The sequence below is a fragment of the Geoanaerobacter pelophilus genome (assembly GCF_018476885.1).
In the GTDB taxonomy this organism is placed as follows: Bacteria; Desulfobacterota; Desulfuromonadia; order Geobacterales; family DSM-12255; genus Geoanaerobacter; species Geoanaerobacter pelophilus.
Genome location: NZ_JAHCVJ010000006.1, coordinates 1 through 57,671, shown reverse-complemented (window position 1 = coordinate 57,671; position 57,671 = coordinate 1). Strand labels below are relative to the sequence as shown.

General features: G+C 53.6%; 44 protein-coding genes (1 of these 44 running past the window's edge). 12 read left to right on the top strand and 32 right to left on the bottom strand.

Annotated features, from left to right (window positions below; all coding sequences use genetic code 11):
• A protein-coding gene (locus KI809_RS14355) for an MJ1433 family protein (RefSeq protein WP_214172273.1) crosses the window boundary here: on the bottom strand, positions 1–510 show its 5' portion. It extends 228 nt beyond the left edge of the window; only the first 510 of its 738 coding nucleotides appear in the window; it begins with the start codon at positions 508–510; its stop codon lies beyond the left edge, outside the window.
• Positions 511–525: 15 nt separating this feature from the next.
• A complete protein-coding gene (locus KI809_RS14350; protein ID WP_214172272.1) occupies positions 526–1,692 on the bottom strand; it encodes an ABC transporter permease in 1,167 nt (388 codons plus the stop codon).
• Between the two features lie 125 nt (positions 1,693–1,817).
• Between KI809_RS14350 and KI809_RS14345 the strand changes: the two genes are divergently transcribed.
• Both KI809_RS14345 and KI809_RS14340 read left to right on the top strand, forming a co-directional pair.
• Positions 1,818–3,032, top strand: a complete 1,215-nt coding sequence (locus KI809_RS14345; RefSeq protein WP_214172271.1) for an ExeA family protein — start codon at positions 1,818–1,820, stop codon at positions 3,030–3,032.
• Positions 3,029–3,637 (top strand): general secretion pathway protein GspB, encoded by a 609-nt coding sequence (locus KI809_RS14340; protein ID WP_214172270.1) that lies wholly within the window; start codon positions 3,029–3,031, stop codon positions 3,635–3,637. Before KI809_RS14345 ends, KI809_RS14340 begins: the two co-directional genes overlap by 4 nt.
• A 117-nt stretch (positions 3,638–3,754) precedes the next feature.
• On the opposite strand, the gene KI809_RS14335 is transcribed toward KI809_RS14340, so the two are convergent.
• From KI809_RS14335 to rpoH, 9 genes are all read right to left on the bottom strand, one after another.
• On the bottom strand, positions 3,755–10,705 hold the full coding sequence (locus KI809_RS14335; RefSeq protein ID WP_214172269.1) for a fibronectin type III domain-containing protein: 6,951 nt from the start codon (positions 10,703–10,705) through the stop codon (positions 3,755–3,757).
• Between the two features lie 28 nt (positions 10,706–10,733).
• Positions 10,734–15,848: a CxxxxCH/CxxCH domain c-type cytochrome gene (locus tag KI809_RS14330; protein ID WP_214172268.1), complete on the bottom strand. Its 5,115-nt coding sequence runs from the start codon at positions 15,846–15,848 to the stop codon at positions 10,734–10,736.
• Positions 15,849–16,042: 194 nt separating this feature from the next.
• The gene (locus KI809_RS14325; RefSeq protein ID WP_214172534.1) at positions 16,043–17,197 is read right to left on the bottom strand and encodes an ABC transporter permease; all 1,155 of its coding nucleotides are present in this window, start codon (positions 17,195–17,197) and stop codon (positions 16,043–16,045) included.
• Positions 17,198–17,201: 4 nt separating this feature from the next.
• Positions 17,202–17,903 (bottom strand): ABC transporter ATP-binding protein, encoded by a 702-nt coding sequence (locus KI809_RS14320; protein WP_214172267.1) that lies wholly within the window; start codon positions 17,901–17,903, stop codon positions 17,202–17,204.
• 12 nt (positions 17,904–17,915) lie between these two features.
• Positions 17,916–19,106: a PP2C family protein-serine/threonine phosphatase gene (locus KI809_RS14315; protein ID WP_214172266.1), complete on the bottom strand. Its 1,191-nt coding sequence runs from the start codon at positions 19,104–19,106 to the stop codon at positions 17,916–17,918.
• A gap of 9 nt (positions 19,107–19,115) precedes the next feature.
• Complete coding sequence (locus tag KI809_RS14310; protein WP_214172265.1) at positions 19,116–20,333, bottom strand: efflux RND transporter periplasmic adaptor subunit; 1,218 nt, start codon at positions 20,331–20,333, stop codon at positions 19,116–19,118.
• A 71-nt stretch (positions 20,334–20,404) separates the two neighbouring features.
• Positions 20,405–20,983: a superoxide dismutase gene (locus KI809_RS14305; protein WP_214172264.1), complete on the bottom strand. Its 579-nt coding sequence runs from the start codon at positions 20,981–20,983 to the stop codon at positions 20,405–20,407.
• Between the two features lie 80 nt (positions 20,984–21,063).
• A complete protein-coding gene (locus KI809_RS14300; RefSeq protein WP_214172533.1) occupies positions 21,064–21,819 on the bottom strand; it encodes a HesA/MoeB/ThiF family protein in 756 nt (251 codons plus the stop codon).
• 72 nt (positions 21,820–21,891) lie between these two features.
• A complete protein-coding gene (gene rpoH, locus KI809_RS14295; RefSeq protein ID WP_214172263.1) occupies positions 21,892–22,752 on the bottom strand; it encodes an RNA polymerase sigma factor RpoH in 861 nt (286 codons plus the stop codon).
• Positions 22,753–23,043: 291 nt separating this feature from the next.
• Between rpoH and KI809_RS14290 the strand changes: the two genes are divergently transcribed.
• The 3 genes from KI809_RS14290 (at position 23,044) to KI809_RS14280 (ending at position 27,255) form a co-directional block, all read left to right on the top strand.
• Positions 23,044–23,424: a PilZ domain-containing protein gene (locus KI809_RS14290; RefSeq protein WP_214172262.1), complete on the top strand. Its 381-nt coding sequence runs from the start codon at positions 23,044–23,046 to the stop codon at positions 23,422–23,424.
• A 96-nt stretch (positions 23,425–23,520) separates the two neighbouring features.
• A complete protein-coding gene (locus tag KI809_RS14285; protein ID WP_214172261.1) occupies positions 23,521–26,751 on the top strand; it encodes a YhdP family protein in 3,231 nt (1,076 codons plus the stop codon).
• Positions 26,752–26,841: 90 nt separating this feature from the next.
• The gene (locus KI809_RS14280; protein WP_214172260.1) at positions 26,842–27,255 is read left to right on the top strand and encodes a hypothetical protein; all 414 of its coding nucleotides are present in this window, start codon (positions 26,842–26,844) and stop codon (positions 27,253–27,255) included.
• Positions 27,256–27,338: 83 nt separating this feature from the next.
• Here the strand turns inward: KI809_RS14280 and KI809_RS14275 are convergent, their stop codons facing one another.
• The 3 genes from KI809_RS14275 to cdaA all read right to left on the bottom strand — a co-directional run bounded on the left by KI809_RS14275 (position 27,339) and on the right by cdaA (position 31,561).
• Complete coding sequence (locus KI809_RS14275) at positions 27,339–28,970, bottom strand: B12-binding domain-containing radical SAM protein (protein ID WP_214172259.1); 1,632 nt, start codon at positions 28,968–28,970, stop codon at positions 27,339–27,341.
• A gap of 64 nt (positions 28,971–29,034) precedes the next feature.
• The gene (locus KI809_RS14270) at positions 29,035–30,084 is read right to left on the bottom strand and encodes a C40 family peptidase (RefSeq protein WP_214172258.1); all 1,050 of its coding nucleotides are present in this window, start codon (positions 30,082–30,084) and stop codon (positions 29,035–29,037) included.
• Positions 30,085–30,175: 91 nt separating this feature from the next.
• Positions 30,176–31,561, bottom strand: a complete 1,386-nt coding sequence (cdaA, locus tag KI809_RS14265; RefSeq protein WP_337833326.1) for a diadenylate cyclase CdaA — start codon at positions 31,559–31,561, stop codon at positions 30,176–30,178.
• 135 nt (positions 31,562–31,696) lie between these two features.
• Here cdaA and ubiE point away from each other — a divergent pair, with 135 nt between their 5' ends.
• Positions 31,697–32,404 (top strand): bifunctional demethylmenaquinone methyltransferase/2-methoxy-6-polyprenyl-1,4-benzoquinol methylase UbiE, encoded by a 708-nt coding sequence (ubiE, locus tag KI809_RS14260; RefSeq protein WP_214172257.1) that lies wholly within the window; start codon positions 31,697–31,699, stop codon positions 32,402–32,404.
• A gap of 73 nt (positions 32,405–32,477) precedes the next feature.
• On the opposite strand, the gene KI809_RS14255 is transcribed toward ubiE, so the two are convergent.
• The 14 genes from KI809_RS14255 to KI809_RS14190 all read right to left on the bottom strand — a co-directional run bounded on the left by KI809_RS14255 (position 32,478) and on the right by KI809_RS14190 (position 47,899).
• Positions 32,478–32,897, bottom strand: coding sequence for a hypothetical protein (locus KI809_RS14255; RefSeq protein ID WP_214172256.1), 420 nt, complete (start codon positions 32,895–32,897; stop codon positions 32,478–32,480).
• Entirely contained in the window at positions 32,885–33,319 is a 435-nt protein-coding gene (locus tag KI809_RS14250; protein WP_214172255.1) for a cytochrome C, read from the bottom strand. Before KI809_RS14250 ends, KI809_RS14255 begins: the two co-directional genes overlap by 13 nt.
• Positions 33,316–34,644 carry a hypothetical protein gene (locus KI809_RS14245; protein WP_214172254.1) on the bottom strand — a complete coding sequence of 443 codons (1,329 nt, stop codon included), beginning with the start codon at positions 34,642–34,644 and terminating at the stop codon, positions 33,316–33,318. The genes KI809_RS14250 and KI809_RS14245 overlap by 4 nt, the downstream gene beginning before the upstream one ends.
• A 144-nt stretch (positions 34,645–34,788) precedes the next feature.
• Entirely contained in the window at positions 34,789–37,221 is a 2,433-nt protein-coding gene (locus KI809_RS14240) for an OmcA/MtrC family decaheme c-type cytochrome (RefSeq protein WP_246559431.1), read from the bottom strand.
• Positions 37,222–37,334: 113 nt separating this feature from the next.
• A complete protein-coding gene (locus KI809_RS14235) occupies positions 37,335–37,931 on the bottom strand; it encodes a TetR/AcrR family transcriptional regulator (RefSeq protein WP_214172252.1) in 597 nt (198 codons plus the stop codon).
• A 332-nt stretch (positions 37,932–38,263) separates the two neighbouring features.
• Positions 38,264–39,163, bottom strand: a complete 900-nt coding sequence (locus tag KI809_RS14230) for a cation diffusion facilitator family transporter (RefSeq protein WP_214172251.1) — start codon at positions 39,161–39,163, stop codon at positions 38,264–38,266.
• Positions 39,163–40,878, bottom strand: coding sequence for a single-stranded-DNA-specific exonuclease RecJ (recJ, locus tag KI809_RS14225; RefSeq protein WP_214172250.1), 1,716 nt, complete (start codon positions 40,876–40,878; stop codon positions 39,163–39,165). The genes KI809_RS14230 and recJ overlap by 1 nt, the downstream gene beginning before the upstream one ends.
• A 91-nt stretch (positions 40,879–40,969) precedes the next feature.
• Positions 40,970–41,551 (bottom strand): tetratricopeptide repeat protein, encoded by a 582-nt coding sequence (locus KI809_RS14220; protein ID WP_214172249.1) that lies wholly within the window; start codon positions 41,549–41,551, stop codon positions 40,970–40,972.
• 14 nt (positions 41,552–41,565) lie between these two features.
• Positions 41,566–42,483, bottom strand: coding sequence for a protein translocase subunit SecF (gene secF / locus KI809_RS14215; RefSeq protein ID WP_214172248.1), 918 nt, complete (start codon positions 42,481–42,483; stop codon positions 41,566–41,568).
• An 11-nt stretch (positions 42,484–42,494) separates the two neighbouring features.
• Entirely contained in the window at positions 42,495–44,096 is a 1,602-nt protein-coding gene (gene secD, locus KI809_RS14210; RefSeq protein WP_214172247.1) for a protein translocase subunit SecD, read from the bottom strand.
• Positions 44,097–44,247: 151 nt separating this feature from the next.
• Complete coding sequence (gene yajC / locus KI809_RS14205) at positions 44,248–44,571, bottom strand: preprotein translocase subunit YajC (protein WP_214172246.1); 324 nt, start codon at positions 44,569–44,571, stop codon at positions 44,248–44,250.
• A gap of 95 nt (positions 44,572–44,666) precedes the next feature.
• Positions 44,667–45,779: a tRNA guanosine(34) transglycosylase Tgt gene (tgt, locus tag KI809_RS14200; RefSeq protein WP_214172245.1), complete on the bottom strand. Its 1,113-nt coding sequence runs from the start codon at positions 45,777–45,779 to the stop codon at positions 44,667–44,669.
• Between the two features lie 20 nt (positions 45,780–45,799).
• Complete coding sequence (queA, locus tag KI809_RS14195) at positions 45,800–46,831, bottom strand: tRNA preQ1(34) S-adenosylmethionine ribosyltransferase-isomerase QueA (protein WP_214172244.1); 1,032 nt, start codon at positions 46,829–46,831, stop codon at positions 45,800–45,802.
• Positions 46,832–46,834: 3 nt separating this feature from the next.
• Positions 46,835–47,899, bottom strand: coding sequence for a SpoIID/LytB domain-containing protein (locus tag KI809_RS14190; protein WP_246559430.1), 1,065 nt, complete (start codon positions 47,897–47,899; stop codon positions 46,835–46,837).
• Between the two features lie 161 nt (positions 47,900–48,060).
• On the opposite strand from KI809_RS14190, the gene KI809_RS20765 reads away from it, so the two are divergent.
• From KI809_RS20765 to KI809_RS14170, 5 genes are all read left to right on the top strand, one after another.
• Positions 48,061–48,183 carry a hypothetical protein gene (locus KI809_RS20765; RefSeq protein WP_281416917.1) on the top strand — a complete coding sequence of 41 codons (123 nt, stop codon included), beginning with the start codon at positions 48,061–48,063 and terminating at the stop codon, positions 48,181–48,183.
• Positions 48,184–48,331: 148 nt separating this feature from the next.
• Positions 48,332–50,419: an HD domain-containing phosphohydrolase gene (locus tag KI809_RS14185; protein ID WP_214172242.1), complete on the top strand. Its 2,088-nt coding sequence runs from the start codon at positions 48,332–48,334 to the stop codon at positions 50,417–50,419.
• A 90-nt stretch (positions 50,420–50,509) separates the two neighbouring features.
• Positions 50,510–51,472: an ABC transporter ATP-binding protein gene (locus KI809_RS14180; RefSeq protein ID WP_214172241.1), complete on the top strand. Its 963-nt coding sequence runs from the start codon at positions 50,510–50,512 to the stop codon at positions 51,470–51,472.
• Positions 51,469–52,443: an ABC transporter ATP-binding protein gene (locus KI809_RS14175; protein WP_281416916.1), complete on the top strand. Its 975-nt coding sequence runs from the start codon at positions 51,469–51,471 to the stop codon at positions 52,441–52,443. The genes KI809_RS14180 and KI809_RS14175 overlap by 4 nt, the downstream gene beginning before the upstream one ends.
• Positions 52,444–52,525: 82 nt before the next feature.
• The gene (locus KI809_RS14170; protein ID WP_214172239.1) at positions 52,526–52,801 is read left to right on the top strand and encodes an ArsR/SmtB family transcription factor; all 276 of its coding nucleotides are present in this window, start codon (positions 52,526–52,528) and stop codon (positions 52,799–52,801) included.
• Positions 52,802–52,895: 94 nt separating this feature from the next.
• On the opposite strand, the gene KI809_RS14165 is transcribed toward KI809_RS14170, so the two are convergent.
• The 4 genes from KI809_RS14165 to KI809_RS14150 are packed head-to-tail and all read right to left on the bottom strand — an operon-like array spanning position 52,896 to position 56,931.
• The gene (locus tag KI809_RS14165; RefSeq protein WP_214172238.1) at positions 52,896–53,711 is read right to left on the bottom strand and encodes a methyltransferase domain-containing protein; all 816 of its coding nucleotides are present in this window, start codon (positions 53,709–53,711) and stop codon (positions 52,896–52,898) included.
• Positions 53,698–54,525, bottom strand: coding sequence for an alpha/beta fold hydrolase (locus KI809_RS14160; protein WP_214172237.1), 828 nt, complete (start codon positions 54,523–54,525; stop codon positions 53,698–53,700). The genes KI809_RS14165 and KI809_RS14160 overlap by 14 nt, the downstream gene beginning before the upstream one ends.
• Positions 54,525–55,748 carry an 8-amino-7-oxononanoate synthase gene (gene bioF / locus KI809_RS14155; protein ID WP_214172236.1) on the bottom strand — a complete coding sequence of 408 codons (1,224 nt, stop codon included), beginning with the start codon at positions 55,746–55,748 and terminating at the stop codon, positions 54,525–54,527. The genes KI809_RS14160 and bioF overlap by 1 nt, the downstream gene beginning before the upstream one ends.
• Before the next feature lie 46 nt (positions 55,749–55,794).
• Positions 55,795–56,931 carry a metallophosphoesterase gene (locus KI809_RS14150; protein ID WP_214172235.1) on the bottom strand — a complete coding sequence of 379 codons (1,137 nt, stop codon included), beginning with the start codon at positions 56,929–56,931 and terminating at the stop codon, positions 55,795–55,797.
• 71 nt (positions 56,932–57,002) lie between these two features.
• Here KI809_RS14150 and KI809_RS14145 point away from each other — a divergent pair.
• A partial coding sequence (locus KI809_RS14145) for a metallophosphoesterase (RefSeq protein WP_214172234.1) occupies positions 57,003–57,671 on the top strand: 669 nt, incomplete at its 3' end.

Sequence of the window (57,671 nt, the reverse complement as noted above, 5' to 3'; positions counted from 1 at the left end):
GAGAAGCTCAGTAAAATCGTCATGCTCCAGTAGGTTCGGGTTTTCCAGCAGCCCTAACATGAATTGCCGTTTGGAAACCAGAAAATCGCGCAGTTCCTGTAAATCGCCATTGCGACTATCCACCCGTAACGGCTGACCTTTGAGAAATTCTCCGGCAGCCCTGAACTCAGCATCATTCCATTGCCCCGAAACCTTCATCCGGCTCCTGAGAGCTTCACACTCCCGGACAAAGCCGAACCCGTCCCTGAGCAGGACCGTACCGATTTCGCTGAAAAAGACTCCGATCACCATATTCAGCTTCTGACGAAGGGCATCACGCTCTCTGGCTTTCAGGACCCGCTCGATCATCAGAGTAACAAACAGCACATAAATCGGCAAAAACGCCAGATTGCCAAGAAACCCCAAACCGATCTCGCGCCACTGGCCGAACAGCAGATAATCGGTCCCGTACAACCCCATAGAAAGGGCCAGCATCACCCAGACGATTCTTTCAAATTTCAAACTAAACATAGCCAGACACCACCTTCATGTTGATCTGAGTGCATCCACGATGTTCATCCTGGCGGCACGAAACGCTGGCAGCAGCCCTCCGGCAAGCCCCATGAAAACCGCGAACAGCAGCGACTCGCCGATGATTGCCGGGGTCAGGGTGAATGAGAAGGCAAGCTCGGAAAACGATTGCCAGTTCATGGTCGAGATTGTTATCAGCTGCATGAAAGACGCGAAGAACAGGCCGAGCAACCCGCCAATCAGCCCCAGGAAGAGCGCTTCAAAGACAAACGCCGCCAGAATGCTGCCGCGGGTAAACCCCAGGGCCCGCAGGGTGCCGATTTCGGTCACCCGGTTGGCCACCGCGGCATACATGGTTATCATGGCGCCAATGACCGCACCGATAGAGAAAATGACCGTAAGCGCAATCCCCATGATCCTGAGGAAAGTCGCCATCGCTTCGGACTGGTCCTCGTAATACCGGGTCTCGGTCTTTGCTTCCACGGTCAGCCGCGGATCAGTCTCGATCGACTCCTTCAAGCTCGCGAACTGTAAAGGATCGCGCTCTCGGAAAAGAACCGAAGAATAGACCGGTCGCCGGAAAGCCTGCATCAACTGGTCAACATCTCCCCATATTTCCGAGGAAAAGCCGGTGGCGCCGGCATCGAAAACACCAACCACTTTCCAGTTTCTCATGCCGAAACGAAGAGTCTCTCCCAGCCCGCCCCCCTTGAATCTTTCGGCGATGTTTTTGCCGGCAATTACTTCAACAGATCCCGAGCGTGGCATTCGACCGGAGATCAGCTTCACCTGGGGCCTCAGCAACAGAGAGGTCTCGCTCACCCCGCGGATTACCACATTTGACGGTTTGCCGCTAATCCGCTTCGGGATATTGATCAGCACCACCAGTTCCTTAGCCAGCAACCGTCTGCCGTCCGGACCGATGGCAACCTCAGGTCGGCTCTCCACTATCGATGCCTGGTTACGCTCAACCCCGCTCTGAACCTCGGATTGCGACCCTTTTCTGATCACAACCACATTGTCCGGCGAACCGGTAGAAATCAAGGTCTTGCGCAACCCCTCGGACAGCATGAGGGTGGCGCTAAAGACATACACTACCAGAGCCATGCCGAATGCAGTCAGTACCGTGGTAAGCCGGCGGGTCCAGAGATTGCGGAAACTGTAGGAGATGGGGATGGGCATCTAGTTAATACCTGTTTTCATATCTTTTGAAGCGTAGCTATTAACAATGACATGTCAAGGGGTGGGACAGGCTTCTCCAGGCAAATTCTCTTTATGCAGTCAGGCAAGTGTGCTAAAACAGCACCATGTACTGGGAAACCCTGGGCTTCAAGGAACCCCCTTTTGCCCTCACGCCAAACCCTGATTTTCTCTTCTTAAGCAGCCATCACCAGGAGGCGCTTGCTCACCTGCTGTTTGCCATCGATACCCGCGCCGGCTTCATTGAGCTGTCTGGAGAGGTCGGGACCGGCAAGACCACGATTATTCGTACCCTTCTCGGCCAGCTCTCACCGGAGACGCATCGGAGCGCCTTTATCTTCAACCCGACGGTGTCGCCGCTCGGGCTGCTCCAGGAGATCAACAGCGAGTATGGTCTTCCCAGCACCGGTAATGACCTGCACCTGCTCCACAAGTCCCTTAACGAGTTTCTGCTCCGGGAGAACAGCGCTGGGCATACCGTGGTGCTGGTCATCGACGAAGCACAGAACCTGTCAACCGAGGTGTTGGAACAGGTCCGGCTCATCTCAAACCTGGAGACCGAGCAGTCAAAACTGATCCAGATCGTGCTGGTCGGCCAGACTGAGCTGAAAGCACTGCTGGCCCGGCAAGAGCTGCGACAGCTTAATCAGCGGATAACTGTCAGATATCACCTCGACTCGATGGAGCCGTCCGACGTCCATGCTTACATTCGCCACCGGATACGGGTCGCAGCAGGCGGAGGTGAGCCGGTCACCTTTTCTTCCGGAGCAGCGCACAAGATCGGCCGCTTTACCGGCGGGCTGCCCCGGCTGGTGAATGCGGTTTGCGATCGGGCGTTGCTGCTTGCCTATACGCAAGATACCCGGATGATATCGCCCCGAATGGCGGGAATGGCCATTACCGACCTCATGCAAACCGAGGACAAGAGAAGTTTCAGCTACCGTTTCCTGCTGGCCAGTGTATTGGTCATAGTTGCCGTGATAACCGGGTTCCTGATGGTCAACAAACAGCAAACGTTTCTGGGGCAACCTGTGGCAAGTACACCAGAAGCCAGTTTCAAAAACGAAGAGGCCAATGGCGTAAAAGTGTTGCAGTCTATGCTCAAAAGGACGGGATTTTTTGCCGGCACTCCGAACGGCATCTTTGATATTGAAACTGAAGAAGCGGTCAAAAAGTTCCAGCTGGCAGAAGGTCTTGCAGCAGACGGCAAGCCGGGCGGCAGGACCCTTACCCGGCTATACCAGAAGTCAGGCGGCAAAATGAAAAGCGATGTTCCAGGGAGCCCCCCCTCCCCCGCTGCCGCACAGGAGAACCCGCGATGAGCCTTATTCTCGATGCCTTGAGGAAGATGGAACAAGAGCGGAAGGCAAGCCGCAGGCACAGTACGGATATCCGCCCGGAGGTATTAAGCTACCGCGGAGTTCCGCGAAAAACGTCCCGTTCTCCCCTTGTACTCCCGGTTACAGCAGTAGTCATTATCAGCTGCATCGCCGGTGGGCTCCTAATGATGAGAGAGAAAACCCCTTCCGAAGCACCTGCCCTTAAAACATCCTCAAAAACCGTTCCCATTAAGCCGATTCAGCCAACTCCAGCGATACCGCAACCACAAGTAACTGTGGCGCCACCGCCGGCACACCCCAGACCTGCTCCCGATACGGCACAACCAACAAAACCATCCGCTCCGCAAAGAGAAGAAACCATCGCTCCGGGCAGCAACACTGCTACTGCTTCTGGAATAACTATCTCAGGAATCGCTTATCAAGATGACAGATCCATGCGGCGCGCGGTCATTAATGGGGCTCTGGTTGGCGAAGGAGCAGAAGTGGCCGGGGCAAAGGTGGTGGAGATCAGGGAGAACCGGGTACGTTTTTCACGCGCCGGAGAAAACTTCGAAGTCCTGCAATCCTCAGCCTTTACTCAACATTGAATTATCCGCCTGTACTCAGTTTCAGGATCAGCTTACCAATGTCAACAAGCCCCACCAGCCTCTCATTCCTAGAGAAGCCGGGGGGCTTGTTCGTACAACTTCACCTAAACCGGTCTGTTAAGGACAGCTGTTCTGCGCTCCGCTGTAATTCTGCATGGTCACCGTCACCTCGTTGGACGGCGAGGTAATCGCCCCCACCAGTATGGTATCATCCAGTTCGGTTACCAGCGACATCGCTTCGCTGCGCGCCAATGATTGACCAATCTGCCCTAAAATCCCCGGGGCAGACTGCATCTCACTAACACTTACCAACGGCTGCCAAGCATTCCCAGCGCTGTTTGCAAGCCAGCCGGCAACATTGCGCCCGGTTCTGGTAATCCGTAACCCACCGTCGGTATTACTTGCTGTTGTGCCGCTGTTGCAAGTCGAGACTCCGTCAATCCGGAAACAGTATTCATAACCGTTTATCGTCGAAGCATAACGGCCTATATAGAAGAAATTGGAGCGGGCGCTATCACCGGCAGTGGTCGGCATGTTGAACTGTAACCGAGCATAAACATGGTACTGGTTGCCGGTTACCTGCCCTGCCGGCAGCCGCATCTTGGTGGAAAAGTCAAAATCCCCCAGCAGCGGCGAGACATCTGCCAGCTTGATAAATGCACCATTCCAGCTGTTAGCGGCACCGTTGCCGGTAGATGATTGGGACAGGGTAGCCACGCCGTTGGCGCCAACAATAGAGGAGTTGCCATTCGAGGTCGAATAACTGATCGGTGGCGTGGTCGAGTACACCACAGCAACATTACTGGGATCACGAATCACCACCTGCTGCGACCAGACCGCCGGGTTGATTCCTGAGGTAAAATCATCACTAATCTGCTTGTAGGCCCTGACCCGAAACTGGCCGGTTGCGCCCGGCCCCAGCAGTCCCGAAAGGGTGTAGGAGTTGTTACCGTAAGGGATGCGGGCGATCATGTTCCAGCTATCCCCCTGCTTGTATTCCAACTGGTAACCGGTCGGGGCTGTCCCCGTACCGGGGGTTATGGTAAACAGTGCCTTATATGGGCTTATCGACTCCCCGACCAGTGCAGCGGGGGCATACGGGCTGGTAGCAGTGCAATATTCCGGGCCGATAGCCGAATCACCGGCAGTGTTAACAGCTGCAACGGCATAACAGTAGCTGGTATTGGCAGAAAGCCCGGCATCGTCACTGTCATAGATCTTTGAGGATAATGCCGCACAGCTTAGCGTCGGATATGCCGAACCGCAGTATGACTCCGCATAAGAAGCGCTTACTGTTGTCACCAGGTTCTGTGTGGCCCCGGCTCCGCCGTCTTTGCGATAGATCTTGTAACCGGTCGCCCCTTTCATGGTGCGAATGCCGACGGTAATCCGGTTGTCGGAACGGGTGATCAGCAGTGGCATCCCAGGCGCATTCGGTATGGTGGTTACGGTTTCCGTATCGGACGGCAGCGAATCTCCCCCGGAGTTGACCCCCTTGACCCGGTACCAGTATTTGGTGCCGGCAGTCAGGACGGAGTCGTTATAGGTAAGTACGTTCTGGTTGGTGGCAACCGTCCAGGTCGCATTGTCGGTTGACCGTTCCAGCTTGTAAGACGTTGCGGCGGTCACGGCACCCCAGGCAACAGTCACCTGGGTCTGGCCAACATTGCTGATGACCGGTTTGGCCGGAGCCAGCGGTGCGGTATAGATGCTGGTCACAACAGCGTCGTTGGATTCCTGGAACTTGCCGACTGACTCCACCTTGAGCTGGTACTGGATACCTGAGGTCAGACCGGAAATGGTATACGGGTACGGGTTCGGATTCCAGGCAAAGGCAATATTGACCGGACTGCCCCAGAGCGTGTCGGAACTCTTTTTATAATAGATATTGTAGCTGTACGCCGGGTCCACCCGGTTCCAGCTGATTGCCACAGATGAGGCCGTTGCCGAAGACGAGGATATTGACGGCGGGCTGGGCATGGTCTGGATATAGCCTGCTGCAGGGCTCGACAGTTGCGAATCGATGAGCGTGCCATTGTAGTTCATCCGGACAAACCCGGAAAAAGCTGCCCCACGGCTGGTGGTTTGGGTGTAGCTGCAGACAGCGCCGGACGCGCAACTAGTGACAGTACCAACCTTGGTTGCTCCGGCCCAGGCAGAGTATGACTCAGGCTTGCCGCCATAGCTATAATTGTAGTTGTTGAGATATACTTCAAAATCCGTGGCCGTGTAGTTGGTATTCACCCACTCGAGTTTAATCGAGGTCGGGGTTGGAGCGGTCATGGTGAGCTGCGGTGCCGTCGGCGGGGCCTGGGCGGTCTTGCAGATCTCGTTGGAATAAGCATCAGCAGGGCCTCCGACAGAGGTATAAGCGCGAACGCGGTAACAGTACTCCGTGCCGTTGGTCACCGTGGTATCGGTCCAGCTTAGGGTATCTGCAGCTAGGACTGAACTGACTGCCGCCCAGGTGCCGCCTGACGGCCGGCGCTGGACCTCAAAATTTTCCTCGGTAGTGTTGGTCCAAACCGGTTTCAACTGGTTTGAACCGGGTATTTCCACATTGGACAGAGTTACCGCCAGGGGCTTGAACAATAAAATGCCGTTGCTGTCAACTGAAGCACCACCGCTGTTCAGGGTTCGCGCTACAATGTACCATCCCTTGAAACTATTGTTGCTGGTGGTCGCAGTGCCGGAAGCAACGCCTGCGGCAAAAGCCGCTGTCTCTTCACCGGCATTACAATAGCCAACGGGGTTGGCAATGATGGCGGCTACAGAACCGTTACAACTCTTCGCTACCAGGTTATAACCGCTATTGCCTGCCACCTGCGACCAGGTGGCCGAGTACGAGGTTGGAGATAGAGCTGTTGCGCTTTGCAGGGTCGGTGGAGGCAGTAAAGTCGTGATCGCTTGAACAGGACTTGGGGTCACGGCTTCAATGCCGTTATATTGCGCATATACTCGATATTCATAGGTGGTATTGGCAACCAGGCCGGTAGCATCGGAATAGGCGTTGCCGGCGGTATTACCGATGGTCCCCCAGCTGCCGCCGCTGATGCGCCGTTCAAGCCGGAAATTGGTAGTTTGACTGGTGGGCCAATACCACTGCATGTAGGTAGCGGTTGCGCTGGTTGCTCTGGCAGACGCCCAGGCCGTGACCGGAGTAGGAGCAGTGTATCCCGGCGCGGAGTCGGCAGAGACTTGGGAGAGGCCGGAACCGTTACGCACGCTCAACCGGTAATAGTAGGTGGTCGCAGCGGAGAGTCCGGTATCATCATAACTGGTTATATTGGCCGCCGGGGTGGCGATCACAGCATAGGTCCCGCCACTGCCGGTTTTCCGTTCCAGCTGGTAACCGCTGTTGCCGGCGACGTTGGTCCAGGTGAGATGCAATGAGCTGATCGATGCAGATGGATTACTCACGGCCGGAGCTGCCGGTGCCGCATACATGGTAGTTGTGCACACCTGGGAGGTGTAACGAGTCGGCACAGAATCCTTTTCAGCATAGACTCGCCAGCAGTATGAGGTGTTGGGCAGCAAGCCGCTATCGGTGAATGACGCAGCATCCGCGAGCAGTTTGCCGTTCGTCAACCCGGCAGGACTGACCCATTCTTCCGCCCCCTTGATGGTACGGCTGATATAAGGCGTGGTGCCGGCGGTAACATTGGTCCAGCTGAGAGCAACCTTGGTGTAATCGGTCTGGGGCGTTGCGCTCAGGTTAGCCGGTGTTATCGCCAGATTGTTGACAATCTTCAGCGCCAGCATGTCCTTGTCGCCGGCTGCCGAAGTTGTATAGCCGGCGATGAACGCTTCACCGAACTGGTTGGTTGCCAGTGAGGCCGCGTGATCATCCTTGCCTGCCGTGCCGTTGTAGATGAACGAGTTGGTGTAACTCCCGGAATCGGTGTAGATCGCGGCAATAATGTCGGTGTTGGGACTGACGCCGCTGTCGCCGCTTATATAGATGTAACCTGACGGGTCGATCGTCAAGCCGGTGAGGATCTCAACCGATCCGGAGCGACGCAGCTCCCGCTCCCACACGAGACCACCCGCAGTATCAAAGCGCAACACGGCAAGATCAGAATCCCCAGAAGCAACAAAAGCCTCGCCGGCAACCACAACCTGGTTGGCATAGCTGTCGTATGCGATCTTCCGGGCAGCGAAATTACCGGCCGGGGTCCCGGATGGATAATTCTTCTTCCAGAGGAGGCTGGTTGACCCGGCAGAACTCCCCTGGTATTTGGCCAGAGTCATGACCGTGAAGCCAGTGGCAACATCTGTAGTGTAACCGGCGACATACAGATCGCCGCTATTGTCCAGAGTCATGGCAAGAGGCCGGTCATCACCCGCTCCCCCAAGAGTTTCCATCCAGACGGTGTTGCCGGTGGCAGCATCATGCTTGCCGACAAACCAGTTGTTGTTTGCCCCGGAGATTTCCAGCCGACCGGTAACAAAGACATCACCGGCCGCATTCATCACAGTTGCCGTTGGATAAGGGTTACCGCTGAAAGAGTTGAGATCGGCACAGACAAATGAGCTGCTGCTTTCAACCGTGAAATCAACATTCGGCACAGCAGGATCGGCAGCAGTGGAAAGCTTTCTTACATAATAATTGACCTGGGAGAGATCGGCATTGCCATGCCCGACCAGAGCAATGCTATAGGGCGCAACCGGTTGGACCGCTATGGCATCGGCATGATCGGCCAGCTTGCCGACTCCGTTGAGTTGAGAGGTCCAGAGTGAAACTGCCTGGCCATAACCGTCAACAGCTGGGGTAAAGGCATATTTATGACCCCAGATGGACGGAATGTTGCCGGCACCCGGAACGCCCTGGCTGGAAGTACCGACCACAACAGTCTCCCTGTTACCATCCACCGCCATCGCCACAGCGGTATCATCTTCATCGTAGCCACCATCCAGCTTGTCTGACCATGCTACAGATAAAAAATCCCTTGTGGTTTTGAACGTGTAAAAATCATAGGAAGGTTGGCCGGAAATATTCTGGTCGCTATAGATGGAGCCGAAAAAGACCGGACTGCCTCCGCTGTAGCAGGCAGTGGCGATCAGAGAATCATCTCCTCCCTGCGAATCGGCATAACTGTAACTTGCCGCCGGCGCAGCAAAGGTGATCACCCCTCTGGTGATGGCATTGGCGACATTCGAGAAATCTCCGAGGGTACTCCCTTGATATGAAGCGACCTTGAAGAAGTAATCACTGTCTGCCGTGAGACCAGTGGCAGTCCAGGAAACCACTCCGGTTTGCGTCGGCGTCGCTGACGGAATGACCCAGGCGTTGACATCACTGCACCAGGTGCCGTTTTCCCCGATCTTCCAGTAAACCTTGAAACCGGTTTCGTTCTCGGTGTTGTCCTGGAACGAGAGCTGTACTGAGCTGTTGCTAACCGCCTGAGCAGCAAGTGCTGTCGGAGGATCCATGGTCCCCTTGTCATAGCGGAGCAGAGCAAAATCAATATTGTCCTTATCGAAGATGTAGTAAAGGTCCCCCAGAGCCACTGATTTGGGAAATGCCTGACTGGCGTCAAGGGTCAGGGTTGTGGTATCGTTACTTTTGATCGGCCTGAACATGTCGTTGTCTTCGGGGTTCAGACCGGATACCAGGTACAGGTAATAGCCTGTCCATTGGTTGGTGCTCCAGGATTTACTGCTGTTTTTCAAGGTGGTGGTGCTGCCGTCGGTTGCCGTCAGGATACCACCGTCAAGCGGTTGCGTCTGATCGGTCCATGAAGGGACGACCACCCCCTGCCCCTGCAAGCCGATGCCGACCGGCAGCGAGCTTTTGCCGGATACCCCATCCCACTCCTTCTGCCACAACAACCTGCCGTTGTTTTTCCCGTATTTCAGGGCAACCACCTTTTTCAACCCCGAATAATCGCGCCATCCAGAGACATAAACCCCACCCGTCGGGTTGGTGGCATTATCAACGGTCATGGCAACGGCACCGGAAATATTGGTAGAACCGGCATCAAAGGTAGCGTTCCAGACCGTATCCGGGATAGCAGTGCCATTGTTATGATATTTCACAAGAAACAGCTTTGAAAAAGCAGGGAGTGGCCCGGCATATCCGGAGACATAGACATCGCCTGCCTGGTCAACAACAAGCGAGGTGGGTTGGTCGTCAAAACCAGCGTCATAGGTGGCTTCCCAGAGCGGTAGCGATGATCCGGGCGCGATCTCGGCGGTGTAGATATCTCCACCACGGCTGTTGGCAAGAATCCCGGTCACCGCGATGGTGCCGGAAGGGGTGAATGCCAGGGCAGTGCCACTGTCATCGAACGAACCGGTGCTGCTCTTTCTCCAGTTACGCAGCTGGTTGCCGGTGGAATCCCACAGCACGGTGACCAGATCAAGGTTGCTGCCGTTGGAAGACTCGCCGGTTAGCGCAATCCTGCTGCCGTCTGCCGAAACAGCGAGGGCATAGGCGCGATCAGCACCGCTTCCCCCGAAAGAGTCGGACCAGAGCGGCGGGTTGTCGCCGGTGATTGTATTATCAAAGGCAAGCAGCAGATAATCGTCATCACCGCTGCTGCTACGGGTAAATCCAGCCACATACACCCTGTCCAGTACCGCATCATAGGCAATGGCAAGCGGATGGTCGGCGCCGCCGGTTACGCCGGACGACCAGGTGTTGCTCCAGACAACGGTCGGAGATGAGGTACCGTTATCGTGGTAACGGGTGACATACACGGACGGTTTTCCTGCGGTAAAGACACTGGCAACCATGATCGAGTCGCGGTTCTTATCCATAACCACGGCCACACCACGCTCAATGCCGGTAGAGGGATCATAGGCTACTCGCCATAGTGGCGTTCCGGAGGCATCATACTTTACCGTGTAGGCGCTGTCATTGACATCTCCAGCCAGGTTCTGATAGCCGGTAACCACCACGGCACTGCTGACGGGAGAGAATACAGCAGCTCGCGCCTCCTGCTTTCTCGCTAGCTGGTCAACCTTTGGAAATCCCGAAAGCTCGCTCCCTCCAGCTGCCAGGACCACAGTCTCGGCCAACATCACAATCGTCAATGCAGCAAACAGTTTCACGCTATTTCTCATAATCGAGCTCATGTCAAATATCCTAGAATCAGTAGTAGCTGTTGCTGTGAGACGGAGTTGAACTGCTCGTGCCGTTCGGATTATCCCAAGGGGTCACCTGGTTCCAGTAGTTTTCCTGCGGCCATTGAGAGGGAACTGCAGGAGTTGACCCGTCAGATGGGTAGTCCGGGGAAATCGTCACACCAGAACGACGCAGGTGGCACTGGGTAAAGGCCTCATACTTATAGCGGTCTGCCTTGTAGGCCGGGTCATTAACCGAGGTTGTGTCCGTTCCGGTCGGGCTCTTGATAATACCGCCGATCGGGAAGCCAAAGTGACCGCCACCGGAATTGGCATAGTTGTAAATGTAGCCATTACCGGGGTAGGTATCGGCAGCAGAGGCCTTGCCACCAGAGGCAACGCGGCCGCGATGCTGGTAATCAAGACAGTTGGTAACCATTAATCTCGGCAAGGCCGAAGAGTGCGGCTGGTGACACTTGGAGCAGGTAAAGGAATGCTCGTTGTTCGCCCCCCACCCCTTGACTGTCTTGTGGACACGCTCCCGCGATTTCCAGTCAGGGTTGGCATTGGCAGTATTGGTCAGCTTGCCCTGCTGGTGACACCGCGTGCACAAACCGGCAAACTGGTTGTCGTTCTCGCTGATCCGATTGAAGGTATTGTACGGCGTTGCATTGGCAAAGGTATTCCGGTCGGTGTTCCAGCCAAGCGGAATCGTAGCAGACGGCTTGCGGTAGTACCAGCCGGAGTATTGGTGATTGCCGCCCCAACGATAAGGGGGTGTGGCCGTGCCGCCGCTGGTGGCATTTGCCGGCGGAGCATCTTCCTTGTACGGGCTGGTCATCCAGGTACCCTTGAGCAACGGTACGGCGTATGACATCTGGTCGCCCAGTGTCGGTGAGACGCCATGCGGATCGTGACACGGCGTGCAAAGACCGTTGATCCGCTCATGGGAAGAGTAATTAAGCATACTTGAAGCAGAGAAATGGGTCCCTGCCACACTCGTCTTCCGGAATGGGAAGCGGGTGTAGCGTCCTTTGGTGCCGCCGCCGAAGCGAGGGCTGTCGTCATAGCCCATAATAGGTTGGGACGCCTCGAAGGTAGACTGATACCCCCAAGGTTTGGTTGCAGATGAATTCTGGGTTTCGTGACAGTCAAAACATTGTCCGGCACCGGCAGCATAGGTGTTTTTACCGGTAGTGTTCGGTTGGGCCATATAGGTTGCGGCATAGCCCCCCTTGTCTTTCTGGGTTTCCTTCAGGTTGGCACCGTTTTTGGTGTTATTGAAGGTCAGATAGCTGGAGGTCGTGCCATTGACCTTGGAACCGTGAGAGTTGTGACAATCGTAGCACTGGACATTCTTCACGCCGGCTCTGGTGTTTGGCGGAACAGCGTCATAGCCGTCGGCAGCGTTCCAGCCCCCCTGGTTCATGGCGGCATTGCCATGAGCAGAGAATGCTTTGGTGACCGTGTCCTTCTTATTGGCATTGGTCCAGGTTCCGGAGTTCACCTTGCCCCAACTGGTTGTCCCCAGTTGCGAGTAGCGGGTAGCGATCGACTGACCGTCCCAGGCATACTGGCGCGGGGTTTTGCAGTCTCCAAACGGCGAAGTATCGTTGTTCTGATCGGAATGGCATGAGAGGCAATGATTGTTGAGCTTGCCTACTTCAATCCGTTCGCTGACCGTATTGATCCGGTTTGCCAGGAACTGAACTGCCGAAGTGCTGCTATAGAAGGTCGGGCGAACGCCCGGCTGCCACACCACCAGATCGACCTTGGCGTTCTTGACCCCTGAATAGGTATTGAAGTTGAACCCTTCGTGTCTCGCCGGATCGATGGTACCGTATGGGGTCGCTTCCCAGTGGCAGGCATAACACTGCTTGCCGGTGAGGGTAACCCCTTGCACATGGTGGGAATTGCTGTTGAACTGGCCGACGACATCAGTCCTGCTGCCGATGATCCCGGAATGACACTTGACGCAGGTGACCGAAAGACCGAAAGCAACATGTTTGGGAACCGGCTTGGCATTGGCGTGGCAGGTGTTGCAGCTCTGGGAATCGGCATGGGCATCGGCAAACCGGTGCATATGGCAGGTCGTACAGATTTTGCCGCTATTGTGGCCATCGCTGAAGTTGCTCAGGTAGTGCTTCGAATCAGCCCCATGACAGACGTTGCAGAGTTTGTTGGGGCCACCGGCGTAATCAGTGCCGAATTTCTTCTGGGTGAACGACACCGGCGACCGGGAAACCGGAACGCCGAATTTCCCATCAGTGGCCGTAGCAACCTGGTCATGAATCATGTAGATGTTGGAATCACCATGGGGGTCATGGCAATCCCAGCAGAATTTCCCGCCACGCCAGGTGCCCAGATACTTTCCTTGGGCATTCTTGGTCCACCCTCCTGAGTTCAGGAATGTTCCGTAATGCTTCTTGCCGAAATGGGCAGCCGAGGCCCGCGCCTGCTTCGGCTTGATAAAGCCGGTACCGGGATTGAACCCAAGGGAATATTTTGCCGGGTTATTGGAGTGACAGAAGGTACACTGGCCATTGGAATCGTCGTCATGACACTGGAGACAAACCCCCATCATGACATACTGGCTCTTGATGTCGTTCTTCTGTTCGACATTCCAAGTGCCGGCTCCGGTAGAATGGCCTTTGTGCCCGCCGTTGGCAAAAGTCCCATCGTCGGAATCATGGCACGCAGCCAGAGTACAACCGCTAAGGTAGGTATGGGAAGGCCAGTCGGTACGGCTGCCGCCGGTTCGGAGCTTCACTGATATGCCGCCGGCAGTTGCCTGCGGAGCCAGGCTGTTCTGGCCGACGTGACAGTTGATGCACTCGTAATCCTTGTGCTCCATATGGCAGTAGACGCACTCCTTGTCAAAGCGCAGCTCGTACTGCTGATGTCTCCTGAGACGGAATGGATTGGCCGACTCTCCATGGAGAACAGTATTGTCGTGGCAGTACCAGCAGGGATTTGCCGGGAAATTAGCTGCCGGGTTATTGGAACCGGGGTAACGCCCTGACGTGGAGTAGCGGCCATGGCCGCTTGTTACCCAGTGATTGAGGTTGATCTTTGCCTGGGTCCCGTTGCCGAAACCGCCAAAGGTATCAAGATCCGCCTCATTACTGCCATGGCAGCCGAGACAGATGACACTGCCATTGATCGAGTCCCCCCACTTGGGAATCACGGTACCGCTATGGCACTTGGTATTGGTGCAGGTCTTGGTCGCAGGATTGTAAGTACCGCCATCGCTGAACGCGACATCCTTTTCCTTGTTAACATGGAAATCGGCGTTAATGTGGGCCGACTCCCTCATGCTGCCCAATGGTGTGCCACCAGTGTGACAGCTTCGGCAGTCACCATTGACAATAGTCACCGCATGACACTTGTTGCAGGTGAAATTGGTCTGGACATGACGGGGATGGGAGTTGGCCCGCAGCGTTCCAGGGCCGTCGTTCTTGAACATCGGCACTGCAGCGCGCCACTCCTGGCCACTGCTCCAACGGGTGTATACCGGCCAGAACCTGCCGTCATGCTCGGTGCCGTCGTGGCAGTTGCTGGTAGAGCAGGTATTGATCGAGTGGCCGTGGCAGCTGTTACAGTTGGTCCTACCCTGGTTCCAGCTGTAAGTCTTGTCAATGTCGGGGTTTATCGTGCCGTCGCTGTGGCAGTAAACGTTGTAGCAGGTTTTTCTGGCAGAGCTGTATGCAGGGAACGGTTTGTTGGTTATGCGCCAGTTGGGTGCAATAACTACGTCCTTGACCTTGTTGACATGCTTGGTTCTGTCTTTAATGCTGTTATCGGTATTAGCGGTGTCATAATGACAATAGTAGCAGGGATATTTCCTGATCCACTGAGCGCCAACCAATCTGCCGTGACCGGCAGAGCTCATTGTTGTCTGGGTTGCCCTGGTCCCGCGGTGGCATGAATCGCATTCGAGAGGGGTGGTGTCGGTCCAGACCACGGCTCTCTTTGGTGCATGGCCAAGGGCATCGCTGTGGCAATAGGTGTTGCTGCACCCCTTGGTGTCGGTGGCAAAATCACCTGCCTCATTAAAGGCCACATCCTTGATCTTGTTGACATGGAGCGATTTGTCCCTGATGGCTGGGGTATCGTTGACTGTGGCGGTATGACACTTCTCACAGGCAAAGGTATAAGAGTTAATATGCTTAGCATGCGCATTGGTTGCCATTGGCGAACCGCTGTCTTTGGTGCCGCCATGACAGCCGGCACAGTTTTCAGCCAGAGAACTGCCCCACTGCGGTTGCTTGTACAAACCAGGGTCATTGCCATCGCTATGGCAATAGAGATTCGAGCAGGTTCCGTTGCGCAAAGGGTGCTGGCTCGGCAGGTATCCGGCATTGACGCTACCAGCATAACTGCCGCCGCTGTTAGGAGGGGTGCTGAAGGTAACGGCATGGCTTCTGCGGCCAGCGCTTGTTGCATGGATGAACGGTTTCGGATCGGTTGTGTATGAAGGGTGGCATTTACTGCAGATAGTGCCGATGGTTCTTCCGGCAGCAGATGACAACGACGAAAAGTGCTTTACATGGCTGCCGGTTTCCGGAGGGGCCAGATGGCAGGAGTTGCAGTCTGACGGCACCATGAACGATTGGCTTCCCCAGACAGGAGTGGCAGTTTCAAAATGGCAGTTGACGTTGTTGCACTGCCCCAGAACAGGGGTAGCGGTCTGCGGAAATGCCGAGGTGGAGTTGGCGAAAACCGAGGTCTGATTTTTGTATCTGGCCGTTAAAGGTGAGCTGTTAATATTGGATGATACCTTGATCTTGCCGTCCCGGTGGCCGATGCCATAACTGTCAGTCCCAGGGTGGCATATCGTACAGTTAGATTTCGTTGCACCTTCAGGAAGATGGGTCCGGTGATTGCCGCGAAAACCGCCGGAAACAGGGTTTCTGCCTAGGTTGTCATCCAGGGGGCGATAATCGCCCTGGGTATCAGAAATCTTGGTGCCATGGCATTCATAACACTCGATTGAAGCCAGGGCACTGCCGGTAAAGAGAGTAAAAACCAGGAACAGCAGAAATAAAAACCGGGGATATCGGCTCGCACGCCTTAGTATCCCCGGACAACTAAGCTCATTAATTTGCAGACGGTCGGCTCGACGTCTATCTGATGGTCGCATTAAGTGAAACCTCTCTAATAAATAATCACTAACATAACTACTCGTTTATATTGACATATCATTATTAAAGCGAAAATAATATTTAAGTTAAAGTAATGAAAAAATTAATTACATAATTCAAATTATCGGTTATATGACCGCAAAATTAATGAGCATGCCGTGTTTTCAACGAATTCCGGATAACGAACATGCTCTCAGCCGATGCGACGCAGCCCATCTGCAACCTTGATGGTTGCGCCGCGCCAGGTAGGGAAAATCCCCGCTATGATGCCAACTGTAGCCGCTGCCGCCAAGTCAAGCAGCACGGTCTCTTGTGTTACCTGAAAAACCGGGAAAAACTGGGAAAGCTCTGTCTCGATCCAATGGGCTGCCGGGAATGTCGCAGCAATTCCCAGCATCCCGCCTGCCAGTGAGATTGCAAAAGATTCGCCAAAAATCACCCCGGCGATGTGTACTGTGCCAAAGCCAAGGGTCTTGAGAGTCGCGTATTCGGATATCCGCTCCCGGGCGGTCATCGCCATGGTGTTGGCAGCAACTACCATGATGATCACAATCACCACATAGGAAACGATCTGAATGGCAATCACGATTGCCTCGGTCATGGCTACAAAACTCAGCTGGAAGGCCTTTTCCGTCTCGGTCAGCGTCTCGGCAAGAGAGTTGCGAAACTGGTCATCTACCGCCTGTGCCACCTCTGCCGCCTGCTCAGGCCTCTTGACCCCCACCAGGAAGATCCCGGTCTGATCCGCTCGGCGCGGCATGGTTTTCTTGAGCGTCTCGTTCAGGTAGTCCCAGTGGAAGAAGAATTGACTCTCATCGGTGGTTCGTTCACTCCCCCGATAAATCCCGCGAAGCACGAAATCCCACTGACCGGGGAATATCGTCCCTTTAAGGGTAATCTGGTCGCCAATTTTCCATCCCTGCTTTAGCGCCAGCTTTCTTCCTGCCACTACCCCTTTACGATCCATCAGAAAGGCCTTGCGTTCATCATCGCTAAGCATGAACTCAGGATAAAGATCGAGATAATTGCCGGAAACGGCGAAGTTCGGGAAAAAGTTCTTCTCCGACTTGTATATCCCGCCGAACCAATTGGCGTTCGCTACCTTAGTCACCCCGGAAACCTGGCGGATCTTGTCGCGATACGATATGGGAAGAGAAAACACCAGGGAGATGGAGCTTCTGGTGACAAGCCGCGTGGCGGAAGACGACTCGGCACCCAGATACCAGAGCTCTACCAGGGTCCGTAGCAGACCGAACGCAATAACAGCAATGGCAACACCTGCTACCGTGAGCAGTGAGCGGAGAGGATGCCGAAAGGTATTCCGGATGATAAGCTTAAGGACAAACATTGGATCAGTGGGGATCTTGAAAGGGATCAGCAACCAGCAACCCCTTTTCGAGGTGAATTACGCGATGGGCCTTTTCAGCTGCCCGAGGGTCATGGGTGACCATGATCACAGTCTTGCCGAACTCCCTGACCAAACGATCCATCAGTTGCAGGATATCGCCGGCCGAAACCCGGTCAAGGTCACCGGTAGGCTCATCAGCAACGATTATTTCCGGGTCGGTAACGATTGCCCTGGCAATGGCCACCCGCTGCTGCTGGCCACCGGAAAGCTGCGAAGGGTAATGATCCATCCGGTCGGCAAGGCCAACCAGTTCAAGAACCATGGCAACATGGTTACGGCGTTCGCGCCGCGAAAGAGCAGTGAGCAACAGTGGTAGCTCTACATTTTCAAAAGCAGTCAGAACCGGGATCAGATTGTAGAACTGAAAGACAAAACCAACGTTCATTGACCTCCAGGATGCCATCTCGGTCTCGGAGAAGCGAGTAATCTCCTCCCCGCCGATCCGGATGGAGCCGCTGTCCACACTGTCGATACCGGCAATCAGGTTAAGCAGGGTACTCTTGCCGGAGCCAGATGGCCCCATCAGCGCCAGAAACTCACCCGATGCAATGGAAAAGGTGATGTCCTCAAGCACAGGCACCGTCTGACTGCCTCGGTGGTATGACTTTGCAACCCCCTTAATGTCAACCAGTGGATCAGAATTCATTCCGGCTCCGGGTTATCTAATATTCACCAGGAGAAGTGTCAGATCGTCCTTGAGCGGAGCGCCAGCAACAAACCGTTCCATTGCGCCAAGGATAGCTCCCAGTTCTTCCTGGCAATTTGCAAAATCAGCATCGGCAAATGCTGTGGCAAGCCGTTCCGAGCCAAACTGCTCCTCATGCAGGTTTTCTGCCTCTACCAGGCCATCAGTGAAGAGCAGAAAGCGGTCTCCTTGATCCAGGGAAACCATCTTTTCCTCGAACGTCACATGGGGCATCACACCAATGATCATCCCGTCTGCATTGAGTTCCTCCGTCAAGCCGTCTTTGCGGCGTAACAGCTGCGAGTTATGGCCAGCACTTGCGTAAGAGAGCTGCAGCTTGTTCTCATCAAACCGGAGATAGAACATGCTGACAAACAGTTCAGCCCTGGTCAGGTCGCCATATAGCGCTTCGTTCAGCATAGCAAGCATCTCGCCACAACCTCTATGCATGGCTGTCGGCTGCCCCTGCAGCGCCCCCCTGATCTCGGCAACAATCAAAGCCGAACCAACGTTGTGCCCGGCCACGTCAGCAATTACCAAGTCAATAACACCGTCACCCCTTTTGAACAGGTCGAAATAGTCCCCTCCCAGGTGTCCTGCAGGACGGTAGAGCGTAGCAAAGTCAAGCCGGCCAGTGGCCGGAAGAGCGTGAGGGATCAGCGCAGACTGGATGGCACCCGCAATCTCCATCTCCTTGGCAACCATCGCCTTCTCCTGAAGCGCAACGCGGATCTGTTCCGTCTGCTCCAGGACTTTCCGTTCCAATTCCTGCTCATGGGCCCGTTGCTCAAGGAACAGGCGGCGCTGTTCCAGAGTGTTTCTGACGGTTATTAGCAGCCGGTCCGCTGAGAATGGCTTGATCAGGTAATCCACGGCACCGAGGTGAATGCAACTCATAGCTGTTTCAGTGTCGGTGACGCTAGTCAGCATAACAACAAACGTGTCGGCGTAGAGTGTCCTCAAATCCTTCAGCAGCTCCAGGCCGGTGCGGCCAGGCATGACAATATCGCTGATCACCAGACTGAAGTCGCGGGTCTCCATAATCGAAAGCGCCTCATCGGCATCTTTCGCCTCCAGGCATTCATAGCCCTCTTCACGCAAGGTCTCGGTCAGCAATACGCGTATAGCCCTGCTGTCGTCCACCACCAGAATTGCGTCGCCCATGACAGCCACCTATTTTTTCTCCACAGCCTTCACTTTAACGCCGTCACCAAGCTTGTCTGATGGACGGTTGACGAGCAACTCTCCGGCAGTTACCCCCTTCAAGACCTCTATCAGGTCACCGATCGGCTCGCCGATTGTAATGACCACCTCTTTTGCTCGGCCATCCTTAAGAATAAACAGCTTTTTCACCCCACCACGTTCCCGTATCGCCTCTTTCGGCACAGCAATCCGTGGGCGCTGCTCCGCAGGCTTCACTTCCCGCTCAAGGAAGGCAACCTTTGCGCTCATTTCCGGAAGGATCCCCGGCGCGGTATCAAGGAAACGGACCTTGACCATGACACTTGCCTTGCTCCGGTCGGCAGTGGGCACGATTGTCTGCAGCAGCCCGCGAAACCGGGCGTCAGGCAGGGCATCAAGCTGGATCTCGCACGGCTGTCCCACCTTGATTTTCGCCAGGTTTGATTCGGACACATCGGCCTCAACCTGGACCGAACCAAGATCGGCAATGGTTACCACAGCAGCCTTGGCATTAGCGGCAGCCCCGATTGGAGTAACGATGTCGCCGACATCCGCATTTTTGGTGAGCACCACCCCGTCAAACGGGGCGCGGATCATGGTGTATTCCACAGCAGCCTTTGCAGCGGCAAGATTCGCCTCTGCGCTTGCGATCGTAGAAACTGCCCCTTTCTCGGCTGCTTTTGCCCGGCTCAGGCGCGCCTCAGCCGTGTCAAAGTCGGCCCGAGAGAGCACTCCTGATTCGACCAGCTGCTTTGCCCGGCCAAAGGCACGGTCGGCATCGAGCAGCTCAGCCCGCGCCTGCTCAAGACTTGCCCGTGCCGTTGCCACAGCCGCCGCAGCGTTGTCGCGACCGGCAGTTACATCCCTGTTTTCCAGCCGCGCCAGCAGTTGCCCTCCCTGGACATGGCTCCCTTCCTCTACGCCAAGCCATTCAAGCTGGCCAGTTGTTTTCGGCGCCACTGCTGCCTTTCTCTGGGCAACCACATAGCCACTGGCATTGAGAATGGTGAAACTCTGTGAGGGATAGATCTGACTGACTGTCACCGTCTCAACGGTGGCAACGGAAAACACCTTAACTGCAGAGGCAATCAATACCGCAAGTACCAGGATGACAGATCCAGCGACTATCAGCTTCCTGCCCCCACGCGGCTGTTTATAGCCGGTCGTTTTTTTATCAATTGCCAATCGGCTGAGATCAGTCTCGGACATGAAACAAACTCCACAAAAAAGCGGGGTTCATCACCCCGCTTGGTCAAATTAAGTTCAGCACCGATCAGAATCTACTTGATCCGGGCTTCAACAGCATTCCAATCAATGTTCTTGAAAAAGGACTCGATATAGTCAGCCCGCTTTAGCCCATAATCCAGCATGAATGCATGCTCAAACACGTCCATCACCAGGATTGGCTGACACCCGGACGGATTTGCCACATCATGCTCATTGACCCAGAAATTGATCAGCCGACCATTAGCCGGATCCTGGTAGAGCACCACCCAGCCTATGCCCCGCATGGCTCCGGTAGCACGAAACTCCTTTTCCCATGCTTCAACGCTGCCGAAACTCTCTGCCATCCTGGCTGCCAGCTTGCCGCTTTTGTTCAAAGGCGCAGTGCCGCCAAGGTTTTCGAAATACAGTTCGTGCAAGCGCATCCCGTTGAATTCCCACCCCAGGCGACGCTTCAGCTCCGCAAACTCGGGGGTAGCACCCTTGTCCGCCTTGATCATAGCATCAAGGGCATCAAGCACCTTGTTGGTGTTGGTCACATACCCCTGGTACAGCGTGAAATGGTTGTTGATCAATGCGTCGCTGAAGCCGGCCATGCCGACGAGCTTTGAATAGTCTTTGGCTGCATAAGTCATCTCTCGGTCTCCTTTAACAGTGAAATACGATCATGTAAAACGGATACCACGAAAGAAAGGAAATGCAAGCAAGGAGTTGGCTACATCTGGAGAGAGCTGCAGGCGGGGCAATGCGGAGAACGACGCAGCGGAACTTCTCGAAATTTCATCTTAAGGGAATCATAGGTCAGGAGCCGGTCGAGCAGCAGCTCACCAATCCCCAACAGCGATTTTATCGCCTCGGTTGCCTGGATAGTCCCGATTATGCCGGGCAACACCCCCAGGACTCCTGCTCGCGAACATGCCAGCGAAGTCGTTTCGTCGGGAGCTGCCGGGAAGATACAGCGATAACAGGCTGATTTACCCGGCAATACTGTCATGGTCTGACCGGAATACTTTAAAATACCGCCATGAGAGTAAGGTTTTCCCGCTGAGACGCAGGCGTCGTTGATCAGGAATTTTGCGTCAAAGTTATCGGTGCAGTCCAGGACAAAGTCGTATTGGGCCAACAGTTCCGCGATGTTGTCGCGTTCAATCCGAAATTGATGCGCAGTGAGCGTCAGGTCCGGGTTGATCGCAGCCAGTTTTGCCACGGCAGAGGCGGTCTTGGCAACACCGATATCTGCAGTAGCATGAAGAATCTGGCGTTGCAGATTCGACAGGTCCACGATATCGGAATCAGCGATACCGATTGAGCCGACTCCTGCTGCGGCAAGGTAGAGTGCAGCCGGAGACCCGAGGCCACCGGCGCCGATTATCAACACGCGACCGGTCAGCAATCTCTCCTGGCCGAGTTCTCCGACACCGTCAAGCATCAGATGCCGTGCGTATCGCTCTTTCTGGGGGTCAGTCAACATGCAGATCAGGATACAGAAAAGGGGTTGCTCTCGCAACCCCTTCATGCAGCAGGCAAAAAGCGGGCGTTATTCTCAAACGCCCTGTGCTTCAGCTAGGATCGGGGTTAAGGTATTCTTGATCTTTCTCAGGGCAGCTTCCTCAATCTGGCGCACCCGTTCGCGAGAGATCGAAAAATGGTCTGCGATATCCTGCAGGGTCAGCGGTTCGTCAGAGGTCACGCGCTTCTCGATTATGAAGCGCTCCTTTTCATTCAGTGTGGCAACGGCCTTGCCTATTTCACGGCTGAGTTCACGATTTACCTGCAGCTCTCCGAGCATCTCTTCCTGATTAAGCCGGTCATCGGCAAGAGTCTCCAGCATGGTGGCCCCATCCTCATCGCCAAACTCGGCATCAAGGGAAAATTCGCCACGCATTCTCTGCCCCATCTCAATCAGCTCAGACTCTTTCACGTCAAGCGATGCTGCTGCCGCCTTGGTGTCGTCGCCGCCCATAAGGCTCTTAATGGCATTCTTGGCCTGGTTCATCTTGAAGAAAAGCTTTTTCTGCGCCTGGGTAGTGCCGATTTTCAGCAGGCTCCAGGTAGAAATTATGTAATTCTGGATATAGGCGCGGATCCACCACACAGCATACGAGATCAGACGGATGCCCCGATACGGGTCGTATTTCCTGACTGCCATCATCAGGCCGATATTCCCTTCTTGGATCAGGTCGATCATCTTCATCCCGTAGGAACGGTACTCGGCAGCTATTTTTACGACAAAACGCAGGTTCGCAGTAATCAGACGGTGAGCAGCCTCGATGTCCTTGTCTCGGTAAAAGCGAACCGCCAGCTCATGCTCTTCCTCTGGTTCCAGAACCTTGAACTTCTTTATTTCAGCCATGTACAAGGAAAGACTATCCGAAACAACCGGCAGATTCATTGTTGTTGTCATATCTAACACCTCCTGCTGCGCCATCAAACTCGTTAGCACTCTATTTCTCTGAGTGCTAAAACTATAACAATAAACTGTTTAAATTTCAAGGGGTGTCTACTATTTTCCATTCAAACCAAGTCCAGTGGAAATACCCGAAGCCAACAGATAAGCCAATGAATCCCTGTCTCCCCGGCTTTCTCTGCTTGACAAACTCAGGTATTATGGTCAATTAGAAACGTATAAGTTGAGATTTATAGCTATTGAAATTATTATTCCTTTTTATTGCTTGGCACTATAGGAGGCCGCTTCATGGAAAAGCGCAACTTCTCGCGAATCACATTCAATGTTGGCACTGTTATCAAATGGCAAGACAAGAGCCTTAAGGGAGAAGTTGAGAACCTCAGCCTCCAGGGGATGCTCGCCCGGATAACCGACCCCCTTCCCACTGGCGAAGAGGTTGAAATAACCATTTATCTCACCGGCGTTTCTCCTCAGATCCCGATAAACCTGCAAGGGGAAGTCATCCGGAGTTCCGAGGAAGGGCTGGCCCTTAAATTCATCAAAATGAATACTGACTCTTTCATCCACCTGCGTAACATAATGGCTCATAACACCGGTGACAGCAGCAAGGTCATGGATGAGCTGTTCAGCTTCATAAAACACAAGCAAGAGTCTGTCGATAACCACTGATCAATGCCTTGCAGGCAAGGCAAGCACCTCTCCTTTCAAACACCGGCCTTTTAACAAAACAGGCATCAGACTCTTATTGGTCGCTGATTGTCCACCATGATCATTAAACGCCCCATAATCCTTACCATAATCATCAGTGCCGCAATCCTGGCAAGTGCACTGTATCTGGCGCCACAACTTCTGAATCGTTATCTTGACCTGGATACCTACAAAAGCGAAATCCTTGCCCAGGTCGAAGAAACGCTGAACAGGAAAGTGCTTTACACTAAGGGTGATTTTTCCTTATCCCCAGGCCCAACCTTCTCGTTCAGCAATATCGTGATAAAGGAGAAAGACGGGTTTTCCGACTTCATAACTGCCGAGAGGGTTAATTTCAAGCTTTCTCTGTTCCAACTACTGGAAGGAAATATTGCCCTTTCGGAACTGAAGCTCGAAAAGCCTGTAATAACAATAATCCGCAACCAAGCCGGCGAGTTTAACATCAGCGACCTGCTGACCAGCAAGGACAGCAGCAAAACCATGAATGTCAGGGGCATAAGCCTTTCTAAAGCAGCCATTAGGTTTTCTGATATGGCTGTGGCGGCGGAAGGTTTTAATCTAACCCTTTCCGAAGCAGACCTGGCGCTGGACAACCTCGCACGGGGTAAAAAAACCGGCTTCACCCTGAACACCTTATTGCAGACTGCCGGACAAAAAAGCACGCTAACCCTTAATGGGACCCTGCGTCTGCCAAAGCAGGGGAAACCGCTTTCCGAAAGTGACCTCAATGCCAAGATCAAGGCCAAGAATCTCCCTCCTGGCCACTTCTGGGGATACTACTCCCGCTATCTCCCCTTTAGAAAGATCAGCGGTCTTTTCGACCTCGACCTCACGCTGAAAGGTAAGCCTCAAAATTTTACCTCTTCCGGAGGGATAACAGTAGCCGGTCTCCGTTTTGACTACCCACAGGTGTTTCATTCAGTGCTCACCCCCAAAGACCTCCATGTCGAGTACAATCTCGAGCGCACTCCGACCGCCGTCAAGGTCAAGTCAATTGCCTTGAGAGTTGATAATCTGAAAGTAAAGGGAAGTTGTGACATCCTCGACATCAATACCAGAGACCCGAGGATCACGGCCAAGGCAACGACTTCCAACTTCAGGCTTGAAGAGTTCAGAGGCTATATCCCTTACGGCATAATCGTCAAGGATACCGCCGATTACATTGAGCAGCACATCATGGGTGGAGTCTACCGACTTGATGAAGGGTCGCTTGATGGCAGGATCAGCCAGATACTGCACATGGAAAAAGGGGAAAACTACAACATCCTCTACATTCGAGGTAAGGTTGAGCAGGGCCTGATCTCCTACGGCCCTGCGGTTCCGACCTTTAACAGCATCAAGGGTGGGCTGGAGATGAAAGGCAAGGATTTCATCCTCCACGGCATGACCGCCCGCTTCGGCACCTCACCCTTTACTCTGGAGGGGCGGATCACCGACTATCCACTCGTCACACCCTGTTCTTACCCGTTTTCCATGGAAATGAAACCGATGCAGCCGGAAATCGCCTGGCTCATGGGCCGGAAATGGGGGAACAGTCTGGGGTTCAGCGGAAACTCAACGCTGCAGCTGAAAGGGAGCGGCACATCCAGCAGTTACGGTCTCTCCGGGGATTGGGATCTCACCCAGGCGGCATACAACTATCCGGACCTGATCAGGAAGCCGGCAGGACGGCCCAACAGTGCCAGTTTCACCGGAGTCATCACCAGGCAGGAGATGAAGTTGACCGCGCTCCGCTACACACTTGCGCCGTTGACGCTTTCACTGGCGGCCAACTACCGTTATTCAGGCAATCCGTGGCTGGGACTGGATCTCAAAACCAACCGTTTCCAGATATCGGAAATAGCCGCAATGATCCCCAAGATATTGCCTTATCAACCGACCGGAATCATTCAGACATCGGTTCAGGGAGAATCTGCTACCGGAGAGCCTGCTGATTTGAGCTGGAAGGGAACAGCATTGATGTCAGGCTGTTCACTCAAACCTAGCGGCACGATTCGGCCATTAAGCGCAATCAACGGTGCCATCAACTTTTCAGGAAACACCCTGGAAACATCGCAGCTCTCAGTCCGGCTTGGCAGTTCGACCATCCAGGGGAAAGGCTCGATGACCGGCTACAGCACCCCATCCCTGAAACTGGTTTTTACATCGCCACTTCTGGACCCCCTTGATCTGGGACTTGCTCCGCCGGTCAAAGGGATGAAGGTCGCTAAGATCGCCGGCAACATCTCTTTAAAAGAAAACGACCTGAGCATTGCGGCTCTCTCAGGTCAAATCAACAAGACAAGTCTTGCAATCAAAGGTTCGATCCGTAACATCAGACAACATCCTAATGCCGATATCTCAGTCACCTCGCCCCATCTTAATGTTGATGACGTCCTACTTCTCACCTCTTTGGAGCAGGAAAAGCGCGGGGTTTCAGGCCCATCCCCTACGGTCAGGGCAGCCATAACCGCTGATTCGGTTCTGGCTCTTGATATCCCATTTGCCGTAGTCAAGGGCGATCTGCTGCTGGAAAACGGCATTCTCTATATTCAGCCACTTTCTGCGGCTCTTGCCGGTGGGAAATTTACCGGGAATATCAGAGTTGACACCAATGAGTCAGGCTCTTCAAGACGAATGCAGGTCGGGTGCAAACTTGAAGGCGCTTCAGCGGAAAAACTTCTTCGCGCCCTGGGGGTGAATAAACAAGAGATTACCGGGACTGTTGACCTTCAAGGCGAACTCTCGGCAAAAGGAGACTCAGGCGCAGAGATAAAACGTACGGCCCTCGGCTCGGCAAAAATCCGCATAGAAGAAGGTTCGTTACGACGCTTCGCCACCCTGTCGAAGGTATTTTCCATACTCAACGTGTCGCAACTCTTGAAATTCCAGCTCCCTGACATGGTTACCGGCGGCATGCCATTCAATGAAATGACCGGCAGCTTTGCCATCAAAGACGGGATAGTCTCCACCAGCAATCTCTACGTAGACAGTGACGCCATTAATATCTCAACCGTCGGGAGCTACAACCTTTACAAAGACGAGCTCGATGCGACCATCGGCGTAAAGCCGCTGCAGACAATCGACAAAGTTGTCAGCCGCATACCTCTGGTCGGCTGGATTCTCACCGGAAAGGACAAATCTTTGGTCACAGCCTACTTTGAAGCAAAGGGGAAATTGGAAAACCCTGAAGTAAAGGCAGTGCCGGTTAAAGGGATGGCAAAAGGCGTGCTTGACATTTTCCGCCGGATTTTTGAGCTGCCGGCCAGGCTGGTAACAGACACCGGAGAGGTGATTATCGGCAAGTAAATCCTTTATGTGATTTTTTTATTGTATTAAATTTCTTTCCTGTGATATTTTGTCAAACGGTCAATTACACCCCCCATAGGAGGTTCTAAGGTGAAAAAGCAGATAGTAGTAGTACTCGCAGTAGTAGCACTCGCAGCTTTCGGTTGTAACAAGAAGCAGGAAGCACCTAAAGCCGAAGCTCCGGCTGCAGCTCCGGCTGGCCAGGCAGCACCTGGTGCCCAGGGCGGCAATCCACACGCAGGCATCCAGAAGATCGAAATCCCTGCTGGCGCCGGTCACAAAGGCAAAGTTGTAGAAACAATGAACTCCGGCGGCTACACCTACGCTCTGGTTGAAGAAAATGGCCAGAAACTGTGGGTAGCTGTAATGGAAACCAAAGTTGAGAAAGGTGCACTCGTTGAGTTCCCTGATTCTCCGCCAATGGTTAACTTCCAGAGCAAGACCCTCAACAGAACATTTGACAAGATTATCTTTGCTCCAGGCCTCCGCATCGCCGGCAAGTAATCCTGTTTGAAATGCTTCGCAAAGAAAGGGCGAAACCGGTAGGTTTCGCCCTTTCTTTTTTCAGTAGTAATTCAACAGAACAGCTACCCCCCACATAGCTCAGCCGCCCGGCTTAAACACAAGCGTGACCGCTTTTTGTCCCCAATCAGCCGAAACAGTTCGCCCAGTGCCCGGTATGCCGGTTCGTGGTTCGGCACCAGCTCGCTTAGTCGCTGAAATGCCGCTATGGCCTCATCCACCCTGCCGGCATCACCGAACAACTCCCCTAAGGCAAGCCAACCCCAAGGGTTGTCCGGTTCATTGGTTATGATCTCGCGATATTCCCTCTCGGCACCCCGTTCATTGCCGCACAAAGCTTGAAACTCGCCGGCCATCAGGTTTGTCGTATGACAGAAACCCAGCTCTTTTTTCTGTCTTTTGTAATCAGCATCGGTAAACTGAGAGCTGTCAGCTGCAGACTCAACTGTTTTCAGCAATTTTCTGGTGGCTTTTTCGACATGCTGATCTCCCCGGACCGGGAAGGCGGGAGCCGGATTCTTCTCAAAAAGATCAGGACCCACCGCTCCTTTTTTTACAGCTTCGGCGAAAAGTGCGGTTCCCGGATAGTAGACCAGTGGCGAAACCTGACCATCACTGGGACGCATTGAGGCAATCAAGCGACAGGTAGCCTTGATGTCATCATCCGTCTCTTGGACCGTACCGGAAATAAGATAGATGGACAGCCGGATTCCTACTTCCCTGACCAGTTCCGCCGCGGCCTCGGATTCCGCCGGCGTTATTTTTTTGCCGAGACTTTCAAGGACTCTCAAAGATCCCGACTCAATCCCCAACTGGATGCACTCACACCCTGCCCGCTTCATCCATCCCAGCATCTCTCGATCAAGAGCATTCACCCTGGACTGACAGTTCCATAAAATGAAAATCCGCTGTTCAATGAGCAAGCGGCAGAACTCGATCACCCGCTTACGGTCAGCGGTAAAGGTATCGTCACGGATTGAAAAATATATAAGTCCGAACCGGTCCCGCAGAAAACGGATTTCGTCGACCATTGAACCGGGAGACCGAAATCGAAGCTTCCTTCCCCAGAAGAGGGGCGACGAACAGAACCTGCAGGTAGAGGGGCAACCACGAGAGGTAATGATGAACTCCAGTTGTTGCCGGGGATCGACACCGATACTGTTATTGAGGTATGTACCGGGGAAAGGAATTTCATCAAGGGTAGCCAATGGCGCGCGACTGCCGGCAAATACGGCACTGCCGTCTTCACCTCTGACAGCAAGCCCGGAAATACTGGTAAGCGAACCAGCCTTTCCGGCAAGGGCAGCAGCCAGATCCAGCATGGTCTGCTCCCCTTCCCCTAATGCGACGGCATCAACATCCGGCGAAGAGGCAAGAATTTCGCGCCAGCGGTAAGTTGCATGAGGCCCGCCAAGCAGGACAAAGCAGTCGGGGAGTACCGACTTTACAATCCTGGCAACTTCAAGGGTTTCGAACCGGTTGTGGGTGAACTGGGAAAGCCCTACAACAGAAGGGGAGTCAGCCCTCAGGCGGGAAACAATATCATGACTGTCCAGAAGGGAAAGATTTGCCACTCGGCTGTCAAAGCCTGCCTGGCAAAGTGCGGCATTGATCGAGAGCAACCCGATCGGCAGGAGCGAGGTATAAGGATCGTCCACTCCCTCAGGATGGGATTTATAGGCAAGCAAGATTCTCATAGCAAATCAGGGTACAAAAAAAATCCGGCCTTGCGACCGGATTTTGATGCTGTGCATGGGGCAATCAATTATTCAGCGATAGCCCCAAGGTATTCAGGGTATCGTTCTTGTCGGCCTCATCTGCCGATTCTTCCTCAATCCCGCTCAGCAGATCGTCAAACCGGAACAGATCGGGATTGATCTTTGAGATCCTTTTGGCGCCGAGATAGCGGGAACGGTAGTAATTGGAATTAAGAGAGGAGATGACAACCCGGCGGTCCCGTGAGGAAGCGTGGATCATACGGTTACCACCGAGATAGATGCCGACATGCGACGGGTATCGGGCATATGTCCGGAAAAAAACCAGATCGCCTTTTTTCAGATCACCGAGCGGCACCTGGCTGCCAACTTCAAACTGCTCTCTGGCACTGCGGGGCAGAGACACTTCCAGTTCCCGAAATACCTGCTGAACAAAAGCAGAGCAGTCCAGACCACTCCGGGAATTACCACCAAAACGGTAACGGGTTCCCAGGAAACCGTAAGCGGCATTCTTTAGCTGTTTGGCATTGTCCAGTTGCGCTTCGGCAATTGGCTTATGGATATCAGATGGGGTGCTGGGATCGGCTTCTGTAAGGTCACTCAGGCTTTGTTCATATTCCTTCTCGCTCAGGAGTTCCGAATAGCGCAGAGAATAACGCTTTGCAACCTTTGGGGCAGCAATCTCCTCCTTGGAGGCATCAACCTCGCGCAGCGCTATGACCTGACCAAGCTTCAGGCGCTTTTTACCGATATTATTGAGCCGTTTCAGGTCGGCAACAGCAACTCCGGTTTTCTTGGCGATCCGAGCAACGGTATCACCACGCTTGACTTTGTAAGTTGCCGGATTTTCGGTTTCAGGGGCATTTGAATCAGCTTGCAGGTTACGCGGAGGGATGATCAGAATATCGCCCTTTTTGACTTGGGCGCTGACAAGATTATTGGCGCTTTTCAGCTCATCAACGGAAACATGGTATTTCCGGGCGAGCGAAGTGAGGGTCTCGGTTTTCTTGACCTTGTGGGTTTTGGCTGCATGTGACAGAGAAGGAATTGTTGCAAGGCAAATGCAGAGCATCAATACTCGTAGGCAGTTCCGCATGCTTCCCCCTTTTTTTGTTTTAAAATAAATCACAAGCGCCAAAATTTATATAACAAAATACCTCTCATGTCAAGCCCGGAAGACAATAAAATTACCTTTCACTAGTAATTACACGGAGTTTGACCTGCCCATCATAAAGCACGTTAACCATTGGCGCCGGTCTCTGCAGAGGTCTTTCAACTACCTCGTTTTTTCTGACAGCAGCAAGATCCAGCGGCTCCGTTTCCACTGCTTCCAGACGGCTGACAACCGATGCCGGCCCTTCGACCGAAACCATCTCGGGCTCCACCGCTATCCGGCGCACGCGAGAATTGCCGTTCAGGCGGCCAAAAATCCTGGTTTTGATGCGCAACTCCCGGCGTATCTTACGGTCGGCATGAATCCGCACTGATGACGGCTTTACTGAAGTAACAACAACTCCCAGCGGCAATTTGAAGTCCTCGGTACGAATCGGCAACATACTCGTGCCTTCGTGGAGCTTTGCCAAATTGATATCGGCAACAATATCGAGCTGTCGTGGCGACGGGATCAGGTTGGAGAACACATTAAGCTGCACCTCCACATCCTCAGGCACGCTTTTCAGCAACACCACATCGTCAGGGAGATTATGGAACTTTATCGGCACGGTAACCGAAACAACCCCCCCCTGCTTTACCGCAATAACCAGCCAGCAGACCAGCACAATCCCGACCGTCACGACCTTTGGCCAAAAGTTCCTGAGTAACCGGTCCTTGACGGTCTCTTTTTCCACAATCGGCGAAGCCGCTGACAAAAGCCCGGTCAACCGTGCCGAAAGCGACTCCGGCGAATCAACCTTCTCGATCTCGCCGGAAACGGCCAGAGTTACTTCGCCCCGCTCCTCTGAAACCATGACCGCAACAGCGTCGGAGCGCTCGACAAGGCCGATGCCGGCCCGATGCCGTGTGCCAAAATGCCTCGGCAGGTCAGAGTTGAGAGAAAGCGGCAGATGACACGATGCCTGCGCGACCCTGCCGTCTTTTATCAGGACCGCGCCATCGTGCAGCGGGGTGCCGTTCTTGAAGATAGTCGCGATCAGCTGGCCGCCGGCCAGGCTGTCCAGAAGAACGCCATGGTGCAGGTACTCGTCAATCGGTTCGCGGCGCTGGAATACCACCAGAGCGCCGGTGCGCTCCGCTGCCAGAGAAAAAAGAGCTGCAGAGATCTCCATCAGATCCAGTTGCTGGAGATTGCCTTGGCGGCCGAAGAAATTGCGGAGCAGGCTGAACCGGTACAGCGCCTGACGGATCTCCACCTGGAAAATCACGATTATGACCACAAAGACTACGGTCCCCAGCTCCTGGAGAATCCAGCTGGTCATGAACAGGCCGAGGGTCCGCGTGACCATGTAGAGAATCGCCAGAAATGCGAGCCCCAGCACTACCTGTAACGCCTTGGTGTTCTTGAACCAGCTGTAGAGCTGATACACAAGAACACTCATAATGATAATATCTGCTATGTCCTGCGGCCTGATGTAAGGGAGCAGAGTTGCCTCCAGAGACGATTTGAGTGGCGAAGCTGTAAGCTGTGTGGTAATAAATCAGTTCGGAAGGTGGCTCGTTATACCATTTTTTGTGGCGAAAAGGTAGGGACAATGTACAAATTATCGGAGAAAGGGGAACGTATCAGGGAGATGTTCGACACCATCGCCCCGCGCTACGACCTGCTGAACCGTTTGCTATCACTTGGCATCGACCGCCGCTGGCGGACCTTTGCCGTATCTCAGATAAAAACCTCGCCAGGCGGCAAAGTGCTCGATATTGCCACCGGTACCGGTGACATTGCCTTGGAAATTGCCCTGCGGACGCCGAAAGATGTGGCTATCGTCGGCGCCGACATCAGCCGGGAAATGGTCGAGATCGGGCGACAGAAGGTAGCAGCATCTCCGCACTCCGATCGGATCACCTTTGAGATCGCCCCATGCGAAGCACTGCCGTTTGCTGACCAGGAGTTTGATGCGACAACCATAGCCTTCGGGATCCGCAACGTGGTTGACCGGCCCAAGGGTCTTGCTGAGATGCACCGGGTCCTCAAGCCCGGCGGACGGGCCGTAATCCTCGAATTCTCGATGCCGTCATCTCCCTTGTTTGAAAGACTTTACCGCTTATATTTCCTGACCATCCTTCCCAAGATCGGTGGCCTCTTCTCCAAGCAAAGCGCCTACCAGTACCTGCCGGATTCAGTGCTGGAATTCCCCTCCCGCGACGAGTTCAAAGCAATGATGGCCAAGGCGGGGTTTAGAAACATCCGCCATCACGACCTTACCTTTGGAATTGCGACCGTTTACGTCGGAGAGAAATAACTTACACCTTCATAACGTAAAAAGCCCCGGATCTCTCCGGGGCTTTTTGCTTAAACACGGCTTTCTTGCATGACTAGTTGTGGCAAAGAGAGCAAGCTTGGCCGCTTCCGACAACACCTTCCCACCTTGCGCCGTGGCAATAGATGTTCCGGCAAGACTCAATACCGTTGGCGTTGGCATATGGACCATGTAAGGTAATAGTACTGTCCCACGCGACGGGATGTTTGTGCTCAGGCCCGCCGATATGGCAATCAGAGCAGGCAATATTGGCTACACCGCCTGCGCCGTTTTCACCATGGCATTCAAAACAAGCCTCGACACCACTTGCCAGGGCTGCAGGCTTATGCCCGGCAAGCACCCAATTCTCAGGGTGTTTGCCAGTTACTGGGTCAAGGGTCCTTTCGGAGTTCGAATCACCGCAGGCGGTCAAAGCAAGGCAGGCCAACAAAAAGAACAATCCACGTATCGATGAAATCGCTTTTATCGGTGACATGTTATGCACCTCTCGTTGTTCTGCCGGCCATGGCATTTGACGCAGGATGCCGGGTTCATTCTGCCGTCGATCTTGTGCTGGCTCAGGTAATCGCCGCGATGTGGCAGAGCCCGCGCCGGATTATCCTTGTACTTGTCGCTCGGCTTGATCTCCTCCTTGTGCGCGTGGCAGTCGGAGCAGAACGCCTGGGTATGGCACCCCATGCAGACATTGGGTTGGCTGGCATAGAACTTGTGCTTGGCGTAGAAATCAACCGCCTTGTGGTTCATTGCGCCCCAGCTGTCGCTATGGCATTCGTTGCAGTCAGGCATTCCCTTGACCGCCTCAGGGTGCTTGCGGGCGATGCTGGGGCTGGCGCAGGCGTAAAGGAGCGATGCCAGGAGGGACAGAACCACTAGAAGAATAAATCTGCCGTTTCTCATTTGGCCCTCCCTTCTCCAGCGTATTTCATATCAAATGCATAGGTCAGTTTCACAAGCGCCCTCACCTCATTGTCATAATCCGGATTCTTGGAGTAATCGATGTCTGCGCCAAGACGCAGCGCTTCATTGAACTTGTAGCCGCCGCCGACTGTTGCGGTAAATGCGTCCCTGACACCGTTGACCGCGCTGTCATAGTGAACGTCGATCAGGTCAAGCGATACGTCGGCGTTATGAAACTCCTTGGCGGTATAAATCCGGTATTCGGTGTAGCGGAGTTTGTTCTGCTTGCCGTCCATCCGGTGGATCGACGCGCCGGCAGAATACGACTCCGGTTTGGCGTAAGCCAGCTTGGCGCCGTAGTAGTTGGCCGGTTGAGCTACCTTGTAGTCGTAATGCTTCATATCAACCGAAACCGACAGTTCCTTTGTCGGGTTGAGCGCAACAACGCCGCCTACTGCCGTCAGCTCCTCGTTCGGGTCGATACCGCGCCCAGGAAGACTGAAATTGAAAACCGACGTGGTCTGACCGGCAAAGTAATCCTTGTAATTGATCTTCGAGACGTCGGCACTGACCCGGAACATGTCGTTCGGCACCAGAGATACCGCATAGGCATGTTCCATCCAGTTGTTGGTAAGGGCATTAAAGGTGGACCGACCAGTCACATCAAGTTCCTTGGCCGGGTGGAACCAGAAATCGCCTCCCAACTCTTCACGATTGTTCTTGGTTTCGCCGGACGAGCGCAGGGCGCTGACACCGACGGTGTAGTACTTGTACATGCTGTGTGAAACCCTGCCGCCGAAGATCACGTCGCCGCCCTGGTAATTCGGTTCAGAAATAACCGGGTTACCGGCAAAGGCCGAGGCGGCAAAACCGGCAGCGATGTCGCTCCGGAGATAGATCCCGTCAAGGCGGTCGGAGGCAACCCCTTCGGTAACGAACTGTCGCCCCGCTGTAGCGACTATGTTGTTTTTAGCGGCCTGATAACTGATATATCCGTACTGCAGATCCGATTCATACGATTTCCGGTCGCGATTGCTCCTGTCGTCGAGGTTGACCCTGCCCCATCCGCCGAAGTTGGCGGAGAGTGTCCCCCCGTAGCTATCGTTGCTCAAAATGCCAAGCCGTAGGTATTCATACGCCGGAACTTCCAGTTTCTTTTCTGAGTTTCTGCCTATACGGAGTATCGTATCGGATTGCCCGGAAACGACTGTTTCAGCCATGGCCGGAGCAGCGGCCAGCAACAGACAGGCGGCCAAGGTGCCACCCGCCGCTTGCAGCGCCAATGGCAAGGGACGTCGTGTTTTACTAGTGCGATGGCTCTCCAAGAGATTCCCTCCTTTCTGGATTTCTCAATTACACTATTAATCTTTTAAACAAACAATTGGGTAATCCCTGCAAAGTCATTTTAGATAATGACTTCGGAAGGGGTCAGAAAATCTGACCCCTTCCTTTTCATCTGCAGATCACTACTACTGCGGTTTGTGGACTGTAGATGGTGCGGCAACTTTGTCATTAGTGTGGCAAAGAGTACACTGGTCAAAAGCAGTGCCCAGAGTGCTGCGCAGGACATTGTTATTGACTGCAACACCATTGGAGTTCATGTGAGCGGTTGCAGTAACTGCGCCGCCATAGCCGTGGCAGCTGATGCATGTAGCTGCAAGCGGAGTTGTCACCTTGTCAGTTGCGTTCGGGAGACTAGCGCGGTTTTGTGCAACGGTTCCTGCACCAAGAGTTTCATTAGTGGAAGCAAGGGCATTGGCGGATACAGTGCCGTAGGTGCCAGGCTTATGGCACATTTCGCAGTTGTTCAGCTGGCCCGGGAATACCACTTCGCTCCAATCATAGTAGAAGACGCCGCTGGTGCCACGATCGCGAACGAAGCGATATGGGTTACCTGCAGCCGCACGCATGCTGCCAGCATGGATACCGTGGATCATATCCTTGAGGTTGTTGGAGGCCTCTGGCCAGGTTGACGGGTCAGCTGCATTGTAACCGGCAGCTGTCAATGCTGCGTTATTAGTTGCATCCAGATTGGCAACGCTTGCGCCGCGGCCGCTGGTGCTCAGGTTCGGTACATGACACAAGGTACAGATGGCGATTTCGTAAACCCTATTGCCGCCATGACCTTCGAACCACTCATGGCACTTGGCGCACTTATCGCTATCAACAACGGTACGGCGAGCAGTATCGCCAGTTACAGTCTTGACAACTGCCTTGGTGTGACGAGCCACTGCAGGAGTTACCTGGGTGAAGTACGCCTGAAGGCCAACAGTTCTTAACTTGGCGCCGGCTGGGAAGTTGGAGGCAGCGGCTGTAATGGTTGCCGTGTAGTAGCCGCTTGAATCCGGCCCAGAGATGGTTCCTTTGGTATTGCCTGCTGCCAGGAGTTCGGCGATCCTGATGCTTGCCGGCTGAGCAGCTGCCATACCGAAGTTGTTGAAGTCATAATGGTTAGATGACCCTATTGTCTGGTTGGTGCCGGAAAGCGAATAAGCCATAAGGAAGGCCGGGCTTCCGGAGAATCCGCTGATGACCGCGTTTGCCGGTGGGGTAGTTGCAGTAGAACCGGTCCCTGTGAATACTACAGGAGTCGGTGCTGCGCCGGTGCCGCCGTCGCTCAGGATTCTGAACTTGATAACAGCCTGGTTACTGCCGTTGACCGATACGGTATTGATGTCGTAGGTGAAGTTGACAGCACCTGCAGGAACACTTGGATTGTTCGGGGTTGCATTATCAGTCAGGTGAGCAGTCTCGATGTCTTCAGTCTTGTGGCAGCCGGCGCAGTTGGCGTCGGTTGTCTGTACGCTATGTGCAACGTGGGTGCCGGTACCGGCCAAAGCATTGGCACCGGTAGCGAAATTGACGTTGTCATGGCAGGCGCCGCAGGCAGCACGGGTCGGCTTGGTTTTCCAGTTGTCGCCCTGTGGTGCGGCAGCAGAGAGTTTGTGGCACTTGCGGCAGTTTTTCTGGTCCTGAGGATAACCGACATCATTGAACGTGACACCGGCATAATCATAGCCTGTTTTGGTAAGCTTGTTCCCCATATGGATCTTGTGCACCATGGTCACAAAATCGCCGAGCACTTCGCCATCAGCGATATAGGTGGCTGCAGAGAAAGCACCGGCAACAGACGCTAAATTTGTCCGCCCGATTCTGCGCTGATCGTTGTGGCATACCACGCAGTAACGGGTATCAATCCGGCCGCCATGGGGAGTGGTGACGCCGATCTTGTCGTGACACTCATTGCAAGCCTCGGTTGTGGTGATCTCACGCTTGGTGCTTACTGCACCACCGGCCGGGACCCAGTCATAGATGATGTTGGTCGGTTTTGCCAGCGAGATCGGAGTCGAAGCGTTCGGTACGCTGCCGGAAACCTGGATCACCAGGCGGTGAGTAAGAGTCGGCTCGTAGGTAACATTGTTGGTCTGAGTTGGGTCGGTTATATTCTTGGCGAAAGTGTAGGTATAGCTACCATCACCGTTATCAACAAGATTAGCTGCGACGTTTTCAGTAGTAGGCCTGCTGGTCGAGGTAACCATGTAACTGACCCACTGGTCGCGATCATGAGTAGTTGCGCCGGGAACAAGCTTGGCAACAGTGAATCTCAGGTAGTTGAGACTAGTTGATGAGGTCGGGCTTGCAACCCCAAGGCCCTTAATCGGATTGCCATTAGAATCGGTAATCCTGAAATTTACAACAGGTGGACTGTTGATAGAAACGCTTGTTACCTGCCCAGTCAGCTGAAGTGCAGCCAAGGTTTCGGGAGCCACCGTCGAAGCATCGACAGTACCCTGCCCGGCGTTGAGGCCATTCCTGCCATCCTTGCCGTCAGAACATCCGCCCAGCATAAATGCTGCAGAGATAATTGCTGCGGCCATGAGACTTAATCTCTTCATTTGCATGCCCATCCTCCTTTTGTTGTTAAAAAAAACACTCTTCAGTAATTGCCTGCAGAAAACTTTGGTACCTCCTTTGTAGACCCGCTTTATCGGGACGGTTTGAGTTTAACTCGAATTCATGCCGAAGCCCCTTGAGCAAAGAGCCCGACAAAGGTTGTGATTGCCATAGTGCGGGGAGTATCGCGATATTGCTTGCGCTGGAGAATTTCTTCGGTGTTGAAAAAACTGAAGATCATGCCATAAAACGCCCTGGCGGCGAGATCGGCATCAAACTCCCTCATAACCCCAACTTTTTGTTGAGAGCGGAAATAGTCGGCAATAAGCGAGTAAACCCTGTCAAGGAATGCGTGGTATACCGAAAGCAGCTTTTCTGGGTTGCGCCTAACTTCCGACTGCATCAGGATGATCCATTCTTTCTGCTTGATCATGGAATCGAGCAGAAAATCCGCCATGTAAGTAAGAGCCACTGCGCATGGCTTTTCGTTGAGCTCCGGTTGAAGCGCCTTCAGAGCAGGAATCATTGAATAACTGGTCACTACCTCTTCAAGCAATTTTTCTTTTGACGGGAAATACCGGAATAATGTTATTTCGGCAACTCCCGCTTCCTGGGCAAGTTCGCGAGTGGTCGTCGCAAGGAACCCCTTGCTGGAAAAGAGGGTGAGACCTGCTGCCAGCAGCTTCTCTCGTGTTGTTGCCGTTTTTGAAGACAACATCCATCCCACTCCGACCAAGTTAAATATTACTAAATAATTTCAAACAGTTTCAGCGTAAGCACTTACACACACGGTCAAAAAAAATAAAAGGCCGTGAACATCAGCAAGCTATTCCGCGGCCTTTAATCTCTCATCGGCCCCGATAGCAAAAGGTTTAGCCGCTTTTAGATATTTTTTTCAGTTGTCGTAATTATTACTGAAAGTGTCGGCAATTCAAGTTTTACATTAAATTAAATTTAAATTACAAATTGTCAGAACCGTCTTTCCACGCACAAAAAAACCCCGGATTTCTCCGGGGCGGTTACTACTTCGGCAATGTTTATCCTGCGTGGTTATAGTCGTATCAAGTCTTCATGCTCTTCTTCATGCGGATTGATATGAATCATCACGTCACCGACATTGCTGAAGCGCTCGAAGATCTGGCGCTTGACCTCAGTGGCGATGTCATGCGACTGCTTGACGGTCATCGACGGGTCCATATCGAGCTTAAGATCGACGATGAGATACTGGCCGGAGCGTCGCCCCCGGATCTCGTGGACATGTTCGACGCCGGGAACCCCTTCGGCAATCGCGGTGACCCCAGCGATGAGTTCATCAGGCGGCTGACCGTCCATCAAATCGTGCGCTGCACCACTAAAGGTCTCCCAGCCGATATGGAAGATAAAGAACGCGGTCAGTCCTGCGGCAAGCGGGTCCATAAGCACAAAGCCAAAGTATGCACCGCCGACGCCGACCAGAGTGGCCACCGAGGTCAGGGCATCCTTGCGGTGGTCCTTGGCTATCGCCTCGACTGCCGGGCTTTCAAGCTTCTTTGATACTGTGCGAGTATAACGAAACAGCCCTTCCTTGATCAGTATGGTGGCAAAAGCCGCAATGACCGCCATGAACTGCGGCGCGGCATAGTCTCTGTTCACAATGGTCATCACTGCCTTGTAGAGAATGCCGCTGCCAGTTGCAAAGATGACCAGGGAGACAATGATGGCCGAGATGCTCTCGGCCTTGCCATGACCATATGGGTGTTTGTCGTCGTATGGCTTGCGCCCTATCTTCAAGGCTATTATGGTGCTGAGAATTGCGATGAAGTCGCAACCGCTCTCGACCCCGTCGGCAAACACTGCCTCAGAGTTGCCGTAGTGACCAGCCAGCAGCTTCATTACCATCAATATGGCATTTATCCAGAAACCAACCTTGATCACCCGGTCGGCCCGGCCAAATCGTTCGTCTCTCTCCATCAGCAGCTCTCCCGAAAATCCTTAATTCTGAGTTGCAGGTTTGCTCTCCCGTTCCAGACATTAATCTGCAGTTGGGCCGCGATGTCAATACACTCTGGCAGTGTGCGGCCTGCCATGCCGAAGCCGATTGCCTCCAGACGTCGTCCCGCTACTTGCAGCACCAGTTTGATATGTGTTTCCTTGAGAACCCTGGCATCGGCAACGCGCAGATTCCGCACCAGGAAAAGCGGCTCTGGGTTTCCCATCCCAAAAGGGTGTAGCGCGGCAACCTTCTCTGCCAGGTCAACAGAGATATCACCGGGGCACAGTTCTGAGTCGATAAGCAGTTCGGGGACAAGATCCTCCTCAGACAGCTCTCCTGCCGTCACTTCGTCGAAATGTTCGACAAAGGAAGCGAGTGCCGACTCGTCGATGGCAAGACCAGCCGCCTGACGATGACCGCCAAATCTGAGGAGATGGTCAGTACAGGCGTGAAGGGCCTGATAGAGATGAAAACCGGGGATGCTCCTGCCAGAGCCTCGGCCACTCCCCTGCTCCAGAGAGATGAGCACTGTCGGCCGGTGAAAGATATCTACAATCCGCGAGGCGACAATGCCGATGACGCCCGGATGCCACTCCGCGGACGCCAGCACGATACTGCGCCGGTTCGCCATCTCAGGGGACTCGGCTATCATCTGCAGGGCGCTCTGGAGGATCGCCTTCTCCACCGCCTGCCGCTCCGCGTTGCTCGCGTCCAGCTCGGCAGCGATCCGGCGGGCTTCCGTAAGGTCAGTGGACAAGAGCAGTTCCACGCCCAAGGCGGCGTCCTCAAGCCTCCCGGCGGCATTGAGCCGTGGTGCCAACCTGAACCCCACGCTACTGCAGCTCACCTCTCCGGACACCGACGCGACCTCTTTGAGCGCGGTTATTCCCGGACGTGACGATGTTTCCAGAACCTTTAGCCCGATGCGAGTAAGGATCCGGTTTTCGTCCTGCAGCGGCACAACATCGGCGATGGTGCCAAGAGCCACCAGATCTAGGTATGCCTTCAAGTCAGGTTCAGGCCGGTGCTTGAAGAGGCCGTCTTCCCGCAAACGCCGTCTGAGTGCCATCAGGAGATTGAACGCAACCCCCACTCCGGCAATCCCCTTGAACGGAAAGTCACATCCGGGTCTGAGCGGGTTGATAACGGCATAGGCTTCCGGGAGAGTATCGCCAGGGGTATGATGATCGGTGATGATCAGGTCGATGCCGAGGGACGCAGCCAGGCGTGCCTCTTCAACGGCAGTGACTCCACAGTCCACCGAAACCACTACTGTTGCCCCCTGAGAGGCGATCCGCGAGATGCCTTCCGTAGAAAGCCCGTAACCATCTTCCAGGCGCCGCGGAATATGATAGGTCACGGAAATGCCGACTTCGCGAAAAAAAGAGACCAACAGCGCAACCGAGGTTATGCCGTCCACATCGTAATCGCCGTAAATACAGACCAATTCTCCGTTAAGCCGAGCTTGGCTTAGCCTTGCCACAGCCCGGTCCATGTCGCGCAACAGCAATGGTTCATGAAGCCCGGCCAGAGAGGGTGAAAGATAGGCGGCAGCGGCAGCAGCGGTTGTAATTCCGCGGTTGACCAGTACCCGTGCTAAATCCGGCTTAAGAGCCTGCTCACGGGCAATCAGCGCAACCGCTGCCTCGTCTGCCTCCCTGATTTTCCATCGTTTTTCGGTTACCGGCTGCACAATATCCTCTAAAAAGAAACCCCGCATCAGCGGGGTTCCGGGACTACCTATTATAAGTAATGATAAAGCAGAAAGCTCCTGAGGCAAGCCATCATTTCATTCCCTGGGACATCCCCTGAGGGTTGGTCTTGATTTGCTCGATCATCCCCTTTACCTGTTGAGCTGTCGGACTGGTTGAATCGATGGTCAGGAATTTTTCCCAGGCGGCAATCGCCTTATCAGGCTGCTTCAGGTCTGAGGCGTAGACAACGCCCAGGTTCATCAGGCTCTGGGAATGGCGCGGGTCAATCTGGTTAGCCTTCTCGAAATTTGCCATTGCCTTGTCAAACCACCCCATCTTGCGGTACATGATCCCCTGGTCCGTGAGGATGTTCGGGTCTTTGGGATCAAGTTCCAGGGCCTTGCCATAAGCAGTAATCGCTTTCTGGGCCTGATCGGTGTCGAAATAGTCGTTGCCGAGCTGGACCCATGCCTGACGATTGCCCGGCTCCTTGGCAACAAGCTTCTCGGCTTCGGCAATCCGTGCCTGGTAATCTGTCGGGCTGCCTGATCCCATTGGGATCGCTGATTGCGTCTGTTGGGCCTTTTCGGCCTTGCCGGTGAATATCATGTAACCGATAAGAAGACCTGCGATCAGCGCCACTGCTGCTACAAGTATCTGTTCCCTGTTCAAAATTGAATCCTCCCTTATGCCTTAGCTTCAGCCTGGCTGAGCGCCTTTCTTTCCCAAAGTGCAACAATTGGGCTTGCAACGAAAATAGATGAATAAGTTGCCACTACTATACCGACTACCAGCGCAAAGGCAAAATCGTGGATAACCTCGCCACCGAACAGGAACAGCGATACTGCCGCCAGAAAGGTGGTAATCGAGGTAACGATGGTCCGGGACAACACCTCGTTGATGCTGCCGTTAAAGACGGTAATTACTGAAACCTTGAGATTTTTATGCAGGTTCTCGCGAATCCGGTCAAAAACGACAACCGTGTCGGTCAGCGAGTAGCCGGCAATGGTGAGGGCTGCGGTGATAAAGAGCAGATTGAACTCCTTGCCGAAGATGAAAAACACGGCGAACATGGCAAAGACATCATGCATGGTGGCGATGGTAGCACCAACGCCGAACTTGAAATCGAAACGCCAGGCGATATAGATGATAATCCCTACCAACGAGATTGCAATGGCTATCAAAGTGTCATTGCGAAGCTTGTCGCCGATGGACGGCCCGATCTCGGTTGAGCTTTCCACGGTGAAGGGATTGGCAGGAAATTCCTTCTTGAAGACGTCCTGTATGGTATCAGCTGCCTTGCCGGTCTCAAGAGTTGTTTTCCCCACCTTTACCAGGAGCTTGTTCCCGTCTTTGATATCCTGGAGATTGGCCTCTTTCAGGTTGTGCTTGGCCAGTGCGGCCCGCGCCTGGTCCATGTGAATCGGCTGGGCAAACTTAAGCTGTACTGACGTGCCGCCGGAGAAGTCGATCCCCATGTTTGCGGTGCCTCGCCAGATCTGAACCATGGCGAAAATACCGACTAGTGTAATTATGCCTGAAATGATGAACGAGATTTTTCTCATCCCGATAAAATCTATGTTTGTCTTCTTTAGCAGTTCCATGTCATCCCCCCTTAAATGCTCAGTTTCTTGACCCTGAGGCGGCTCAGGCAGAAGTCGAAGACCACCTTGGTAACCACCAGGGAGGTAAACAGGTTGATTATGATACCAAGAGAAAGGGAAACGGCAAACCCTTTGACCGGTCCCGTGCCGAACTGGAAGAGCACTGCAGCCGTGATGAGCGTTGTTACATGGGAGTCCATGATCGTCAGGAACGCCTTGTCATAACCGGAGTCCACGCCGGCTGACGGCGTCTTGCCGAGCCGCAGCTCCTCCCGGATCCTCTCAAAGATGAGAACGTTGGAGTCAACCGACATCCCGACCAACAGAACGATAGCGGCAATACCCGGGAGGGTAAGGGTTGCGCCAAGCGCAGCAAGCGCTCCCATAAGAAAGACAATGTTGAGCACCATCCCAAGGTTGGCGATCAGGCCGGAGGCCTTGTAATAGACAGTCATGAACACAACGACCAGCAGCACCCCGATCAGACCGGCCATGAGACCCTTGTTAATGGAGTCCTGTCCGAGGGATGGTCCGACCGTTTCGTTCTGGATAATATGAACCGGGGCCGGCAAAGAGCCGGCACGCAGGACAATGGCAAGGTCTGCAGCTTCCTTCTCGGTGAAGGATCCAGATATCTGGGCGCTGCCGCCTGAGATCCGCTCGCGAATTACCGGCGCTGAATAGATGTTGCTGTCCAGAACTATGGCAAACCGCTTGCCGACATTGGCCGCAGTAACCTGGTCAAACAGGCGTGCTCCGGTTGAGTTGAACTCGATCGCCACATAAGGCTGGTTGAACTGCGAATCGATCCGGACCTGGGCATCGGTAAGCAGGTCACCGGTGATCATCGCCTTTCTTTTAACTACCAGCGGCGTTTCCGATACCGCTCCGGTAGTCTGGTCAACCTTCTTCTCCATCAGCAGCTCTTCATCCTCGGGAAGGGTCCCGGGAGTTGCCATAGCAGCATTGACATTTTCGTCAACCAGCTTGAATTCCAGACGAGCCGTCTTGCCGATCAGCTCGATGGCGCGTTTCGGGTCCTTGATGCCAGGCAGCTGGACAACGATATGGTTGATCCCCTCACGCTGAATGGTCGGCTCGGAAACACCGAACTGGTCGATCCTGTTCCTGATGGTCTCCAGCGCCTGGGCAACAGCCTTGTCCTTACGGTCCTGGGCCACCTTGTCGTTCATCCTGATCTGGATATTGACGAATCCCCCCTCTTCAGAGGGTGAGAGCAGTTCCATCTCCGGATATTTCTTTTTGATCTGCGCCTGAACATTGTCAGAAGTCCCCTTGTCGTACAGGGTAAGCTGGACTTTGTCGGGAGCAATCCGTCCGATACGCTTGTAACGGAGGTTTTGAGCCGTCAGGGTGTCTTCCAGGTCAGTTGCGATCAGGTCAAGCGCACCTTCAACCGCCTTGACCGTGTCCACTTCCAACACCAGATGAGTTCCCCCCTGGAGATCCAGACCAAGATGGATCTTATCGGTCGGCATCATCCCTTTCCACCAGGACGGCAACTTGCTGACAAGGGTCGGAGTCAAAAAGACAAACGACAGTAGCAGGAACAACAGGGTTAAAACAACGCGTGAGCCAAAACCTTTTGTCATGCCGGTAATGCTCCTTTCGGATATAGCCTGAACAAAACGGGTAATGGGACGGTTTGCAACGCTACCAGCCACTCGAACAGCTTATCGCCATCGAGTCACCTGCGTTTTGCCTTTCGCCCCATTTACAACGCTTTGTAATTGGCTCAGATAGTCAGTCTTTTTTTACTACTGAAGCGATATGCCCTTTGTTAAATTTGACGTTTACTCCGGATGCTATCTCCAGGGTAACGACAGCGTCATCCAGGGCTGTGACTTTGCCATGCATGCCGCCGGCAGTAATCACCTGATCGCCCTTCTTGATATTGTCGAGCAGTGCCCGATGCTCCTTTGCCTTCTTCTGCTGCGGCCGAATCAGCAAAAAGTAGAAGATGGCAAACATAAGCACCAACGGTACAAGATTCATAAGGGCGCTCTGTGGGCCGCCCGCCGGGGCGCCACCTGGCGGAGTCCCCATTGCAAATGCCAATCCTAACATCGGTATTACCTCCAAAAAAAATATTACAGCAGAATTAGATTCTTCTTGCGTTCAGATGGAATGAGAGCTGGCATTCCCTCTTTACCTTTCATCTTTTAACAGGTTTTATCTCTTTTTGCATAAAAATCACGGCGGAAATCGGCAAACCGCCCGTCACTGATCGCCTTACGCGCCTGGGACATCAGATCAAGATAGTAGTTGAGATTGTGCCAGGTATTGAGCCGTGACGCCAGAATCTCGCCGGCCCGGTAAAGGTGGCGCAGATAGGCGCGGCTGAAGTTGCGACAGACATAACAGCTGCATTCGGGATCAATCGGACCACGGTCCTCGGCATAGATCGCACCCTTGATATTGACCCGGCCAAAACTCGTAAAGAGCATGCCATTTCTGGCATTTCGCGTAGGCATTACGCAGTCGAACATGTCAAAGCCGGCATTGATCCCTTCCACCAGATCCTCAGGTGTGCCGATCCCCATGACATAACGAGGCTTGTCTACCGGGAGATAAGGCGCGGTAAAATTCATCACGTCGAGCATCCGCTCTTTTTCCTCGCCTACCGATACCCCACCTAGGGCATAACCGTCAAAGGATATTTCTTGCAGCTCACATGCGCTCCGTGCCCGCAGGTCCTCGAAGATCCCCCCCTGAACAATGCCGAAAAGCGCCTGATCATCGCGCCGCTGCGCATCCTTGCAACGCCTGGCCCAACGGGTCGTCATCTCAAGCGACCGGCTGACATAGGCCCTGTCGCCCGGAGAGGGGGGGCATTCGTCAAAGCACATCATGATGTCGCTACCAAGGGCTTCCTGTACCTCAATCGACTTTTCCGGAGTCAGCATGTGGTAAGAACCGTCCAGATGAGACTGGAAGCGCACTCCCTCCTCGGTAATCTTGCGAAGCTCACCGAGACTGAACACCTGGAAGCCACCGCTGTCGGTAAGTATAGGACCATTCCATCCCATGAACTCGTGCAGGCCGCCCATTCGAGCGATCAGCTCATGGCCGGGCCGTAGATACAGATGATAGGTATTGCCGAGAATTATCTGTGCCCCGAGCTGCTTGAGTTCATCCGGGGTCATCGCCTTAACGGTTGCCTGGGTACCTACCGGCATGAAAATCGGGGTGTCGATTGTCCCATGCGGAGTTTTCAAAGAGCCGAGACGGGCCTGGCCGTCCTGCTTGATAAGCGTGAAATTTATGGCAGACAAGAAAACCTTCGCATCCTGATTCAATATATGATCATTGCATCGCCGTAGCTATAAAACCTGAATCTTCGCGCAACAGCCTCACGGTATGCCCGAAACAGCAAATCTTTCCCGGCAAATGCCGATACCAGCATCAGCAGGGTCGATTTGGGGAGATGAAAGTTTGTAATCAGAGTATCCACTACCTTGAACCGGTAACCGGGGGTGATGAAGATATCAGCATCGCCGTCCCCGGACTTCACGGTGCCGCACTCTGTTGCCGCATATTCCAAGGCCCTGGCAGTTGTTGTGCCAAGGGCGATCACCCTTCCACCAAGGCGCTTGGTGCTGGAGATCAGGTCTGCCGTGGCCTGCGGAATAAGGTAACGCTCCCGATGCATTCGGTGCTGGCTGAGATCGTCGCATCGTACCGGCAGGAACGTGCCGAGACCGACATGCAAAGTCAGCGCGGCAACGGCAACCCCACTCTGCCGTACCTGATCCAGCAACGCCTCGGTAAAATGCAGACCGGCAGTAGGAGCAGCCACTGCACCGCTGGCAGCAGCAAAAACCGTCTGATAGCGCTCTTTGTCGGCTTTATCTGCCTGTCGTTTTATGTACGGCGGTAAAGGCACCGTTCCGTGGCATTCGAGCCAGTTGGAAAAAAGATCCTGAGGCTCAAATGAAAGCTGCCAACACTCCTCTTCGCACCTTCCAGTCACAACAGCCGTCATCCCGTCGCTGAATAGAATCCGCGTCCCAGGAACAGGGGATTTTGAACACCGGAGCATCGCTTGCCAGGATTCACCTGGCTGGTCGAGGCGACGCACAAGAAACACCTCGACCTTGCCGCCGCTTTCCTTGTGCCCGAACAACCGTGCCGGTATCACTCGGGTATTGTTAACGACCAGCAGATCGCCCTGGCGAAACATCCCCGGGATTGAGCTGAAGAGCGTCTCTCCCACCTCGCCGCTGTGCCGGTCAATGGTCATCAGCCTGGAGGCATCGCGCTTTTCCGACGCCTCCTGGGCAATTAACTCTTGTGGCAGGTCATAATCAAAATCAGCAAGAAGCATTGATCAATCATCCGCCAGCGTGATTACCCGGGTACCGGGATAATAATAAGAGAGGATCTCCCGGTAATCAAAACCATCCGCTGCCCGCTGCTTCGCTCCCCACTGACATAACCCGACACCATGGCCGTTACCATTGCCGCTGATCAACAGGTCATCATCTTCAATCCGCACATCAAAGTTGGTACTTTTGATAACACTGTAACCGAGCGCTTTGCGAAAGGCCACTGCTGGAACCGATACCTTGCCGCGGGAACCGGAGAGGAACAGGACTGTAACCCTGCCGCTGCTGTTTCTTGACCCCAGGCGAACCTCACGCAGTCCTGGGATATTGAATCCGGACGCTTTCAGTTGCGCCTCAGCCTTTTTGAGTGGGATCTTCTGCTCCCAATGATAGGAGTTGACGTTCTGGCAGTATCTGCAGGCGACCCCGGTCAGGTATGGCAGCTTATAGCCCCAGACATTCTCCGATGCCTCAGTGTGCCCACCACAGTTGGAATGATAAAACGCCTGGATGATTGCCCCGTTGAACGTCAAGACTTCACCCGCAGTCTCCTTGACCCCTCGCGCTGCACGGCTGTCCTCTATATCGCACCCTTCGTAAACCTGGTCCATCACCGTCGATTCAAGGTGATACGGCGCCCCTTTGCGCGCATCTCTCTGGAAAATGGCATAGGACCTCGCTATCACCGCCTGGGCCTTCACCGCTTCCATAGGCCACTGTGAAGAAATCTCGCAGTTGATCAGGCCGATAAGGTAATCCTCAAGGGGAAGCTCATTTACTACCTGCAACCCTTTTTCTGCAGCAGTGATCTCAACGACTCCGCGGTAACCTTTGCCGTTCACACTGACAAATACCGGAGCGGAAACCTTTATCCCCCGCAAGGCCGAGCCGTTTACCGAGATCCCGCTCCTTGCTCTCGAAATCTCCAGAGGAAAGGAGACCCTTAACGGCTCACCTTTTTCGTCGGTTGCCAAGATGCCGTTGCCATCAAGCCTGATGCTTTCAGCTCCCTTGAAAAGTGCGACGCGAATCAGCTCCTGCTGAAAGCCACTATTCCCTGCTGTCATGGACGGCAGCAGAATAAGCAGTAAAAATATTGAGGATATCAGGCGCAAAATCATAACCTTTGCAAAAACTTAATGATGAAATCATACATCATCGTTTAAAGTCAATTGTTTTTGTCTTTAATGAGAACTTGATCTTGCAAGTTGGCCGGTGTTTTGCTTTAATGAGAAACACAGCGTTGATTGCCTTTGCGGCGCCAATGATATTGACAGCAGCAGTCATTGTCAAGGATATCAGCTTTGAAAGCGCTCCGCTGCAATCAAAGGCGTTGCTGCAGCACAAATAACGACCGGTTATCAGTGGTTCCAGCAAGAACCTGATAACAAATCGTTAACAATCCCGAGTTGTTAGCAAAAATTAACCGTCAAATGACCCATGTACATTCTGCCAAACCGAGAAACGGCAGAATTTTCTTCTGGAAATTGCTTATCAAAATGACGTCCCTGAAAACTAAAATATTCGGCATTATTACCATAATTGTGGTGACAATAGTCTCTGTCTCTTCCCTGGTGACCCTGAAGCAGCAGAATGAGACTATTACCGGCATTGCCTACCGCAATACTGCCATGCTTACTGAAACCATAAAGGGATCAATCACTGATGCCATGCTTTCAGGGCATTCTGGTGATATTCGCAAGATATTTTTTCAAATTTCCAACCAAAAACTGATTAAAACATTAAGGATCATTGACGAATCAGGAAAGGTTCTGAACTCTGCCAATCCGGATGAAATCGGCAAGACAGCATTCAGTAAACCGCTTTTGGCGTATAAAAAGCGCGGTGTAAATGCCGCCGGGACGTATCTTGGAGAGAATGTTTTCGTCAGTATCTCTCCGATCCTTAACTCGCCCGCCTGTTTTGGGTGCCATGATCCGTCAATCAAGGTACTGGGACTGCTGGAAATTGAAACGCCCACTGATTACCTCATCGGCTTCCTGGCAAACACCAAGAGACAGATTATCCTGACAGCAGCGGTCATCATCCTCCTGCTGCTTGTTTCCATATTTTTCTTTCTTGTCATCTACCTCGACAACCCGATTAAATCGCTTATTTGTTCCATGCAAAAGATTGAAGAGGGGGCGTTTGTAGCATCACCCATTTGCACCAGCAGCAGGGAGATGCACACCTTGTCACGGCAGTTCAATCGCATGGTGAAGCGCCTGCAAATCCTTATGGACACTGCGGTGCGCAATGAAGTCGAGTTGGTAAGAGCTCAGGAAAAGCTGTCTCATCACCAGGAAACGCACCTCATGAACAAGCAGCTTGAAGAACAGCTGCGGGAAATCGAATCGCTTAACATATCTCTTGAAGAGCGGATCGAGGAGATTGAAGAAGCCAATTACAAGATTGCCGACCTTGCAGGGGAGCTGGAGCACAAGAATGCAACCCTGGAAAGGGCAGTCGCACGTCTCTCAATGCTCCAGGGGGTCGGGCTGGGCATTAGTTCCACCATGGAGACAGCGCCGCTATTCGATTTTGTAATGAAGGCCACCATGGAAACCCTGCAGGCAGAAAAAGGGTACATTACCCAGTATGACCCTGATCATGAGACGATTACGGTATCGACCCTGCATGGCCATCAAAATAGCAGCATAGAACCTGTCAGAATGCACGCTTCGGCGTTCACTATCTCATCATGGGTCATTGCCAACAGACGCCCACTCCTTATTTCTAACATGAAGGATTACCCCAACTTCTGCAAAGACAACCCGCTCGGGTTCGAGCAGAATTCGGTCATTTGCGTCCCTCTTTATGCCAACGGCGATGTCATAGGCACCATTAACGTGGCAAACCGTATCGACCGGACCCCATTTACCAATGAAGACATGGAGTTGCTGATCACCATAGGGAGCCAAGCCGGCATTGCCATCAGAAATGCATTACTCTACGAGGATCAGCAAAAGAATTACCTGAACACGATCCAGTCTCTCGTTTCAGCCATTGAGGCCAGTGACAGTTACACCCGCGGCCATTCTGAACGTGTTACCTTTTTTTCCGTGTTACTGGCCAAGAGTCTGGATCTTTCAGCAGAACGTCTTTGTGTGATCGAGAGAGCCGCAATACTTCATGATATCGGCAAGATCGGCATAGATATTTCCATTCTGCACAAGCGCGAACCATTGACCGCTCTTGACATCATCCACCTCAGGGAACATCCCGTCATCGGCATGAAGATCCTCGAACCGATATCATTTCTTCAGGATGTCCGCACCTGCATCGGCCAGCACCACGAGAGATTCGACGGCACAGGCTACCCCAACAGGCAGGCTGCCGAAGGACTGCTGCTCGAATCACGAATACTTGCCATTGCGGACGCCTTTGACGCCATGACCTCGGACCGTCCGTACCGAAGGGCAATGCATGTTTCTGAAGCTGTTCGCGAGCTGTACCGAAATGCCGGGACGCAGTTTGACCCGGAACTCGTCGAGCGCTTCGTTGCTGAGCTGAGAAAGAATGGGCTCTGGACTGAATCAACGGTCCCCCGTTCAGACAATACCAATTCGATACCCATCTCCGCTTAACAGCAGTAAACCGTTTGCAGCCTCCCCGGACTCATGATATATAGCGTGTCAGCCGACATCTGTTCCCAATAACATTCCAGGTCGTAACCTGTGCCTTATTTACTCGAAGTCAATGAGCTTGCCGTTAATATTGCTGCGGCAGACCGAGAGGTCAGGGCGCTCAAAAGCGTCAGTTTCACTGTTGCAACAGGCGAAACCTTGGCAATCGTCGGGGAATCCGGTTGCGGTAAGAGCATGACTGCGCTGTCCCTGCTCAGGCTCCTCCCTCCCGGCGGACGAATCGTCAACGGCTCGATCTCGCTGAATGGCATTGAATTGACAACCCTCAGTGACCCAGAAATTCGACAAATCAGAGGCTCCCGGATCTCGATGATATTCCAGGAACCAATGACCTCCCTCAATCCGGTGCTGACAATAGGCTCGCAGGTTGCCGAGGGGCTAAGGCTTCACCGCAAGCTGTCCCGACAGGAAGCTCTTGCTGAAAGCATTGCCCTGTTGCAACAGGTAGGGATACCCTCACCGACTGACCGGAGCAAAGACTATCCCCATCAACTCTCCGGTGGTATGCGCCAGAGAGTAATGATCGCCATGGCACTTGCCTGCAAACCACTCCTCCTTGTTGCCGATGAACCGACGACAGCTCTGGATGTCACAATCCAGGCCCAGATTCTCGATCTGCTTAATCAGGTCAAGCGGGAGCGCGGCATGGGGATGATTCTGATATCCCATGACCTGGGGATTGTGGCAGAAAACGCCGAAAGAACTGCAATCATGTATGCCGGAACCATTGTTGAGTCTGCCGGCACCGAGGAACTGTTCAGAAATCCGCTGCATCCGTACACAAAGGGGCTGCTAGATTCCCTCCCGCAAAAAGCAGCGCCAGGGACCAGGCTCCCGACAATCCCAGGCCAAGTCCCCCGCGGTGACAGTGAACTTCAAGGTTGCGGGTTTTGCGAGCGTTGCCCGGATTGTCAGAAAGAATGCCACAGCCAGCCCCCGCCGGTAATAGAAACCCCTGACGGCCACATGGTCAGATGCTGGAAGCTGACATGACCCCAGTTATCGAAACCAGAGCCGTAAACAAACTCTTTACCTCGCGTTCAGGGCCATTTGACGCCGATAAGGTGTTGACTGCCGTAGCCGACGTCAGCATTGCCCTTGAAGCAGGCGAGACTCTCGGCATAGCTGGGGAAACAGGGTGCGGCAAATCGACGCTTGCACGTATAATGATGGGGCTGATCCCTCCTTCGTCAGGGCAGGTTCTTTACCGTGGAACAGCACTCAATGAAATGACCGGTAAAGATTTGGCTGATTTCAGAAAATCAGTGCAGATGATCTTTCAGGACCCCTTCTCCTCTTTAAATCCGAGAATGCGTATAGGTGACATCATCGGCGAGCCGCTGGTCATCAATAAAATGGCTTATGGAACAGCCTTAAAGGAGCGCGTTGCCAGTCTCATGGAACAGGTCGGTCTCCAACCGGAACTGGCAAGCAGGTATCCACACGAATTCTCCGGAGGGCAACGTCAAAGGATCGGCATTGCCCGGGCATTGGCAGCGGGGCCAAAGACATTGATCGCTGATGAACCGGTATCGGCTCTTGATCTTTCAATACAGGCCCAAATCATCAACCTGTTGATGGAACTGAAGCAGGATCATGACCTGGCGCTGGTCTTCATTGCCCACGATCTGTCGGCGGTGCGCCATGTCAGCGACCGGATCGCAATCATGTATCTTGGCCGGATTGTGGAACTTGGCAGCCGTGACGCAGTATTCTCCTCCTTTCGGCACCCGTACACAGAGGCACTGATCTCGGCAATCCCTCGGGTTTCACCATCAGGGCAATCCGGCAGGATCGTGCTTTCCGGCGACGTGCCCTCTCCACTGGCAATTCCGGCAGGATGCCCCTTCAGAAGCCGTTGTTTATACGCAAAGGAGCGGTGCAAGCAAGAGCTACCTCCTTTGGAGGAAAAGTCTTCCGGACATTTTGCTGCATGTCATTACAGCAATGAAATTTTTAGTTAACTCTTTCTATTGACAATTCTCTCAAACAGCTCTATACAAAAGCACTTGGTAGCTTCTGGCAGATTCAGGGGGGGTTTCAATCATGGAATTCGACAAAAGCAGGAACTTTGATTCTGAGGCTGAAATCTTCAAGGTGCTCGGACACCCGATAAGATTGAAAATCATTGCCGGACTTTGCGCCAAGGAATGCAATGTAAAGCATATCTGGGAGTGTCTCGGTCTGCCGCAGGCCACAGTTTCGCAGCACCTGGCACTGATGAAAAACAAAGGGATTATCGAGGGGAAGCGGGACGGCGTAGAGGTTCACTATACAGTTGTCCACCCGCTTGCCAAAAAGTTGATCGAGATCCTCGGCTGAAAGGCACTCTTTAGCAGCAACCAGACAGATGAAACGACAAATCCCCTCTCACGAGGGGATTTTTTTATCAGCAACGGTGCCACTAGCCAGAATCTTACGAATTACTTTTCCTGCCAACCCCATAGATTACCTCGTAAGTGGCGGGGATGCTCCCGTCCATGCCGAACCTCGCTTGGTATGCCTCGATCATCGCCAACATGACCCGACGTTCCGCAAGGCTCCTTGAGCTTCCGGGAGCAGCATTCCCGGCGCCGATGCGCCTGATCGAGCGAAGCAGGTGCAGAACATCGGTATGAACCTCCACCTCCAGTTCAGAAACCAGGTACTCCGCCTCAAGCCCCGAAACCTCTAGTGCTGTTGCCACCTCATCAGAATTCTTGAAGCTATGGGTACGATCAACGGCACCTCTGCCCACGGTTGCCACTGCACTACGGTAAGAGTCACGAAGTTCGAACAGGGTCTGTTGCCCGAAAAGGGCAAAGCAGAAACGCCCGCCAGGGCGCAATACCCGACGAAGCTCGACAAAAGCAGGTTCGAGCCTCTCAAGCCACTGAAAGGTGGACGTTGAAAGCACGAGATCGAACGATGCCTCTTGGAAAGGTAACTGCTCGGCATCGGCAGTGACAAATTGCACCCTAAGGTTGCCTGCAAGTCTCTCCCTGGCAGCCATCCCCATACCGAATGCCATGTCGAGCCCGGTCAGGCTGGCGTCCGGATACACTGCGGCCATCCGTTGCAGTAAAGCCCCGGTGCCGGAGCCGATATCAAGGATCTGACCGGGGCAATCATCCGGCGGCAATAACCGAACAATCCGGTCAAGCACCCTTTTCTGGACAATTGCATGACGATCGTATTCATGCGCCTGCGCATCAAATGAACTGCGAACCCTTTGGCGATCAATCCCGTTCATAAACCCTCGCCAGGAAAGTGCCGAGCACATGGTTAAAGATCTGGGGCTTGGACATGAACGGGGCGTGGCCGCACCCGTCAATTATCACCAGCTCGGCATTGCTGATCCGTTCAGCCATATAGCGCGACGCGGCAGGCAGGCAAGTGGCATCAGCCGCTCCGTGCATCAGCAACACAGGGATGTCAATCCCTGGCAGGATTTCCCGCTGGTCCGATTCCGCCAATGCGGTTAACGCCTGCAAAAGTATGGATAGCTCCGGTTGCTTCGACGGAATGATGATCTCTTTCACCACCCGCTGGTTTTGTTCTGGCGCCATTTCTCCGTCAACAAACATTCTTCTGAAGAAATCCCCCATCGCTCGTGACCGGTCCCGTTTGATCCGAAGCGCCATGCCGCGGACCTCTTCAGGGTGCAGACCGAATTCGAAGCCGTCACCGGCACTGAACCGTGGAGTCCCGCCGACAAGAACCAGCGAAGCCAAGCGGTCCCCTACTGACCTGAAGGTCTCAAGGGCAACCTGGGCCCCGAGGGACCAGCCGATGAGGGTTGCGTCTGTAAGATCCAGATGCCGGAACAGTGCCGCAACATCACCGCTAAGGTCAGGCATGGTAAGCCCTTGCCCTTCCGGTATTGCCGAATCACCATGACCACGCAGGTCCATGGTTATGACCTTGTATGACGACCAGAACTCTTCGGCCTGGAACCGCCATACCCGCTCGCTCATCCCCCAACCGTGAACAAAGACCAGGGGGAAACCCTCGCCCTGGACTTCGTAATGGAGCGACATCCTGCTTTCCGTGGCCACAAACGGCATTACTGAACAACCCCGAGTTTCCGGCCGACTCTGGTTATCGCTGCAGCGGCACCGGCCAAATCGTCCTCGGTATGAGTTGCCATTACTGTGCAGCGTAACCGACAGGTGCCTGCAGGAACCGTCGGAGGCCTGATTCCCTGCACGAAATACCCCTCGTCGAGAAGCATCCGGGTAAACTCCATGGCCAGGGGAGCCTCGCCCACCATGATCGGCACTATCTGCGTGGCACTGCCGGAGAGATCAAAGCCAGCGGTACTGAGCTGTTCACGAAACAGCGAGGTATTTCGCCGCAACTGTTCTCTCAGCACTGTCCCTTCGTCTGAATCGACCAGATCGATGGCTGCCAGCGCTGCCGCACAGACAGCAGGCGGCAGCGCTGTTGAAAAGATGAAGCTCCTCGAGGTGTTTACCAGGTACTCTATCAACTCACTTTTCCCGGCAACATATGCCCCGAAACTGCCGAGTGCCTTTCCCAGTGTGCCCATATGAAGATCCACGTCTTGAGAGACCCCGCAAAATTCAGCGCTCCCGCGGCCATGCTTCCCGAGAACCCCAGTGCCATGGGCATCGTCCACCATCAGCATTGCGCCGAACTCTTTTTTTATTGCTACCAGTTGCTGGAGATACGCGATGTCGCCGTCCATGCTGAAGACTCCGTCGGTCACCAGCAGTTTGCGCCCGGCAGAATTATGAGCCATCATCAGTTTTCTCAAGGCGCCAATATCGTTATGTGGATATCTCACCAGTTTTGCCCGGGAGAGGAGCGCTCCGTCAACAATACTGGCGTGGTTAAGGCGGTCGGAAAAGACAATATCACCCCTGCCGACAAGCGCCGGGATAATGCCGGTGTTTGCAGAATAGCCGGAATTGAACAACAGAGCGGCTTCAGTTCCTTTAAAACGAGCAATACGCCTTTCCAGAGCCTCGTGCAACTCCATGTTTCCGGACACAAGACGAGCAGCGCCACTGCCAACGCCGTAGCGTTCAATTGCTCTACAGGCAGCCTCTTTCAGCATCGGATGATTGGCAAGGCCAAGATAATTATTGGAACAGAGCAGTAACAGCTCCTGCCCAGCAATAGAGATACGGCTGCCCTGTTCGCTCTCTACAAGGCGCAGCGAGCGGTAAAGCCCCTGCTCTTTGAGAGCTGCAAGTTCCTTCCTGATCTCATCCAGCACGACGCACTCCCATCGGGTCTTAACAACAGAGTCGATTCCTATCATACTGCCGCCGGCTAGTCAACCAACAACAAACCTATAGTTAACCAGACTAACGGACTGTCTCCGGCAGGATATCGATAATGGTAACTTCAGGGGGCGCAAGAAAACGAATCGGCGGTCCCCAGGTCCCGGTGCCGCGGCTCACGTACAAAATGGAACCGTCCTCCAACCGGTTAGCCCCTGAATTGACAGGGAAAGAAAGGTAGGTAAGAAAGTTGAAAGGAAATATCTGTCCTTTATGGACATGGCCGGACAGCTGGAGATCAAATTTACCCTTGCTCCTCTGATCCACTGCCGGACGGTGCTTGAGGAGAATGGTATATGGTTTGTTTCCGGTCGCTGTGAACAAGCCTAGTTCATCACTATTGCCTACATCCCCCCAGCGCTGTGCTGCAGCGTCGTCAACTCCGGCGATAACCAGGAACGGCAAGACGGCAACCGCCTCTTTTCTCAGGGTGCGAAAACCTGACACCCGCAAAAAATCTAACGAATTTTGCACCCCTACGTAGAACTCGTGATTTCCGAGTACAGCAAAAGACCCGTAACGGGGCTTTATCTCATTGAATAGCTGTGAAAGCCCATTCAAGCGATGGATCTGGCCATCAACGATATCACCGGTAGCCACCACGATATCCGGATTTGCTGCTGAGACGACTTCCATCATCCTTTTAAGCCGCCACTTGCCGATCATCACTCCTACATGAACGTCCGAGATCTGCACTATCCGGATGCTCGGAGTTCCTGGAGGGATCTTAGCGCTTCTTATCGTAAGATTCTCAGTACGGATAAGCAAAGCTTCACAGAAACCATAGCAGGTTGCGAGCAACGCAACAGAGACCGTAATCCGCAGGACTGTGATCCTCAGTTTTTCATCAATTCCTGCAGCGCAGAATAACTGCCTGATCCGCCCTGTCAGTAACCAGAGATCAAAGAGAGCCAGAAAGACAATCAAGATAAAGGCAAACCCCATCCAGAGATAGCCAATCCAGGCAATGATTACCGATAGATCGGCAAATCCTTTTTTTTCGGCCATTCTGACAACGACAGGGACAACAATCATTGCAACAAGAAAGCATGCAAAAGCGACTCGTTGCGCCCTTACCCGCAGCAGCAACCGCAGCCGCCAATAAATGTAGATGTGCATACCACCGTAAAGGGTGAAGAAGGCAATAAGAAACAGGGACATGACCACTCCTTTGGTTAAATCTATACCATACCGTGGTTTACTTGCCTACCCAGGTGAGATAGAATAACCCCATGAGCACCAGAACCTTTGTTATCGGCGATGTACATGGTTGCGCCCTCACACTTCAGCACCTGCTCTTTAAAGTTGTCCGACTGCGGCATAGTGACAAGGTCTACCTGCTAGGTGACCTAATCGACCGGGGACCGCGAAGCAAGGAGGTGTTGGACACCATCCTCAGGCTGCAATCCGCCGGCTATTCCATAAATTCAGTCAAGGGCAATCATGAGGCAATGTTGCTCAATGCTTGCAGCAACCGCGATGAATTTTTCATGTGGCTGGAAAACGGAGGTGATGCAACCTTGCGCAGCTTTGATGTGGAAGACGCCTGCGAAATCCCACTGCCCTACCGCAAATTTCTTGAGTCACTACCCTACTACATTCTGTTGGACGGGTTCGTCCTTTGTCATGCCGGGATCAATTGCAATGCGGCTGCCCCTTTTCACGATACTCATTCCATGTTGTGGGGCCGCAATCTACCGGCAATCCCTGAACGAATCGGAGAGCGGCGGGTGATCTGTGGTCACACCGTTCACAGCCTTTCAGAAATAACTGAAAGCTTAGGTACAACCAGAATATCGCTCGATGCAGGGTGCGTCTTTAAGGAGCGCGGCGCTCTTGGTAACCTTGTAGCCTTGGAAACAGGCACCATGACCATATATCACAGTGTCAACATGGATAAC

What these genes read in the sequence shown, in the direction of transcription:
- KI809_RS14170 (WP_214172239.1), top strand. Translation starts at nt 52,526, where the DNA reads ATGGAATTCGACAAAAGCAGGAACTTTGATTCTGAGGCTGAAATCTTC.
- KI809_RS14175 (WP_281416916.1), top strand. Translation starts at nt 51,469, where the DNA reads ATGACCCCAGTTATCGAAACCAGAGCCGTAAACAAACTCTTTACCTCG.
- KI809_RS14150 (WP_214172235.1), bottom strand. Translation starts at nt 56,931, where the DNA reads ATGTCCCTGTTTCTTATTGCCTTCTTCACCCTTTACGGTGGTATGCAC.
- KI809_RS14310 (WP_214172265.1), bottom strand. Translation starts at nt 20,333, where the DNA reads ATGTCCGAGACTGATCTCAGCCGATTGGCAATTGATAAAAAAACGACC.
- KI809_RS14240 (WP_246559431.1), bottom strand. Translation starts at nt 37,221, where the DNA reads ATGCAAATGAAGAGATTAAGTCTCATGGCCGCAGCAATTATCTCTGCA.
- KI809_RS14160 (WP_214172237.1), bottom strand. Translation starts at nt 54,525, where the DNA reads ATGCCGTTTGTGGCCACGGAAAGCAGGATGTCGCTCCATTACGAAGTC.
- KI809_RS14235 (WP_214172252.1), bottom strand. Translation starts at nt 37,931, where the DNA reads ATGTTGTCTTCAAAAACGGCAACAACACGAGAGAAGCTGCTGGCAGCA.
- KI809_RS14325 (WP_214172534.1), bottom strand. Translation starts at nt 17,197, where the DNA reads ATGTTTGTCCTTAAGCTTATCATCCGGAATACCTTTCGGCATCCTCTC.
- queA (WP_214172244.1), bottom strand. Translation starts at nt 46,831, where the DNA reads ATGCTTCTTGCTGATTTTGATTATGACCTGCCACAAGAGTTAATTGCC.
- KI809_RS14230 (WP_214172251.1), bottom strand. Translation starts at nt 39,163, where the DNA reads ATGGAGAGAGACGAACGATTTGGCCGGGCCGACCGGGTGATCAAGGTT.
- rpoH (WP_214172263.1), bottom strand. Translation starts at nt 22,752, where the DNA reads ATGACAACAACAATGAATCTGCCGGTTGTTTCGGATAGTCTTTCCTTG.
- KI809_RS14185 (WP_214172242.1), top strand. Translation starts at nt 48,332, where the DNA reads ATGACGTCCCTGAAAACTAAAATATTCGGCATTATTACCATAATTGTG.
- KI809_RS14330 (WP_214172268.1), bottom strand. Translation starts at nt 15,848, where the DNA reads ATGCGACCATCAGATAGACGTCGAGCCGACCGTCTGCAAATTAATGAG.
- bioF (WP_214172236.1), bottom strand. Translation starts at nt 55,748, where the DNA reads ATGATAGGAATCGACTCTGTTGTTAAGACCCGATGGGAGTGCGTCGTG.
- KI809_RS14250 (WP_214172255.1), bottom strand. Translation starts at nt 33,319, where the DNA reads ATGAGAAACGGCAGATTTATTCTTCTAGTGGTTCTGTCCCTCCTGGCA.
- KI809_RS20765 (WP_281416917.1), top strand. Translation starts at nt 48,061, where the DNA reads ATGAGAAACACAGCGTTGATTGCCTTTGCGGCGCCAATGATATTGACA.
- KI809_RS14285 (WP_214172261.1), top strand. Translation starts at nt 23,521, where the DNA reads ATGATCATTAAACGCCCCATAATCCTTACCATAATCATCAGTGCCGCA.
- KI809_RS14350 (WP_214172272.1), bottom strand. Translation starts at nt 1,692, where the DNA reads ATGCCCATCCCCATCTCCTACAGTTTCCGCAATCTCTGGACCCGCCGG.
- secD (WP_214172247.1), bottom strand. Translation starts at nt 44,096, where the DNA reads ATGACAAAAGGTTTTGGCTCACGCGTTGTTTTAACCCTGTTGTTCCTG.
- yajC (WP_214172246.1), bottom strand. Translation starts at nt 44,571, where the DNA reads ATGTTAGGATTGGCATTTGCAATGGGGACTCCGCCAGGTGGCGCCCCG.
- KI809_RS14290 (WP_214172262.1), top strand. Translation starts at nt 23,044, where the DNA reads ATGGAAAAGCGCAACTTCTCGCGAATCACATTCAATGTTGGCACTGTT.
- KI809_RS14320 (WP_214172267.1), bottom strand. Translation starts at nt 17,903, where the DNA reads ATGAATTCTGATCCACTGGTTGACATTAAGGGGGTTGCAAAGTCATAC.
- KI809_RS14345 (WP_214172271.1), top strand. Translation starts at nt 1,818, where the DNA reads ATGTACTGGGAAACCCTGGGCTTCAAGGAACCCCCTTTTGCCCTCACG.
- ubiE (WP_214172257.1), top strand. Translation starts at nt 31,697, where the DNA reads ATGTACAAATTATCGGAGAAAGGGGAACGTATCAGGGAGATGTTCGAC.
- KI809_RS14305 (WP_214172264.1), bottom strand. Translation starts at nt 20,983, where the DNA reads ATGACTTATGCAGCCAAAGACTATTCAAAGCTCGTCGGCATGGCCGGC.
- KI809_RS14270 (WP_214172258.1), bottom strand. Translation starts at nt 30,084, where the DNA reads ATGCGGAACTGCCTACGAGTATTGATGCTCTGCATTTGCCTTGCAACA.
- KI809_RS14275 (WP_214172259.1), bottom strand. Translation starts at nt 28,970, where the DNA reads ATGAGAATCTTGCTTGCCTATAAATCCCATCCTGAGGGAGTGGACGAT.
- KI809_RS14255 (WP_214172256.1), bottom strand. Translation starts at nt 32,897, where the DNA reads ATGTCACCGATAAAAGCGATTTCATCGATACGTGGATTGTTCTTTTTG.
- KI809_RS14315 (WP_214172266.1), bottom strand. Translation starts at nt 19,106, where the DNA reads ATGGGCGACGCAATTCTGGTGGTGGACGACAGCAGGGCTATACGCGTA.
- KI809_RS14340 (WP_214172270.1), top strand. Translation starts at nt 3,029, where the DNA reads ATGAGCCTTATTCTCGATGCCTTGAGGAAGATGGAACAAGAGCGGAAG.
- KI809_RS14335 (WP_214172269.1), bottom strand. Translation starts at nt 10,705, where the DNA reads ATGAGAAATAGCGTGAAACTGTTTGCTGCATTGACGATTGTGATGTTG.
- KI809_RS14190 (WP_246559430.1), bottom strand. Translation starts at nt 47,899, where the DNA reads ATGACAGCAGGGAATAGTGGCTTTCAGCAGGAGCTGATTCGCGTCGCA.
- secF (WP_214172248.1), bottom strand. Translation starts at nt 42,483, where the DNA reads ATGGAACTGCTAAAGAAGACAAACATAGATTTTATCGGGATGAGAAAA.
- KI809_RS14300 (WP_214172533.1), bottom strand. Translation starts at nt 21,819, where the DNA reads ATGTTGACTGACCCCCAGAAAGAGCGATACGCACGGCATCTGATGCTT.
- KI809_RS14165 (WP_214172238.1), bottom strand. Translation starts at nt 53,711, where the DNA reads ATGAACGGGATTGATCGCCAAAGGGTTCGCAGTTCATTTGATGCGCAG.